The sequence below is a fragment of the Roseomonas sp. E05 genome, assembly GCF_030063475.1.
Classification (GTDB): Bacteria; Pseudomonadota; Alphaproteobacteria; order Acetobacterales; family Acetobacteraceae; genus Pseudoroseomonas.
Genome location: NZ_JASIRT010000020.1, coordinates 1 through 54,693 on the forward strand (window position 1 = coordinate 1; position 54,693 = coordinate 54,693).

Here is a 54,693-nt window from a genome sequence, read left to right on the forward strand (position 1 = left end):
CACTGGTCATCGCGCAACGCATCCGGGTCCGCGCTCATCCAGGCCAGCCTCCAAAAGCCAGCCTTGAATCACGCCCCGCTCAGCAGCGGAATCCCTCAGATCAGGAAATCGTCACCACCACCTAGCCGTTTGTTTCTTCCAGCATCTTCACCCGTCCCGATGATGCCATCGGAACGGGATCTGCTTTAGCGGAGCTCAGGGCGCCAGCACCTCGGTGGGCCAGGCAGGGGCGGCGGCGCTGGTCCAGGCACTGCCATCCCAGCGACGGGGCTCGATGCGCGGCTGCCCGCCGTCCACGATGATGCGGTTGTAGGCGTTCGGCTCGCCGCGCAGCCGGGTGGAGATGGCGGAGCCCGCCTGTACCACCAGCAACTCCTGCCGATGAACGGCGCTGCCGGCGGCGCCGCGGTGCAGCCGCACATAGCCGCGGTGCAGATGGCCCGAGAGGATCAGCCGCACGCCGGCGCGCTGCAACTCCTCCAGTGCCGGCGCGGCACGGCGGGCCAACTGCGTTTCGGGCGCGTCCTCCGGCGCCAGGAAGGGATGGTGCGCAACGACGATGCGGAACAGGCCGGGCGGCAGTTCCTCCAGCCGACGCAGCAGTCGCTTCAGCCGGTGGGCCTTCACGCGGCCGCCCTCCCAGGAGAGGTGCAGCCCGCCGCGCACCACCGTGTTCAGCCCGATCACCGCGATATGGTCGTCACGCCAGATCGGCTCCGTCTCGCCGCCGACGAAGCGGCGCCAGCGGCCGAAGGGGTCGAGGAAGCGCTCCCAGGGCCAGTAGTTGGTGATGTCGTGGTTGCCGGGCACCACGATGATCGGCGCCTTCAGCGCCTCCATGAAGCGGCGCGCGGCACGGTACTCGAAGGAGCGGGCGCGCATCGTCAGGTCGCCGCTGATCACCACCAGGTCCGCCGGGTCGGCGTTGAGCGCCTCGACCAGGGCCTCAGCCGCCGAGTCGTCCACGCGGTTGAAGTGCAGATCGGAAATATGGTCGATGCGACGCAGCGCAGTCATGGGCGGAACCTGGGAGCTGAGGCCCGGCATTACATCCCCGAGCGAGAGCAGAACGCCCGGCGCGCATGGATGGATGCGGGCCTTCGGAGGCCTCGGGGCGGAAAGCGGGGGCGTGGTCCAGCGCGGGCGGGGGCGTTCCAGCCCTGTATGATCACGATTCCGTAAATTCCGGGCGCCGTCGGAAGTTGCCGGCCATCAATCACCCCCCGACGCTGCGTCCGCGAGGCAGCAGAGGCATGCGTGCGATGGAGGCGCTTGGGCAGGTCGGCCATGATCCTGCTGGGGCTTGGTGGTGTTCCTGGTTCCCGTGGCGGGGGTCCTGAGGCTCTCGGTGTGGATGCGCCATGGGCATTCAGCGAACTCTCGGCGGCCCGCAACGTCTCGCGGCAGGCGCAGCAGACCGAAGGGGCGGTGCTGGAGCTGAAGCGCTTGGCCGAGTGCATCGGCGAGGGGGTGCAAATCATCAACGACATCGCCAGCCAGGCCAACCTGCTGGCGCTGAGCGCGGCGGTCGAGGCGGCGCAGGCCAGGCGCGGGCAAGACGCTGCACGCAGAGGTGAACCGCTGCCTGGCCGCCCTGCGCAGCGCATGACATCGAGTTTTGGAGCGCTTCAGGACGCCTCCATCATTCGCGCCGATATCCGGGACGCCACCCAATACAGGAGACCGGCAATGCCCCTGAATATCGCCCCGCAGCCGATGACGCCCCGCACGCTCCTGCGCGGGCTGATGGACCTGCCCTGGGGCGCCGCGCTGTTTGGCCCGCTGCGGCTGAACCGCCCCCGCTGAAACCAGAAAGGCCGGGGCGAGCCCCCGGCCTCGTCGAATGCGCGGAAAAGCTCCGGAGGTGGACCCTCCGGAGCTGTCGCGTTCAGGCGGCCTTCGGCAGCGCCATGCTGCGCAGCACGTAGTGCAGAATGCCGCCGTTCTTGTAGTACTCGACCTCGTCGGCGGTATCGACGCGGCACTGGACCTCGGTCCTGGTCACCGAGCCGTCCGGACGGTGGATCACCAGCTCCAGGATCATGCGGGGCTTCAGATCCTCCAGGCCCTGGATGTCGATGATCTCCTCGCCGGTCAGGCCGAGGCTCTTGCGGTCCTCGCCCGGCTTGAAGACCAGCGGCAGCACGCCCATGCCCACCAGGTTGGAGCGGTGGATGCGCTCGAAGCTCTCGGCGATCACCGCCTTCACGCCGAGCAGGAAGGTGCCCTTCGCCGCCCAGTCGCGCGAGGAGCCGGTGCCGTACTCCTTGCCGCCGAAGACCACCAGCGGCACGTCCTCCGCCTTGTACTTCATGGCGGCGTCGTAGATCGACATCACCTCGCCGGAGGGGTGGTGCTTGGTGATGCCGCCCTCGATGCCCGGCACCATCTCGTTCTTGATGCGGATATTGGCGAAGGTGCCGCGCATCATGACTTCATGGTTGCCGCGGCGGGCGCCGTAGCTGTTGAAGTCCTGCTGCCGCACCTGGTGCTCCAGCAGGTACTCGCCGGCCGGCGCGGTCTTCTTGATCGAGCCCGCGGGGGAGATGTGGTCGGTGGTGATGGAGTCGCCGAGCAGCGCCAGGACCCGTGCGCCGGTGAACGAGGCGATCGGCTTGGGCTCGCGGTCCATGTCCTCGAAATAGGGCGGGTTCTGCACGTAGGTGGAGCCGGAGTTCCAGCGGTAGGTGTCCGAGCCGGCATCGACGCGAATCGCCTGCCACTGCTGCGGGCCCTTGAAGACGTCGGAGTAGCGGGCCTGGAACATCTCGCGCGTCACGACGGCGGCGACGGTGTCGTTCACCTCCTTCTGCGTCGGCCAGATGTCCTTCAGGTAGACCGGCTGGCCGTCCTTGCCGGTGCCGATCGGCTGGGTGGTGACGTCCAGCGTGATCGAGCCGGCCAGCGCGTAGAGCACGACGAGCGGCGGCGAGGCCAGGTAGTTGGCGCGCACGTTCGGGTGCACGCGGCCCTCGAAGTTGCGGTTGCCCGAGAGCACGGAGACCGCGACCAGCTTGTTGTTCTCGATGGCGTCCACGATCGGGTCGGCCAGCGGGCCCGAGTTGCCGATGCAGGTGGTGCAGCCATAGCCGACGGTCTGGAAGCCCAGCGCGTCGAGATGCGTGTCGAGCCCGGCCTTCTGCAGGTAGTCGGTGACCACCTGGGAGCCGGGGGCGAGCGAGGTCTTCACCCAGGGCTTCGGCTTCAGGCCGAACTCGTTGGCCTTCTTCGCCACCAGGCCGGCGGCGACCAGCACATAGGGGTTCGATGTGTTGGTGCAGGAGGTGATGGCGGCGATCACCACGTCGCCATGGCCGAGGTCGTAGTTGGCGCCCTCGACCGGCACGCGCAGGTCGGCCTTGTCGCCGGGGACGCCCAGGTTGCCGGAGGCCAGCTCCTTGGCGAAGGCGGGGGCGGCGTTGGACAGCGCCACGCGGTCCTGCGGACGCTTCGGGCCGGCGAGCGAGGGCTCGACGGTGGCCATGTCCAGCTCCAGCGTGTCGGTGAAGACCGGCTCCGGCATGCTGGCGTCGGCGAACATGCCCTGCGCCTTGTAGTACTCGCGCACGAGGTTGATGCGGTGCTCGTCACGGCCGGAGAGGCGCATGTAGTCGAGCGTCACCTCGTCGATCGGGAAGATGCCGCAGGTGGCGCCGTATTCCGGGGCCATGTTGCCGATGGTGGCGCGGTCCGCCAGCGCCATCTCGGCGAGGCCGGGGCCGAAGAACTCGACGAACTTGCCGACCACGCCCTTCTTGCGCAGCATCTGCGTGACGGTCAGCACCAGGTCGGTGGCGGTGACGCCCTCGCGCAGCTTGCCATGCAGCTTGAAGCCGATGACGTCGGGGATCAGCATGGCGATCGGCTGGCCGAGCATGGCCGCCTCGGCCTCGATGCCGCCGACGCCCCAGCCCAGCACGCCCAGGCCGTTCACCATGGTGGTGTGGCTGTCGGTGCCGTAGCAGCTGTCGGGATAGGCGTAGGTGTCGCCGGCGTCGGTGGTGGTCCAGACGCCCTGCGCCAGATATTCCAGGTTCACCTGGTGGCAGATGCCGGTGCCGGGGGGGACGACGCGGAAGTTGTTGAACGCCTCCTGGCCCCAGCGAAGGAACTCGTAGCGCTCGCCGTTGCGCTCGAACTCGATGTCGACGTTCTTCTGCAGCGCCGAGGCGCTGCCGGAGACGTCTACCATCACCGAATGGTCGATCACCAGATCGACCGGCACCAGCGGGTTGACCCGCTTCGGGTCGCCGCCGAGCTTGATGATGCCGTCGCGCATCGCCGCGAGGTCCACCACGGCGGGAACGCCGGTGAAGTCCTGCATCAGGATGCGGGCGGGGCGGAAGGGCACTTCCTTCTCGCTCCGGCCTTCCTTCACCCACTCGGCGATGGATTCGGCGTCCTTCACCGTATAGGTGCGGCCATCCTCGTGCCGCAGAACGTTCTCCAGCAGGACCTTGAGGCTGTAGGGCAGGCGGCTGATATCGCCGATGCTCTTCGCCGCTTCGGGCAGGCTGAAGTAATGGTAGGTCTTGCCGTCGACTGTCAGGGAGCGACGCGCCTTCAGGCTATCCTGCCCGATCATCCGCATGGTCCGGGGTCCCTTAGAGATTTGCTGCGAACGCCCTTGCTTATTACACGGGTGGCGCCCCCGGTCCATCGGTGGGCAGGGGCGCGGGGTGCGGTGCTGGAAGCAAAAGACATGGCAGTGGTGCGCGGCGAGCGGGTTGTCTTCGCCGGGCTTTCCTTCCGGGTCGCGCCGGGGGAGGCGCTGCTGCTGACCGGCCCCAACGGCGCCGGCAAGTCCACCCTGCTGCGGGCGCTCGCCGGGCTGGTGCCGCTGGCCGAGGGCGCGTTGCTCTGGCAGGGCGGGGACGCCCTGGCCGAGCCGGCCGAGCACGCCGCCCGGCTGCGCTACCTCGCCCATGCCGAGGCGCTGAAGCCTGGCCTGACGGTGGCCGAGAACCTGCGCTTCTGGGCCAGCCGCTGGGGCGGCGACATCACCGCCGCGCTGGAGGCGGTGGCGCTGGCCCCCTTGGCCGAACTGCCGGCGCGGATGCTCTCGGCCGGGCAGAAGCGGCGGCTGGCGCTGGCCCGGCTGGCGCTGGCGCCCTGCGCGCTCTGGCTCCTGGACGAGCCTTCGGTCGGGCTGGACACGGCCTCCGTCGCCCGCTTCGGGGATCTGCTCGCCCGCCACCGTGCGGCGGGGGGCGCGGTGCTGGCGGCGACCCATGTGCCGCTGCCGCTGCCCGGCGCGCGGGAGCTGCGGCTGGAGCCGGCGGCATGATCGCCCTGCTCAGGCGCGAGTTGCTGCTGGCGGTCCGCCACCCCGCGGACACGCTCGCGGCGGTGCTGTTCTTCCTGCTGGTGACGGCGCTCTTTCCCTTCGGCGTCGGCCCGGCGCCGGAGATGCTGGCCCGGCTGGCGCCCGGCGCCCTGCTGGCCGCCGCCCTGCTGGCCGCGCTGCTGCCGCTGGACCGCCTGTTCGGCGCGGAGGCGGAGGATGGTTCGCTCGACCAGCTCCTGCTCTCCGGCCTTTCCGGCATGCAGATCACCGCGGTGAAGGCGGCCGGCCACTGGCTGACCACCGGGGCGCCACTGCTGGTCGCCACGCCGGTTGCCGGCGCCATGCTGAACCTGCGGGTGGAGGCCTGGGGGGTGGCGGTGCTGGCGCTCGGGCTGGCGACGCTGTTCCTCTCCTTCGTCGGCACGGCCGGCGCGGCGCTGACGCTGGGCGCGCGCCGGGGCGGGGTGCTGCTGCCGCTGCTGGTGCTGCCGCTGACCATTCCCGCCGTCATCTTCGGCGCGGCGGGGATCGAGGCGGCGGCGAGCGGCCTGCCGGCGCGGCCCTTCCTGCTGCTGCTGGGTGCCCTGGCCGCCGCCGCCCTGCCGCTGGCGCCGCTGGCCGCGGGGGCGGCGCTGCGGGCGGACTGAGCGGCCCGATGGCCGAGGGGGGGGGCGGAGGCCCCGGAGGGCTGAACCGGTGCGCCACCTTCAAGCGCCCGCCTCAGCCCGCCTCCACCCGGTTGCGGCCCTGCGCCTTGGCGGCATAGAGCGCCATGTCGGCCCGGTGCAGCGCCTCCTGTACTGGCGTGCCCGACATCCAGACCGCGACCCCGGCACTCACCGTGATCGTGCCTACCGCCGGATGCGGCACCTCCCGGGCGATGGCCCGCATCCGCTCGGCGATGCCCATCGCGGTCATCTGGATGGTGTCCGGCGTGATGAGCAGGAACTCCTCGCCGCCCCAGCGGCCGAGGATGTCGCCGCGCCGCAGCCGGGCGGAGAGCCGCTGGCCGAGGTCGGCCAGCACCTCGTCGCCGATTATGTGGCCGAAGCGGTCATTGACCGCCTTGAAGTGGTCGGTGTCGAGCAGGATCAGCCCCACCAGCCGGCCGGGCGTCTGGTTGAGGCTTTCCAGTGCCCGCTCCAGGCCGCGCCGGTTGGCGACGCCGGTCAGCGGGTCCGTCAGCACGGCGCTTTCCAGTGCGCGGGCGCGGCGCTGAACATGCTCATAGCGGGTGCCGAACAGCGCCAGCAGCGAGAGGCAGGCCAGCGTCAGCAGGTGAACGACATAGGCATTGGCCAGGAGCGAGATCAGCGCGCCATCCCAGGAGGCGAGATTGCCCCAGAGCAGGGCCGCGACCGGCACCAGCAGCGCCAGCGCGAAGACGCTCCAGGAGGCCATCACGGCCAGCCGGCGCGGGAAGAAGAAGAAGGCGGCCAGATAGATCACGGGCATCCACTGCAGCGTGTTGGCCACGGTGTAGACACGGTTGTCCGGCTGCAGGATGAGGAAGGAGAGGATGGCGGTGATGAAATAGCCCGCAAAGACGCCATAGGCGCCGAGCTCCGCCATCACCCGGTGGCGCGGCCTGAGCCACCGCACGCCGAAGCCGACCCCCAGGACGAGCAGGAGGACGGGGTAGGCGTAGCGGTCGAGATCCGTGATGAGGCCGGCGCTGGATTCGAAAGCCCACAGGGCCGCGACGGTCGCGGCGCCGGCGGCGTGCAGCAGGTTGACGACCAGCCGGCGCCGTCGCTCCAGGATCTCGTCCATCAGCAATGCCTCTGCCCGGCGGATGCAACGCTGCTGCTGAAATCATGATCCCGCAGGCTTCACAAGCCCTTGAGTGAAGGGACGACCCACCGGTACGGGCAGGGCTTCAGCGCTGCAGGGGCTGCCCGGAGGAAGCGGGCTGGAACGCTGCGCCGGGCCGGGGGCCACCGGGCAGCATCCGCCACAGCAGGCCATCCCGCAGGATGAAATGGTGGTACAGCGCCGCGGCGGCATGGGCGGCGGCGAGCACGACGATCGCCCAGCCGATGAACTCGTGCGCCTCCCCCACGAGGTGGTGGGCCGACCGCGAGAAAGGGGCGAAGGGCGGCGGGATGAGCAGCCCGAAGAAGCTCATCGCCTCGTCGCCGGACCAGCGGAGCACATATCCCAGCACCGCCTCGGCCACCAGCAGCGCGTAGAGCAGGTAGTGCATCGCCTTGGCGGCGCGCTCCCTCCACCCGGCCGCGGCGGCCGGCACCTGGTGGCCGGGCACCAGCCGCCAGGCGATGCGCCCCACCACCACCAGGGTGAGCAGGATGCCGAAGGACATGTGGGTCACGATCAGCAGGTGGCGACCCGGCCGCTCGAAGAATTCCCAGGTCTGGGAGAGGGCGAACTGGGCGAGGACCAGGGCGGCGGTCAGCCAGTGCAGCGTCATCGCGACGCGGTCGTACTGCGTGCGATCGTCGCCGGCGATGATGCGCGTGGCGGCGGCGACGCCTGGTTCCGAAATGCTGTCAATCGCCATTGGCGGGCTCCCGAGTATCCGTGAGAACGCCGCCAAGAATGGCATGTCCAAGAAGCCGGGGAAGGTGCCGAAATGTTAAGGAAAGTATTTCCGCGCCTTTGAGATCGATTATCAATATTACCCGCGGCCGCCGGAAGAACCGGCCGCCGGTGACCCTCATCCCTCAGGCGAGCGCCAGGATCGCCCGCGCCACCTCCGGCAGCCCGGCTCCCTGCACCTCCGGGGCGGGGAGCATGGTGGGATAAGGCCGGCCGCGCGCGACGAAGCCGCCCATCAGCCCAGCCGCCCTGGCGCCATTCACGTCCCAGGGGTGGGCCGCCACCAGCAGCATCCGCTCCGCCGCTACCCCCGCCCGCGCGGCGGCCCGCGCATAGACCTCCCGGCGCGGCTTGCTGAGCCGCACCTCCTCCACGGAGACGACCTCCGCCACCCGCTCCCGCAGGCCGGCGCCGCGCAACAGCTTTTCCGTCGTCTCCGCCGCACCGTTGCTGAGCGCCATGAGGCGCAGCCCGCCCGCGCGCAGCAGGTCCATGGCTTCCGCCGCGTCCGCATGGGCGGGCAGCTGCCCCATGCCGTCGAGCAGGTGAGACTTCTGCTCCTCGGGCGCGCTGCATCCGTGCCGGGCAAGCAGGTCGTCGAGGTTGGCGCCCATCACCGTGCGCAGGGGATGGAAGTCGCCGATGGCGGCCAGGGCGAAGCTGTCCCGCAGGCTGGCGGCGAACCAGCCCTGCAGCAGCGCGCCCGGCAGGCCCAGCGCCTCCAGCCGGGGCGCCAGCGGCTCGATCGGGAAAAGGGTCTCGATGACATCGAAAACCACGACAGCGGGGCGCTGAGGCATGACCGGTCCCTCCAGAGCAGTGTCCTCATCCGCTAACGCGGCGCGGCCGGCGCCGGTGGCACGGCGCAGCGCCGGACCCTCACTCCGTGCGGCGCGGACGGGACAGCAGCGCCTCCATCGCCCCGGCGACATCCTCCTTGCCGGCCAGCACATCCGCCACCGCGGCGGTGATCGGCATGTCCACTCCCGCCGCGCGGGCACGCGCCAGCAGGGCGGGGGCGGTGGCGACGCCCTCGGTCACGCTGTTGCGCCCGGCCAGGATGCTTTCCAGCGTCTCGCCCCGCCCCAGCGCGACGCCGAGCGAGAAGTTGCGGCTGCCCGGCCCGGTGCAGGTCAGCAGCAGGTCGCCGAGGCCGGAGAGGCCGCTGACCGTCTCCGCCCGGCCGCCCAGCGCGCCGGCCAGGCGGGCGATCTCGCTCAGGCCGCGCGTCACCAGCGCGGCGCGGGCGTTCTCGCCCAGCCCCGCGCCCATCACCGCCCCGGCGGCAATGGCGATGACGTTCTTCGCCGCGCCGCCGACCTGCACGCCGACCGGGTCGTCCTGCTCGTAGAGGCGGAAGCCCGGCGTCGCCAGCCGCGCCGCGGCGGCCTCGCGCAGGGCGGTATCGGTGCTGGCGACCACGGCGGCGGCGGGCAGGCCCGCGGCGACCTCGCCGGCGAAGTTGGGCCCGGAGAGCACGCCGGCGGGCAGGCCGGGGCGCAGCAGGGCAAGGGTTTCCAGCGGCAGCCGCAGCCCGTCGCGGATCACACCCTTGGCGGCCACCAGCGCGGGTGGCAGGGCGGGCAGATGCGCCAGCACCGCCGCCATGTGCTGCGCCGGCACCACCAGCAGTGCCAGCCCGGCGCCCTCCAGCGCGGCGGCGGCATCGGCCGTCACCGTGACGCCCTCCGGCAGCCGATGGCCGGGCAGGTGGGCGGCGTTCTCCCGGTCGTCCTGCATCGCCGCCGCCCGGCCGGCGTCGCGCGCCCAGAGCCGCACCTCGCCGCCGGCGCGCGCCGCCTGGATGGCCAGCGCCGTGCCCCAGGCGCCGGCGCCGATCACCGCGATCCGCTCCATGCGCCTTACTCCTCCGCCAGCCGCGTCACGGCCCAGCCCTGGCCGGGTTCACCATCGCCCAGGCGCTCCAGCAGCACGGCGAGGATCTCGCGCGCCTCCTCCTCGAACTTCCAGGGCGGGTTGATCACCACCAGGCCGCAGCCGTTCAGCCGCTGCGGGTCGGTCGGCTCGCGCAGCCACAGCTCACAGACCAGGATGTCCCGCACGCCGCTCTCCTGGACGGCGGTGTGGAAGGCGCGCACCGGGGCGCGGTGCTTGATCGGGTACCAATGCGCCTGCACCCCGGCGCGGAAGCGGTGCGCGACCGTGGCGAGGCCCTCGGCCATGCGCTCGAACTCGCCCTCGACCTCGAAGGGCGGGTCCACCAGCACCAGGCCGCGCTTCTCGGCGAAGGGGGTGAGGGCGGTCAGCGCCTCCCAGGCGTCGCGCTTGTGCACGGCGGTCTGAGGGTCGCCGCGGAACAGGGTGCGCAGGGTGGCGTGGTCCTCCTCGTGCAGTTCGCAGAGCATGAGGCGGTCGCGCGGGCGCAGCATCATGCGGATCAGCGAGGGGCTGCCGGGATAGCGCGGCGGGAAGCCGGCACGGCGCACCAGGGCCAGCCACTCGGCCAGCGGCCCCTCGGTGATGTCGAGCAGCCGGCCGATGCCCCGCTTCCACTCGCCGGTGCGCTCGGCCTCGGTGCCGGAGAGGTCATAGGCGCCGATGCCGGCATGGGTGTCGAGCACGCGGAAGGGCGTGTCCTTGGCGCAGAGGCGGCGCACCAGCGAGACCACCAGCGCGTGCTTCATGCAGTCGGCGAAGTTGCCGGCGTGGAAGGCGTGGCGATAGTTCATGCCGCGACGCCCCCCGAAGGTTCTGCCGACAGCTCGTCGAGCGGCCAGCGCGGGCGCGGCGCCTGGTCCAGCGGGTCGGTCAGGCCGGCGCGCAGCCGCTCGATGCCGGCCCAGGCGATCATCACCGCATTGTCGGTGCAGAGGCGGATGGGCGGCGCGATCAGCGGCAGGCCGGCGCGGGCGGCCTCGGCGGTGAGGGCGGCACGGACGCCCTGGTTGGCCGCCACGCCGCCGGCCACCACCATGGCGGTGGCGGCGGGGAGCATGGCGAGGGCATGGCGGGCGCGGTCGGCCAGCACGGCGGCGACCGCGTGCTGGAAGGCGGCGGCGAGGTCGGCGCGGTCCTGCCCGGTCACCAGTTTCGGGATGGTCTGGGCCACGGCGGTCTTGAGCCCGCTGAAGGAGAAGTCGCAGCCGGGGCGGCCGAGCATCGGGCGGGGCAGGGGGAAGCGCTTCACGTCGCCGGAGGCCGCCAGCTTCTCCAGCGCCGGGCCGCCGGGCCAGGGCAGGCCCATCAGCTTGGCCGATTTGTCGAAGGCCTCGCCCACCGCGTCGTCCAGCGTGGAGCCGAGGCGGCGGTAGCGGCCCAGCCCCTCCACCGCGACGCATTGGCAATGCCCGCCGGAGAGCAGCAGCAGGAGATAAGGAAATTCCACCCCGCCCGGCACCAGTCCCGGCAGACGGGCGGTGAGGGCGTGGCCCTCCAGGTGGTTGATGCCGAGGAAAGGCAGGTTGTGGGCGATCGCCATGCCCTTGCCGAAGCTGGCGCCGACGATCAGCCCGCCGATCAGCCCCGGCCCGGCGGTGGCGGCGATGCCGCCGAGATCGGCCGGCCGCACCCCCGCCTCCGTCATCACCTGGGTGGCCAGGGCAGGCAGATGCGCCAGATGGGCACGCGCCGCGATCTCCGGCACGACGCCGCCGAAGGGGGTGTGCTCGGCGAGCTGGCTGCGGACGGCTTCGGCCAGGATGGTGCCGTCAGGCGCCAGCAGAGCCGCCGCGGTTTCGTCGCAACTCGCCTCCAAACCGAGGATTGGTCCGCTGATAGGCGCCGATTGCATTCGTTCCTGCCTTCCCCATGCCGGGCGGTGGTTCTATGACGCCGGCATGTCCCTTGCCCACCCTGTCCTGCCGTCTGCCGCGGCGGGTGCCTTCGCACATTCCCGCGTCACGGCCCCTGCGGATCTGAGGGGCGGCCAGGGCATGCCCCCGCATGGGCACCCTCACACGGCGCAGGTCAAGCCCCATGCACGCCGGCCGCTGCCGCTGCGCGTCGGCACCCGCGGCTCGCCGCTGGCGCTGTGGCAGACCCGCACCTTCCTCGACCGCATTCTGCATTTCTGTCCGGTGCTGCGGAATGCCAGTGCTTTCGAGGAACATGTCATCGCCACCTCCGGGGACCGCATCCAGGACCGGCGGCTGGCGGATATCGGCGGCAAGGGCCTGTTCGCCAAGGAAATCCACGAGGCGCTGCTGGACGGCCGCATCGACTTCGCCGTGCACAGCCTGAAGGACCTGGAGACCGAGCTTCCTCCTGGCGTCGTGCTGGCCTGCACGATGACGCGGGAAGACGCGCGGGACGCCATGGTGCTGGGGCCGCGCTGCGGCGGGATCGAGGCCGCCGACCCGCTCGCCGCGATCCCGGCCGGTGCGCTGATCGGCACCGCCAGCCTGCGGCGCCAGGCGCAGCTGCTGCACGCCCGGCCGGACCTGAAGGTGGGAATGATCCGCGGCAATGTCGGCTCGCGCCTCGGCAAGCTGGAGGCGGGCGAGTTCGACGGCACGCTGCTGGCGCTGGCCGGGCTGAAGCGGCTCGGGCTGGAGGCGCGCGCCTCGGTCGTGCTGGACCCGGAGGCGATGGTCCCGGCGGCGGGGCAGGGCATCGTCGGCATCACCGTGCGCGCCGCCGATGTTGAGCTGCACGAGCTGCTCGCCGGCATCGAGGACCGCGCCGCGCGCGCCGTCTCGCGCGCCGAGCGGGCGCTGCTGGCGGCGCTCGACGGCTCCTGCCGCACGCCGATCGGTGGCCATGCGCGGCTGCTGCCGACAGGCGAGCTGCACCTGACCGGTCTGGTGGCCCGGCCGGATGGCAGCTTCCTGCTGAAGCGCAGCCTGCACGGCGCCGCGGCCGATGCCGAGCGCCTGGGCTGTGAACTGGGCGAGGGCCTGCGCGCCGACAGCCCGGCCGACATCTTCATCGCCTAGCCCGGTGCGGGAGCCGCCCGCCGTCCTGATCACCCGGCCCGAGCCGGGCTGCGCCGAGACGGCCGCCGCCGTGGCGGCGCTGGGCTGGCGACCGCTGCTGGCGCCTGCGCTGGTGCTGCAGCCCTTGCCGCCGGCGCCCGATCTTGGCTGCCCGGCCCAGGCGCTGCTGCTGCCCAGCCGCGCTGCCGCCCGTGCCCTGGCCGGGCGGCTGGACCCGGCCCTGCCGGTGCTGGCGGTGGGGAGCGGCACCGCCGCCGAGGCGCGCGCGGCGGGCTTCACCGACATCACGCCCGCTGAGGGCGAGGCCGCCACCCTGGCGGTTCTCGCGAGGGCGCGGCTCGATCCCGGGAGGGGTCCGTTGCTGCTGGCGGTGGGGCAGGGCTATGGCGCCGCCCTCGCCGCGGCCCTGCGCGGGCATGGCTTTGCAGTGCGCCGCCGGGTGGTCTACGCCGCCCGCCCCGCCGCCGCCCTTCCCGAATCGGCGCGGACGGCCCTGCGGCAGGGCTCGGCTCGGGCGGCGCTGTTCCTCTCGCCGCGCTCGGCCAGCATCACCCAGGCCCTGCTGCGGCGCAGCGGTCTTGCCGAAACCGTGCGCGGAATGGCGGCGTTCGCGTTGTCTCCGCGTATCGCGCGCACCCTGGCGGACATGCCTTGGCAAGCGATCCATGCTACGGCGATGCCTGATCCCTCGGCACTGCTGGCCCTGCTTGGCCCGGCGCCGGGGCGGGCGACGGAGACCGGGTACCCAGAACCGGAGAACGAGGGGCAGGAGAGAGAATGACCGACACGCCGAAAGAGACCCCGAAGTCCGAGCCGGTGCCCGGCAGCCGCGAGAACGGGCCGCGCAAGCCGGGCCGCGACAACCCGACCGTGCCGCCGCGCGCTCTGGGCGCGGCCGGCACGGCGAACCCGCCCGCCGGGCCGGCCGCGCAACCCGGCAAGGCCGCGGCGCCGGAGGCATCGGCAAAGGATCCGGGGCTGGCGGTGCCGCCTCCACCCTCGGAGAGCGCGAAGCCGGTTTCCGCCGCGAACTCTCCGGCCAGCTCGCCACTCGGAAGCCCGCGCCTGGCGCAGGAGACCGGCAGCGGCGCGGCGAAGCCCGCCACCCCGGCCGCCGCATCGCCCCGGCCGCCGCAGGGCGCGCCGCCACCGGCCGGGGGAGGCGCCCGGCCGCCCGGCGGCACCACGCCACCGGGCGGTGGTGGTGGTGGCCGGCCGGCCAGCGGTCACGGACGCCGCGACCATCTGGCGCTGCCGGTGGCCGCGATCAGCGGCGTGCTCGCGCTGGCGGCGCTCGGCGTCAGCCTCTCCAACCGCGATTCCGATCAGCCCTCCACCGACCCCGCGCGCGTCGCGGCGCTGGAGCAGCGGGTGGAGGCCTTGCAGTCCGGCCCGGTGGCGCAGCTTGGCCAGACCGTCGGTGCGGTGCAACAGCAGCTCCAGGCCCTGCAGTCCGGCCCGCTGGCGCAGGCGGGGCAGCGCCTGGACGCCCTGGCAGCCACGCAGCAGCAGAACCAGCAGGCGCAGCAGCAGCGCCTCGATGCCCTGCAGCAGCGCGCCGACCAGGCGGCGCAGCAGCTGGCGGCGCAGCAGAAGCAGCTCGAAGAACAGGCCAGCGAGCGCGAGGCCTTCCAGAACCGCATGACCGGGCGCATCGAGCAGGCCGAGCGCAACTTCTCGCAAAGCATCGACAGCGCCCGCTCTCAGCTGGAGCAGCGCATCGAGCAGCGCATTGCGGCGGCGGAACAGGCGCTCAATCCCCGCTTCTCCGCGGTCGAGACTGCCATGCAGCAGCGCATCGCCTCCGCCGAGGAAGCAGCGCGCCAGCGCATGCAGGAGCGCGACAAGGCGCTCGACGAGCGCTTCGCCACCCTGGAGAAGCGCGAGAGCCGCCTCAACGATGCCGAGCGGCGCCTGAACCGCCTGATCGCCACCACCGCGACGGAAAGTGCCCTGGAAGCCGGGCGGCCGCTGGGCCATGCGCTCTCCACCCTGCCCGAGGACGTGCCGCCGGCGCTGCGCCGCTATGCCGACACCGCACCGCCCACCGAGGCCAGCCTGCGCCTCGCCTTCGAGGACGCCGCCCGCGAGGCGCGCGCCAGCTCGCAGCCGTCCGGCGAGGGGCAGAGCGTCTGGGAATCCGCGGCGAACCGGCTCGGCAATCTCGTCACCGTCCGGCGCGGCGACAACGTCGTCTGGGGCGACCCGGCCGGCAGCCAGCTGGAGGCGGCGCGCCGGGCGCTCGATGCCGGCGACCTGCGCGGTGCGGTGAAGCAGGTCGAGGGCCTGCCGGACTCCGCCAAGGCGCCGATGCAGGACTGGCTCGACCGGGCGCACGGCCTGCTCGCCGCGCGTGACGCGCTGCAGCAGCTCCGCGCCGGAGGGCAGGGCTGATGCGCCGCGCCATCTGGCTGCTGCTCGTCTGCGTCATCGGCGTCGGCCTCGCCTGGGTGCTGATGCGCATGGGTGGCGTGGTCGAGGTGCGCGTCGGCGACACCTTCATCGGCCTCTCGCTGCCGATCCTGCTGCTGCTGCTGGCGGTGCTGTTCCTGGTGCTGCACGGCATCATCGTCGGCCTCCGCGCGCTGGTGAGCTGGCCGGCCCGCATGCGTGCCCGCCGCGCCGCGCGCAACCGGGAGAAGGGCGAGGCGGCGCTGACCCGCGCCCTCGTCTCCCTTGCCGCCGGCTCCGCCGATGCGGCGCGCGGCGAGGTGCGCAAGGCCCGCTCGCTGATGGGCGACACCCCGCAGCTGCTGCTGCTGACCGCCGAGGCCGAGCGCATGGCCGGGCGCGAGGAGGGCGCGGCCGAGGCTTTCCAGGCGCTGGCCAAGCGCGAGGATTCCCGCTTTCTCGGGCTGCGCGGCCTGCTGCGGCAGGCGATCCAGCGCAAGGACTGGCCGGCGGCGCAGGCGCTCGCCCGCGAGGCCGAGGCGGCCTACCCCAATGCGGCCTGGCTGCGCGAGGAGCGCGCCGTGCTGGCCCTGCGCACGCAGGACTGGCGCGAGGCCCTGGCCCTGGCCGCGCCGGACACCCCGCGCGCGCCGCTGGCCCTGGCCGCCGCCAGCCAGGAGCCGGACGCCACCCGCGCCGCCGAGCTGGAGAAGCAGGCCTTCCAGGCCGACCCCGGCTTCACCCCCGCCGTGCTGGCGCATGCGGCGCGGATGGGCGCCACCGGCAGCCCGCGTCGCGCCCGCAGCGTGCTGGAGGCCGGCTGGGCCACCGCGCCGCATCCGCAGATCGCCGAAGCCTATCTGGAAGGCGAGGCGGAGCCGCTGGCGCGGGTCAAGCTGGCCGAGACCCTGGTGCACGGCAACCGCACCCACCCCGAAAGCCGCCTGCTGCTGGCGCGGGCGGCGCTGGCCGCCGGGCTGACCGGGCGCGCGCGCACCGAATTGGAGGCGCTGGTCGAATCCGGCGCCGCCGACGCGCGGGCCTATCTGCTGCTCGTCGAGCTGGAGCAGGTGGAGCATGGCGACAGCCCCGTCGCCCGCACCGCCGAGGCCAAGTGGCTGCGCGCCGCCACCACCGCCGCGCCCGAGCCGCGCTGGCGCTGCGGCCATTGCGGCAAGGTGCATGCGCGCTGGGCGCCGGTCTGCGACGCCTGCGGCACGCCGGGGCGCATCACCTGGACCCAGGCGGGCTGAAACGCCTGCGAGGGGGCGCCGCCCCCTCGCGCTCCCCTGCCAGGAAACCGAGTTTCCTGGACCTTCCATCAGTTCGCAGGCGCTGGTCTCAGCGCAGCGGGTTGGTCAGCAAAAGGCCGGCACGGCGGAAGATGCAGGCCAGGCTCAGCGCGGCGCCCGTGGCATTGTAGGCCGGGGCAGGCGGCAGCAGCCGCAGGAAGGCCGCCAGGGCCTCGCGGCGCGGACCGCGCTGCGCCAGCGAGAAGCCGAGCAGCAAGGCCGGCTCGTCGCCCTCGAGGCAGGGCGCCAGCGGGCAGCCCAGCGCGAAGCGATGACCGCCCGCCCGCAGCACGGCATCCAGCGCCGGCGCCGCCGCGCCCACCTCCTCCGTGACCAGGGGAAGCCGGGCCGCGGAGAGCGCCGGGTGGCCCCGCCGGGCGGCATCGGCCCAGGTCCGCATACCCTCCACCAGCAGCGCCTCGGCCAGCGGCAGCGAAGTGACCGGGGCCACCTGCCAGGGCCAGGTGGGAAGTCCATGTGTCGCCATGGCGGGATCCCTCGGCAATGCGAACCCGGCCAGCTTGCGGCAGATGAGAATCAGTTGCAAGTCTGGGGAGGCCCTTCAGGGCAGGCCGAGGATGTCCTCCCCCGGGGGATGGACGGCAATGGCCTCCTGCGCGAGGCGCAGTGCCACTTCGCCCCGGTCCAGCACATGGGTGCTGAGCAGCGTCATCCAGTGCACCAGTATGGCGGCATCCGGATCCTGGTTCATCGCCACCCGGTAGAGTCCGCTGACATAAGCCGCGTCGGTCTGCATGGCATGCAGCGCCTGCGCCTCGGGCGAGGCCGCAAGGACATGCACCAGCTGGTCCGGGCCCAGTGCGCCGCTGCCGAGCTGCTGCACCCAGAGCATGAGATCGCCCGCGGAAGGGGGGCGGCCCAGCAGCATTTCATGCAGTTCGGAGACGAGCAGCGCATTCGTCTCCGTCGTCGCGGCCGGGTTGAGGGTGCCGTTGCCCCCCGCCGCCGCGGGCATCGAGAAATCGCCGATGAGGTGGAACACGAAATTCTCCGTCTCCACCGTCTGACCCAGGCCCATATGGGTGAGGGCCGTCAACATCGGTGGATCGGTCAGCGCGCCCAGTGCGCCCGCATGCGCCTCGAGGAAGCCGCGCACCAGGTCCGCCAGCAGCGGCCCTTCGCCGGACTGGCTGATCCAGAGCCCAGGCGCCGAGGACTGCAGCAGCACGCCCGCCAGCATCTCCTGGAGCGGCAGGACAGCGGCTCCGCCCGTCATCAGTGCGCCGCTGACGGCCTGGAGCACCTCTTGCGGTGCCAGCCAGACGATCTGCCCCGCCGATAGCTCCAGGTGGATGCTTCCGTCCGGCGTGGCGATGCTGTGCTCCGCCTGCCAGTGGAGCTTCAGCTCGCCCAGCAGCGTCGTCTCCGCCCTGGCCAGGATCTCCAGCCGTTCCACCGGCGGGGCGGGAGGAGGTGGATCGGTATGCCCCTCAGCCGGAGGCGGAGGTGGTGGAGGCGGAGGAGGCGGAGGTGGCGGAGGTGGCGGAGGTGGCGGAGGTGGTGGAGGCGGGGGTGGCGGTGGGGGGGGCAGGGCGGGGGGAGCGGGCTGGGTATCGAGATCGGTGGCGTTCAACACCACCACGTCCAGCAGGAAGCTTGCCTCGTGCTTGCCGTCGGAGACCTCGATCATCACCTGCCGCGTGGTGCCGCCCTCGCGCAGCAGATCCACACCATCCCGCAGCTTCAGGATGTTGCCATCCTTCAGCTCGAAATAGGCCTCGTCCGGCCAGACCACGCGATAGGTCAGCTGGCTCGTGTAGGTGTCCGGATCGCTGCCCTGGATGCGCCCGATCTCGGCGCCGATGTCGTTTTCCAGCACCGTCCCGCCAGTGGCGAAGACCACCCGGCGCGGCGGCGCATCATCCAGGTCCTGCAGGGTGACGGACCAGCTCTGGCCGAGATCCTGCCAGCCGGTGGCGAGCTGCACGGAAAGACCGAAATTGAGGACGGGATCGGTGCCCAGCGGCAGCGCGTAGGACTCGCGGTCGAACACCATGGCCGGCAGGATGGTGATGGTGCCGGTCAGGCGGTCGAGCGTCGCCTCGAACAGCTTCGCGTCCGGCCCGGTGAGGGCGACGTCCAGCACTTCCGGCCCCACCACCGAGAGGGTGCCGACCCAGTCGCCCGGGCGGGCATTCTCGAAGATGGTGCTCGGCACGTTGCCCGAAACCAGCAAAGCCACCAAGGTGCTGCTCCATGTTCCATCCTGGAGCGGGGCAGCATCGGCGGCGGCGGTGAACGAAGCCTAAGCGGCGGGTGCCTGCGCCAGGATGCGCCAGGCGAGCCCGGCCAGCATGGTGGCGTTGAGCGCGAAGAGGGCAGCACTGGCCAGCCGCAGCCGCGGGCCGGCGCGCCGCCCGAAGAAGCGCCCGACCAGCGCGACGCCGACCAGGGCCGGTACCGTGCCGGCGCAGAAGGCCGCCATGCCCAGCGCGCCGCCGAGGGCGCTGCCCGCGGCGGCGGCGGCGGCCAGGGCGCCATAGAGCAGGCCGCAGGGCAGGGCGGAGAGCAGCAGGCCGAGCGCCATGCCGCGCCAGCCGCCCGGCGCCGCCAGCAGCGTGCCGAGCCAGCGGGCCGGTGCGGCCGGCAGGCGGAAGGCGGGCAGGCGGGGGATGGGCAGGTGTGGCAGCATCGCGCCCAGCCGGCCGGAAGCCTGCGCCAGCATGAACAGCGCCGCCGTCAGCAGCAGACCCGCCAGCACGAAGCGCAGCGCCCCGAGCTGTCCGCCCGCCAGCCCCGCAAGGCCACCGGCCAGCCCGCCCAGCGTCGCGTAGCCAGCGGTCCGCCCGAGGTGGTAAGGCAGCAGTGCGGCGCCCGCGAGCCGTGCCAGCAGGGTGCCGCCGGCGCTCCGCTCGGCGCCCGCCGCCGCCTGTGCCAGGACGAAGGGCGCGCACATGCCGGCGCAATGGGTCAGGCCGCCGCCCAGCCCGGCCAGGAACAGCGCGCCCATCAGGGTGGCGAGCCCGCCCGGACCGAGGGCGGCGAGATCGTGCAGGCAATTGGCGATCATGCCCGAAGCTTCGCATGGCGGCGCACGGCACGCCTTGCTGCAGATCAAGCGGCACCGTCCGGAGCACCGGGTGGAAAGGCTTCTTAATCACTTCTCGCGATAATGCGCGCAACCGCAACCGATCCCTTGCCGGGAGTTCGCCGTGAGCCTCAAGACGCGCATTATCGCATCCCTGGCCGCCTTGCTGGTCTGCCTGGCCGGCCTGGGCGGATTTGCCCTTCAACGACTGTCCAGCGGGCAGGAGGTCACCGAGCAGATCACCGGCAACTGGCTGCCGAGCGTGAAGACGGTGGCGGCCATCGCCGACTCGGCGGCCAACATCCGGATGCAGTTCCTGCGCCACGTGATGCTCCAGGACGCGGCGCAGATGAGCGAGGCGGAGCGGCTGATCCAGGCCAGCCGCGACCGGCTCGCCGAGCGCTTTGCGGCCTATCAGTTGCTGATCACCGGCCCGAAGGAGCGTGACCTCTACGACGCCATGGCACGGAGCTGGCAGGCCTATGAGCGGGTGCTGCCGTCGGCGCTGGCGCTCAGCCGCAAGGGCGACAAGCTGGGGGCGACGGCCGATGCCGCCGAGGGCCGGCCGCTGTTCATCGCCTTCGAGGAGACCACCCAGAAGCTGACGGAGTTCAACGCGGAAGGTGCGGTGGCGGCGACGGCCGCCTCGCGCGCGGCCTACGAGACTTCGCTGTGGATGATCCTGGGCTGGATCGGCATCGGTGCGGCCGGGCTGGTGGCAGTCGGCTTCAACCTGGTGCGCGGCATTGGCGGCCCGGTGCGGCGCCTGACCGAGAACATGGAGGCCATGACCGCCGGAAACCTGCAGGTCGCTGTTCTCGAGCAGGAGCGGAAAGACGAGATCGGCACCATGGCGCGCGCGCTGGAGGTGTTCCGCGCCAAGGTGCAGGAGGGCGAGCGGCTGGCTGCCGCCCAGGCCGCCGCCGATCGGGCGCAGGCTGAGCGCGCCCAGCGGGTCGGCGCGCTGGTGAAGAGCTTCGGGGACGAGACGCGCCATGCACTGGAGAAGCTGCGCACAGCGGCGGTGCGGCTGAACGGCACCTCCGGCGAGATGAGCAAGGCTGCGGAGGAGGGGTCCCGCCTGACCCGCAGCCTGTCCGAGGCCTCGGACGGCGCCTCCAGCAACGCCCAGACCGCCGCCGCCGCCACCGAGGAGCTGACGGCGTCGATCGGCGAGATCACCCGGCAGGTCGGCCGCTCGGCCGAGGTGTCCCGCCGCGCGGTGGCGGAAACCGAGCGCACCGACCGCGCCGTGCGCGAGCTGGCCGATACCGCCAACAAGATCGGCGACGTGGTGAAGCTGATCTCCGACATCGCCGGCCAGACCAACCTGCTGGCGCTGAACGCCACCATCGAGGCGGCGCGCGCCGGCGAGGCCGGCAAGGGCTTCGCCGTGGTGGCCTCGGAGGTGAAGTCGCTGGCCAGCCAGACCGCCAAGGCGACCGACGAGATCGGCCAGCAGGTGAGCGCCATCCAGGGGGCCACCGGCCTCGCGGTGGAGGCCATCCGCAGCATCGCCGCGGTGGTGGCGGAGATCGACCAGACGGCGGCTGCCATCGCCGCGGCGGTGGAGGAGCAGGGCGCGGCGACACAGGAGATCGCCCGCAACATTGCCGGCACGGCGGCGGCGGCCTCGGCAGTCTCACGCGAGACCGGCGTGGTGCGCAGCGCCTCCGAGCTCAACGGGCGGGCCGCCGAGCAGGTGCGCTCGGCCTCGGACGAGTTGTCGGAGACCAGCAGCACGCTGCGCAGCCAGGTGGAGAGCTTCCTCTCCCAGGTGCGCTCCGCCTGAGTCGGGGCGGCTCGCCCGCCTCAGCCGCGCAGCGCGGCGGGGGGGCGGAACAGCCGCCCGTCCAGCAGGGCGAAGCCGGCGGCGATCAGCACCATGCCGGCGAGGTGGCGCGGCAGCAGGCTCTCGCCCAGCAGCAGCACGCCCAGCAGGATGGCCATGACCGGGACGAGCTGCGTCACCAGCGCGCTGTTGGTGGCGCCCGCCTCGTCGAGGATGCGGAAGAAGAGCGTGTAGGCGAAGCCGGTGGAGACCAGCCCCAGGGCAAGCAGCGCCAGCAGCGCCTCCGGCGAAGGCGAGGGCAGGTTCCAGGGCTGGTCCAGCAGCAGGGCCAGCGGCAGCGCCAGCAGGGTGGAGGCCGTGGTCTGGCCGGCGGCTGCGGCCAGGGGCGGCACGCCGAGCGCGCGGAAGCGCCGGCCCCAGACGGCCGCGAAGGCATAGCTCAGGCAGGCGCCGAGCCCGGCCAGGATGCCCGGCCACTCCGCGCCCTGCCGCAGCGCCGCCGGCCCGGCCAGCACCGCCACGCCCGCCAGCCCGGTCAGCACGCCCGCCAGGCGCAGGCCGCTCAGCTTCTCGTCGCGCGTGGCGACATGCGCCACGCAGGCGGTGAAGACGGGCGTGGCGGCGTTCACCACCGAGGCCAGGCTGGAGGAGATGGACTGCTGCGCCCAGACGATCAGGCTAAAGGGCACGAGGTTGTTGAGCACGGCCATGCCGAGACAGGCCAGCAGCACCGGCCCGCGCAGCGACAGGCACTGGCCATTCAAAGCCAGCAGGCCCCAGAGCAGCGCCGAGGCCAGGGCCACCCGCCCCAGCACGATGGTCAGCGGCGGCAGCGCCTTCACCGCCACCGCCATGAAGAAGAAGCTGCAGCCCCAGGCCAGGGCGAGCAGCAGCAGCAGGCCCCAGAGGCGGGGCGTCATCGTCGTGGGCATGGGCTGATCCTGGCCCGCGCGGCGGCGGCTCGCCCTCCGGAGATTGCCGCGGCATCCGGAGGGCGGCGGCTCAGCGCCGCTTCTCGAGCAGGATACCCTCGGCCTTCAGCGCCGCGATCTCCTCCTCCGAGAAGCCGTGCTGCTGCAGCACCGCCTCGCCATGCTGGTTGAAGGCGGGCGGCGCGGCGCGGGTGCCGCCCGGCGTGCGGGAGAGCTTGATCGGCGTGCCCAGCGCCCTGAAGCTGCCGAGCTGCGTCACCATCTCGCGGTGGGCGGTGTGCGGCTCGGCCAGCGCCTCGTCCACGTTCAGCACCGGGCCGGCGGGCAGGCCGGCGGCCAGCAGGCGGTCGCAGAGGCTGTGGCCGTCCTCGCTGGCGAGGCGCTCCTCCAGGATGGCGGTCAGCGCGTCCCGGTTGGTGACGCGGTCGCCGTTGGTGCGGAAGCGCGGATCGTCCGGCAGCCCCTCCAGGCCGAGAAAGGCGCAGAACTTGCGGAAGGCCGGGTCGTTGCCGCAGGCGACGAAGATCTGGCAGGTGCTGGTGCGGAAGGCCGAGTAGGGCGAGATGTTCGGGTGCGGGTTGCCGGTCGGCTTCGGGCGCTTGCCGTTCAGCAGGAAGTTGGCGGCATGCGGGTGCAGCAGCGCCATGCCGCAGTCATGCAGCGTCATGTCCACATACTGGCCCTGGCCGGAGCGGGCGCGCTCCTGCAGCGCCATCAGGATGCCGATGGCAGAGTAGAGGCCGGTGGCGAGATCGACGACGGGCGTGGCCATCCGCACCGGGCCGCTATCGGGCGTGCCGTTGATCGACATCAGCCCGACCATGGCCTGCACGATGGCGTCGTAGCCCGGCAGGCCGCCGCGCGGGCCGGTGGCGCCGAAGCCGGAGACGCGGCAATGCACCAGCTGCGGGAAACGCCTGCTCAGCACCTCCTCGTAGCCGAGGCCCCATTTCTCCATCGAGCCGGGCTTGAAGTTCTCGACGAGCACATCCGCGTCTTCCAGCAGGCGCAGCAGCACCTCGCGGCCCTGCGGCTTGCCGAGGTCGAGCGCGATGGAGCGCTTGTTGCGGTTGACGCCGATGAAGTAGCTGGCGGCGGCGCCGGATTCCTCGGGGCCGAAGGGCGGGCCCCATTCGCGCACCTCGTCGCCCTGCGGCGGCTCGATCTTGATGACCTCGGCGCCATGGTCGGAGAGGATCATGGTGCAGTAGGGGCCGCCGAGCACGCGCGTCAGGTCGATCACCTTGAGGCCGGCCAGGGCGCCGGCGGAACGGGCGAGGCCGCTGCCTTCATTCATCGGGAGGGCGTCGGTCATGCGGCGGCTTTCCTTCCAAACACGCGGGCACAGAAGTCGGGGTAGGTTTCCAGCATCTCCTCGCAGACCGGGCCGCGCAGCAGGGCCAGTTCGGCCTCGCTCGGGTCGGGGGTGGCGGGGAGGCTGGCCGGCTCGTCATAGCCGAAACCGGTGGCGGCGCGGATGCTGGCGGCATCCTCGCCGGGGCTGGTGCTCTCCAGGGTGAAGCGGGCGCGGGCGGGATCGAAGCGGAAGATCGCCTTGCCCGTCACCAGCGCCTGGGCGGTGCCGCGGCGGAACACGCCGGGCGGCGAGACGCCGGGGGCGGAGATGTTGTCCACCCGCGGCACCAGCACGCGGGGCGAGTGCTCCTCGCGGAACAGGATGGTGCGCGGCGTCATGAAATACATGAAGGCGCTGCCGAAGCTGCCGGGGAAGCGCACGCCCTGGCCGGGCCATTCGCCCGTGCCGACGAGGTTGATGTTGGCCTGCCCGTCGATCTGCCCGCCGCCGAGGAAGAACAGGTCGATCCGCCCCTGGCCGGTGAGGTCGAACAGCTCGCGCGTGCCCTCGGTGAAGGGATTGCCGCTGCGCTTGTGCAGCAGGGAGAGGCGGACGTCGTGTCCCTGCTTCTTCACCAGCCAGCAGGCTGCCGCCGGGATGGGCGAGGCGGCGCCGACGGCGATGTGCCGCGCCGGCGGGGCGGCGGGGTCCAGGATCAGCCGCGCCAGGGCGGCGGCCAGGCGCTCCTCGGGCTGGATCATGCCGCGGCCTCCTGGCGCTTGCCGAAGACGTGCTCGTCCAGCCAGGCGTCGAAGCCCTCCTGCGTGCGGGCGGCGCGGGCATAGGCGGCGACGGAGTCGGCGTCGAAGCCGTATTCGTCGAGCAGGGCGGCCGGCTGGGCGCCGCGCTCGGCGATGGCCACCGCGTCGATGTAGGTGGCGCTGATGGTGCCGGGAGCGAGGCGCTCATCCTCCAGCAGGTTGCCCTCGTGCAGGCGCTCCACCGTCACCAGCGCGCGCTTCGCGGCATGGGCGATGGTGGCGCATTCGCGGCGCCGGCCCAGCCAGACATTGCCATGGCGGTCGGCCATGGCGGCGTGGAACAGGGCGAAGTCCGGCGCGAGGGCGGGCAGCAGCACGATCGGGTCGGTGCCGGGAGGCGCGAAGGGATTGTCGATGACGCGCCAGTCCGGCCGGTTGGCCAGGATGTCGCTGCCGATGATGCCGCGGAGCGGCATGAAGGGCACCCCCTTTTCCGCGGCCTGCAGCATGGTGTGGATGGCCGGGCAGGTGGCGTCCCGCACGGTGATGCGGCCTTCCTTCAGCGCCGCGGTGAAGCGGGGGGCAAAGCCGGCCTCGCCGAGGCTCACCGCGCTGGTCTGCACCTCCGCGACGCAGCCGGCGCCGATCAGCAGGTCGGTCGCGAAGCCGGAAACCGGCACGCCGAGCAGGCGCAGGCTCTTGGCGCCACGGCGGATCAGTGCCTTGGCGAGGGCGACGGATGGCAGGGAGTTGTCCGGCGGCAGGGCCACCAGGGCACCATCGGGCACCATCGCGGCCAGGGCGTCGACGGATTGCGCAATCATGAAGCAGTTCCTCCGCGGCGCACCATACCCCGTTCGGCGGACAGGGACAGGGGGTATGGTATCCGGTGCCGGAGCGGCTAGGCTGTGCCGCATCATGCCCGAACCCGTCACGCTCAACGGCCCGCGCCTTCGCCTGCGCCCCTGGCGCGAGGCGGACCGCGAGGCGCTTGCCGCCATGAACGCCGATCCGGCGGTCATGCGGCATTTCCCGGCCACGCTGAGCCGCGCTGAATCCGACGCCTTCATGGACCGGATCAGCGCGCATTTCGCGGCGCACGGTTATGGCTTCTGGGCGCTGGAACGGCACGCGGCGCCGGGGGTGATCGGCCTTTGCGGGCTGGCCCGGCTGCCCTGGGAGACGATCCCCTGGGAGACGCCGGCCGATCCGCCGGTCGAGATCGGGTGGCGCCTGGCCTCACCCTTCCAGCGGCAGGGCTATGCGGAGGAGGCGGCGCGCATCGCGCTGGCGCATGGCTTCGGGCCGCTCGACCTGCCGGAGATCGTGGCCTTCACCCTGCCGGACAATGTCCGCTCCTGGGGGCTGATGGAGCGGCTGGGGATGCGCCGCGCCGGCGCCTTCGAGCATCCCCGCCTGCCGGAGGGTCACCCGATGCGGCGGCACCTGCTCTACCGCCTGCGGCGGTCGGACTGGATCGAGGCGGCACTCGGGGAATAGGAAAGAGGTTGGGGGAAAGAATTCCCCCAAGCCCCCTCTTCTTTTTGTCAGTTTGGCGCTGCGCTGGCCGCCCGGGCTGGAAAAATCGGTGAAAAAAGATGGGGGTCTGGGGGAGTTCTTTCCCCCAGACCTGCTTTATCCAAGACAGCGCGCCAGCAGTTCAGCGGTGCGGCCATTGGCGATGGTGGCGGCGCGGCCATCCCAGGAGTGTCCGCCCATGCGGGCAAAGGCATGGTCCACGCCCGGATAGACGTGCAGCGCCACCTGGCTGTTGCCGGCCAGCTCCGCCTGCATCTTCTTGCGCGCTTCCTCGGGCACGAAGCGGTCCTTCTCCGCCACATGCATCAGCAGCGGCTTCGAGATCCTGTCCTTGTCGCCCAGGAGCTGGTCGATGCCGACGCCATAGTAGGAGATGTTGCAGTCGGCGTCGGACTGGGCCGCCATCATGAAGGCGAGGCGTCCGCCGAGGCAGAAGCCCATGGTGGCGGCCTTGCCGTTGCAGCCCGGCAGCGTGCGGGCGGCGGCCAGCGTCGCCTTGAGGTCCTCGATGCCCTTGGCCTGGTCGAAGCCGTTCATCAGGGCGAAGGCGCGGTCCCACTCCTCCTTGGTGGCGTCGGTGATCTGGATGCCGGGCTCCTGCCGCCAGAACAGGTCCGGGCACACGGCGATGAAGCCCATGTCGGCCACCCAGTCGGAGAGGGCCCGCATGGCGTGGTTCACGCCGAAGATCTCCTGGATCATCACCACCGCGCCGGCCGGAACCTGCCTGGGCATGGCGAGATAGGCGCCGAAGCTGCCGCTGCCGTCGGACGCCTGGATCGTGATTTCGGGCATGGGTCGGTTTCCTGCCTGTCGGGACTGAAGGGGCGCAGGATACCGGGATGCGCAGGATGCGGAAGCCGGGGCGGTTCATGCTTTCGCTAGATGCAGCAATGATGTGGGGCGGCGCGGAAATCTGGTGATAATCCGCAACGAAATCGCTTTGTGCGGCACCAGGAAAAGGCACCGGCGCATGACCATTCCCGATGAGCGTCGATGGGCCGTGCTGGCCCTCGTCTTCGCAGCGCGGGTGGTGATGGCGGCGCAGCTGCAATCGGTCGGCGCGCTGGGTGCGGCCCTGTTGGACGATCCCGCGCTTGGCCTGGGCTATGGCACCCTGGGCCTGCTCATCGGCGCCTATCTGCTGCCCGGGATCTTCGTCGCCCTGCCGGCAGGCCAACTGGCGCTGCGCCTCGGCGAACGGCGGATGGTGCTCCTTGGGCTCGGGCTCGTCATCCTGGGAGGGCTGGGACTTCCCCTGGCGCCGGACATTGGCATGGCGCTGGCCGCGCGAACGGTTTCGGGTGCCGGGGGAGCACTTCTCAACGTGGCGCTCTCCGCGATGGTGATGCGCCGCTTCCAGGGCGCCAGCCTTGCTCCGGCCATGGGGGTGTTCCTGGCCGGCTATCCCCTTGGCCTTGCGGGAGCGCTCGTGACCCTTCCGCTGGGGGCGGCCGCCTTCTCCTGGCGTGCGGCACTCATGGTGCTGATGGTGCCGGCAGGGCTGACATTCGGCGCCGCCGCGCTGCTCCTGGATCGGCGGCGCAGCCTGGCCTCGGCAGGGCGCCAGGTGGCGGGCAGCACAGCAATGCTCGGCCTTGCCGCCGGTGAAATGGCGCCTGTGGCGGCAGCCGGCGTGGCTTGGGGCGCGCACAACGCCGCCTTTGCGATTCTGCTGGGATTTGCGCCGGCCCTGCTGGTGGAACAGGGGGCCTCGGCGGGCATGGCCGGCGCGGTGGCCAGCCTGGTCGGCTGGATCTCCATTCCGCTGCTGCCGTTCGGGGGCGCCATCATGGAGCGCACCGGGCATCCGCAGGGCGCCAGCATGGCCTGCCTGTTTTCCGCGGCTCTGGTGGTGGTGGCCCTGATGGCGGGGACGCTGCCCCCAGTGGCCGCCATGCTGGCCGCCGGGCTTCTGCTGACGCCACCCGCGGCAGTGCTGGTGTCGCTCCCCGCGCGGGTGGTTCCGGCCGAGCGCCAGCCGAGGGCCATGGGCCTGTTCTATACGCTCTTCTATGCCTGCATGGCGGTGCTGCCGCCCCTGGCGGGCTTGTCTCGCGATGCGTCGGATTTCCAGGCGGCGCCGATCCTGGTGGCTGCTGCCCTGCTGGCGGCGGCGGGGCTCGCGCTGACCGCCTACGGCGCTTCGGCCGCGCGGCTGCGGCCCGGACCTGCGGACCCCGGCCCCGTCATCCCGAGGCGATGAGGGCGGACGTTCCGGCGGGACGTGGTTCCGCCCCGCCGGAGGGATCAGTTCGCTTCCTGGATGGTCTCGCGCACCAACGGATAGACCTCGGTGGCCCAGCGGCGTCCGCTGAACACGCCATAGTGGCCGGCGCCCGTCTGCAGGTGGTGCCGTCGCATCGGGGCGGGAAGGCCGCTGCAGAGGTCGAGCGCCGCGGCGGTCTGGCCGATGCCGCAGATGTCGTCCCGCTCGCCCTCGACCGTCAGCAGCCGGGTGCGGCGGATCAGTTCCGGCCGTACCGGGCGGCCGTGATGGGTGAAGCGGCCGAGCGGCATGTCGTGCTCCTGGAAGACCGACTTCACCGTCTCCAGGTAGAATTCCGCCGGCAGGTCCATCACCGCCAGGTACTCGTCGTAGAAGCGGCGATGCGCGTCGGCCAGCTCCGAATCGCCGCCGACGACGTTGCGGTACTGCTCCAGATGCGCCCGCACATGCCGCTTCATGTTCATGGACATGAAGGCGGTGAGCTGCAGCGCGCCCGGATAGACCTTCCGGCCGCCGCCCCTGAAGCGCCAGGGGACGGTATCCACCAGGTTCTTCTCGAACCACTCGATGGGGTGGGACTGCGCCAGGGCATTGACCTTGGTGGGGCTGGCGCGGGTGTCGATCGGCCCGGCCATCAGCACCATGCTGCGGGGCGTGGCGGGATTCTTCGCCTCCGACATCACCGCCACCGCCGCCAGGACGGGCACGGCCGGCTGGCAGACCGCCAGGATATGACCGCCCGGGCCCAGCTCCTCCTGGAAGCGGATCACGTGGTCGATGAACTCGTCCATGCCGAAGCGGCCGGCGCGGACGGGCACCTCGCGGGCATTGGTCCAGTCGGTGATGTAGACGTCGTGCTCCGGCAGCAGGACCTGCACGGTGTTGCGCAGCAGGGTGGCGAAGTGGCCGGACATGGGGGCCACCACCAGCACCTTGGGCTGCGGCGTGTCGATATTCTTGCGGAAGTGGAGCAGGGTGCCGAAGGGGGTGGAGAAGACCTCCTCCTCCTCAACCATGACCTCCTGGTTGTCGACCTGCACGGAAGCGAAACCGAAGGCCGGGCGGATATGGGTGAGACCGGTGCTGCCGAGCAGTTCCAGTGCGGCGGTGAACTGGCGCACTGGATAGGTTTCCGGCCTTCCGTTGTCGAAGTGGCGCAGGATGGCGCCCGTGCCCTTCGCGAAAATCCGGATAGGAGCCATCAGGTCCTGCTGGGCCTGATACATCTGGTACATCATCCGCCGGAGCCTCTCCCGCCCTCAGTGTCTTGCCGAACAGATGGCCAGCGATTTTGCCGCCCCAGCAACAAACGGTCGCAAAATCCAGTTTTTTGCCGTGCCCGACCATTGTCTTCGATCTTCTATGACCATTCCGTCAAGCCTGTGGCGCGCCTATGGTTGCAGTCCTGAGGCGTCAGGGAGTGTCACCATGCGTGGAGCCAGGCTTCTGATCAGCAGCCGCAACTACTCCTCCTGGTCCTTGCGGGGATTCCTGCTGTGCCGCCTCTCGGGGCTGCCCTTCGCCGTCGTCACCGCTGCGCCCGACGACCCGGCGGTGAAGGCGGAGCTGCTGCAGCGCAGCCCGACCATCCGCCTGCCAAGCCTGCTGCTGGGCGATATCACGGTATGGGACACTCTGGCGATTGCCGAGCACCTCAACGAAACCTGCCCGGAAGCGCGGATGCTGCCGGAGGAGCCTTCGGCGCGGGCGCATTGCCGATCGATCTCGGGTGAGATGCATTCAGGCTTCGCCGCGCTGCGCTCTTCACTGCCACTGAACATACGAGCGCGGCGGCCGGGTTTCAACCTGTGGTCGGGTCCGCGGGCGGATATCGCCCTGATCCAGCAGATCTGGCAGGGCTGCCTGGAGCGCTGGGGCGGACCCTGGCTGTTTGGCACCCGCCCGACCATCGCGGACGCGATGTATGCCCCGGTCGCCAGCCGCTTCCTGACCTATGATGTCGCGCTCGCCCCCGCCTGCGCCGCCTATCGGGGCCACATCCTGGCCTGGCCGGACATGGCCGAGTGGATGGCGGAGGCGGAGCAGGAGCCGGAGGCGATCGAGGAACTGGAAGTGGAGTTCTGAACGCCGCCCCGGGGGCGGGTCTCAGCCGGCGTAGCGCCGGATCATGCTGCCACAGAACTCAGCGAACTCCTCCGTCACCTGCGGCGGGCTGGTGTGGTGGGGCGCGATGCCGCGATGCTCCGGGGTGAAGCAGAAGGTGACGGTGACGTCGAAATCACGCAGCGCCTCCATCTGCCGGTCGAACCAGGCGAGCGCGTCGGGGCGGAAGCTGTCCGCCCAGGAGAGGCCGGTGCGCATGTAGCGGACGCCGAGGCGCTTCATCCAGGCCACCGCATCGTCCAGCCGGTGGTCCTGGTAGTGGAACCACTGGCACAGGCCCATGTAGCCGCCATGCTCGGCGAAGGCTTCCGCGGAGGGCTTCGGCGAGCCGTCCTCGCGCAGCAGGCCCATGTAGAAGTGGCGATAGTAGGAGGAGCCCTCGGCCTCGCGGTGGCGGGTGGTGGCTTCCCAGGTGCTGGGCAGGTCGTAGAGGCTGTACCAGTGGACGCGCGGCGCCTGGCCCTTCAGCAGCTCGGCGGTGCGGCGCAGGCCCCAGGCCTGCACCTCCTCGGCCCCGAAGCTGGAGACGCCCACCTCGGAGACCCAGACCGGCAGGTCCGTCACCGCCTTGATCTCGGCGATCTTGGCCGGCCATTCCTGGATCTGCCAGAGATTCCAGTCGAGCGGGAAGCCGTGCACGGCCACGGCGTCCATTTCCGCCAGCGTGCCCCGCGCGCCCATCTTCTGGATGAAGACGGGGTCGATCGGCGAGATGCCGCCGAGCACGCGCGGCAGGCGCGCGTTCTCCGCCCGGATCGCCTGGCCGGCGAGGCGTGCCATCCCGGCGAAGAGCTCCCAGTCCGGGTCGAGCTCACGGTCCCAGTGGGACTTGTTGTTGGGCTCGTTCCAGATCATCGCGGCTTCGATCATCGGCTGGGCACCTTCGCGGGATAGACGGCGCCGGTCCCGTAGGGGGGCTGGGCGCGGCGGCAGAGATAGACCTCACGGTCTGCACGTTCGAGGATCTCGAAGCCGGCGTTGCGCAGCATGGCCTCGGCGCAGGCGCGGTTCGGCACCCACCAGTTGGTCACGTCACCGGCGTAGCGGTGCTCGATGAAGTGCAGCTTCGGATAGGCCGGCGCGTCGAAATGCGCCTCCTCCTCGAAGGGATAGTCGGCGGCAACCTCCGCCACGTCCATCGAGCCGCGCTGCATGCTCTGGAACAGCAGCAGATCGCCGACGACATGCTCGTGGATCAGGTCCAGCGCCAGCAGCGGGTGGCGCAGGTGGTAGAGCACGCCCATGAACAGCACGAGGTCGAAACGCTCGCCGAGGGAGGCGACGTCATAGACCGAGAGCTGGCGATACTCGACCTCGAGCCCAAGCGTCTCGGCGGCGAAGCGGGCCTGGGCGAGATAGCGCTCGTCGCTGTCCACGCCGAGCACGCGGCGGGCGCCGCGCCGCTTCATCTCCAGCGAGAAGAAGCCGCCGTTGCAGCCGATGTCGAGCACGCTGAGCCCGGTGAGGTCCTGCGGCACGACATGCGCGAAGTGCTGCCAGACCTGGGCCGGGTAGTCGCCGAGGAAATGGTCGGGGGCGGTCCAGACGCCGTGAAGATTGATGTTGTGAAACCACTCGCCGAGCGCCGCGGCGCCGCTGCGGATGACCTCCGGAGAGAGATTCTTGTTCATGTGGCGTCTCCGCTGCCATGCCGGCCCTGACAGGAGATGTCATGGGCCAGATCGTTCATCGCCAGGACCTTTCCGCCTCCCGGCCAGATGGCCAGCGTGGTGAGGGAGGCGGGGCCGATCTCGAAACGCTCGTAGGATTGCAGGGGTGCACCCAGGTAATGCGCCAGGATGGCCTTGATGATGTCGCTGTGGCTGACCACCGCAACGGCCTGTCCGGCATGCCGCGGCAGCAGGGCGGCGATGCCGGCCACGGCGCGCGCCTGCGCGGCCCGCATGGCCTCCCCGCCCGGCGGAGCCGCCTGGTCGCGCTGCGTGTTCCAGAAGTGCCACTGCGGATCATCGTCCAGCGCTGTGAAGCTCCGGCCGGTCCAGTCGCCGAAGTCGATCTCGTTGAAGGCCTCGTCCACCCCTGGCGCCAGCGCGGTGATGCGGCCGATGGCCTCCGCCGTCTCGCGGCAGCGCTGCATCGGGCTGGTACGGATCGCAGCGAGGCCGAGCGGTGCCAGCCGCGCGGCGAGGCGGGCCGCCTGCGCCCGCCCGGCCTCGCCGAGCGCGACGCCTGCCATGCGGCCGCAGAGAATGCGGTCCACGCGGTCATGCGCCGCGTGGCGCAGCAGATGAACCGTCGCCGCCACCGTTCCGGGATTCACTCCAGTCCGTCGATGAAGCGCTGCGTGCGCTCGCGCGCCTCGCCGTCGGTGAACTGCTGGGGCGGCGACTTCATGAAGTAGCTGGAGGGTGCGGTGATGGCGCCGGCGATGCCGCGGTCCATCGCCAGCTTCGCGCAGCGCACGGCATCGATGACGATGCCTGCCGAATTTGGCGAGTCCCAGACTTCCAGCTTCAGTTCGAGGCTCAGCGGGACGCCGCCGAAGGCGGTGCCCTCCAGGCGGATATGCGCCCATTTGCGGTCGGTCAGCCAGGGGACATGGTCGCTGGGGCCGATATGCACGTCGCCGGCGGGGAGGGGGACGTCGAGCTGACTGGTGACGGCGCGGGTCTTGGAGATTTTTTTCGACTCCAGGCGCTCGCGCTCCAGCATGTTCTGAAAGTCGGTGTTGCCGCCGAAGTTGAGCTGGTAGGTCCGGTCCAGCCGCACGCCGCGTTCGCGGAACAGGTTGGCGAGAACACGGTGGACGATGGTGGCGCCGACCTGGCTCTTGATGTCGTCGCCGATGATCGGCAGGCCGCGCGCCTCGAAGCGCGCACGCCACTGCGGGTCGGAGGCGATGAACACCGGCACGCAGTTGACGAAGGCGCAGCCGGCTTCCAGCGCGCGCTCGACATACCATTCCGTCGCCGCCTGCGAGCCGACCGGGAGGTAGGAGACCAGGACATCGGTGCCACTGTCGCGCAGGATGGCAGCCACGTCGGCGACGGGCGCATCCGATTCCTCGATCTCGTCGCGGAGGTAGCGGCCGAGCCCGTCCAGAGTCGGTCCGCGCTGCACGATGACGCCTGTGGGTGGCACCTCGGCGAAGCGGATGGTGTTGTTCGGCCGCGCATGGATCGCCTGCGCGACGTCCAGCCCGACCTTGCCGGCATTCATATCGAAGGCGCAGGCGACCTCGATGTCGCGGACATGGTAGCCGCCGAGATCGGCATGCATCAGCCCCGGCACCGGCTCGTTCGTGGAGGCCTCCCGATAATAGGCCAGCCCCTGCACGAAGGATGCGGCACAGTTCCCGACACCAACGATACCGACTCGCAGCGGTCCCGATCCCACCAGTTGGCCTCCAATTTCCCCACGTGGCACTGCCAAGGCTGATGCAGCCGGAGCGGATCGTCAAACGCCGGCACGGCGAAGAACGCTGCAGGTCCGGCTACGTTCCGCCGGCGCTAAGTGACGATGGCGCGGCGGTGCTGGCAAGCTTCTTTGTTCCTGCGCGCCCCACATTTGCGTGACGAGAGCAGGATATTCTCACAATTCAGTGTGAAGGAAACTTCCTGAAACGCGGCATGTCGGCGTCGAGTTAAGGCGTTGTCTCGGCTTTTCCAGAAGCGCGGCAGAGCATGTCCGATCAGGGCCGGTGGCCGGCAAGGATGTTCGCGCGCGGGAACACGAGGCACGATGCCGCCCATGTGGTTGAAGCATTTACAGAGTGGTGTGAAGAAACTGTGATCGGGCGGCGCGGTGCGACTTGCGGTTCTACTACTTAGAAGAAGGTGAACGGAAATCGGATCAGCAGATTCGCTGCCTGGCTCTGCCTCGCAGTGTAGCATACCGGGAGTGGGTGCGTGAAAGAGACCATCCTGATTACGGGCGGGGCAGGGTTCATCGGCTGTCATGTCGCGCGGGCGCTGCTGCGGCGCGGCTATCATGTCCGCGTCCTGGACAGCCTGCTCAGGCAGGTCCATGGCGAGCGCACCGAGCCGGCGCTGCTCGATCGTGACGTGGAGTTCATGATCGGCGATGTGCGCGACGAGGTCGCGTTGAGCCGTGCGCTCCAGAATGTGGACCGTGTGGTGCATCTCGCGGCCGAGGTCGGTGTTGGCCAGAGCATGTATGCCGTCGAGCGCTACGTGTCGGTCAATGACTGCGGGACGGCCGCACTGTTCCAGCAGCTGATCGACCGGCCGGTGAAGCGCGTCGTTGTCGCCTCCTCGATGAGCATCTATGGCGAGGGTCTCTACCGCGACGCGGAGGGCCGGCTGCACGAGGACGTCATCCGCACCCCGCGCACCGCGCCGGACGCGCCCTGGGATCCGCTGGACACGCAGGGGCGGCCGCTGGTGCCGGTGCCGACGCCGGAGAGCAAGCGTCCCGTGCTCGCCTCGGTCTATGCCATCACCAAATTCGCCCAGGAGCGGCTGACGCTGACCCTGGCGCCGGCCTACGGCATGGAGGGGGTGGCGCTGCGGCTGTGGAACGCCTACGGGCCGGGTCAGGCGCTCTCCAACCCCTATACCGGCGTGCTCGCCATCTTCGCTTCGCGCCTGCGCAACGGGCAGCGGCCGATGATCTTCGAGGATGGCCAGCAGCGGCGCGACTTCGTGCATGTCGAGGATGTGGCGCGCGCCTTCGTGCTGGCGCTGGAGCATCCGCGCGCGGCGGGGCAGGTCTACAATGTTGCCAGCGGCCAGGACCGCACGGTGGAGGAGGTGGCGCTTTCCCTGGCGCATGCCATGGGCCGGCCGGAGCTGACGCCGGAGATCATGGGCAAGACGCGCAGCGGCGACATCCGCCACAACATTCCCGACATCAGCAAGATCCGGCAGGAGCTGGGCTACAGCGTCTCGCGCGACTTCGAGCAGGATCTGCGCGAGCTGGCGGAATGGGTCGCTTCGCAGCAGGCGGAGGACCTGGTGCAGCAGGCCCGCAGCGAACTCGAGACGCGGGGCCTGGTGGCGTGAATCTCCCGTCCTCCTCCCTTGAGGCGCCGGCCATCCTGTCGCGGCGCGTGGTGCTGGTCACCGGAGGAGCCGGCTTCATCGGCTCCAACCTGGCCGACCGGCTCGCGGCGGACGGCCATGACGTGCTGGTCTTCGATGCGCTGGCGCGCCCCGGCGTCGAGGCCAACCTGCACTGGCTGAAGACGCGGCACCCGGAGCGCATCACCGCGCGCATCGCCGATATCCGCGAGGAGGCGGCGGTGGCGGAGGCGGCGCAGGACGCCAAGGTGGCGTTCCATCTCGCCGGGCAGGTGGCCGTCACCACCAGCCTCACGGATCCGCGCGACGACTTCGACGTCAACCTGCGCGGCACCTTCAACCTGCTCGACGCGCTACGCCGGCAGGGCAGGGCGGTGCCGCTGGTCTTTGCCAGCACCAACAAGGTCTATGGCGCGCTGTCCGACGTCACGCTGGAGCGCGGGGAGGAAGGCTACCGGCCGGTGGACGCGGCGCTGCGCAGCCATGGCATCAGCGAGGCGCGGCCGCTCGACTTCCACACGCCCTATGGTTGCTCGAAGGGCGGCGCCGACCAGTACGTGCTGGACTTCGCCCGCAGCTTCGGCATTCCGACGGCGGTGCTGCGCATGAGCTGCATCTACGGCCAGCGGCAGATGGGCACCGAGGACCAGGGCTGGGTGGCGCATTTCCTCATCCGCGCGCTGCGCGGCGAGCCCATCACCATCTTCGGTGACGGCTATCAGGTGCGGGACGTGCTGCAGGTGGGGGACGCCGTGGCGGCCTATCTCGCCGCCTGGAAGCGCATCGGCGCGGTGGCCGGGCGCGCCTTCAACCTGGGTGGCGGGCCGGGGAACGCGGTGAGCCTGCGGCAGGTCCTCGCGGTCATCGAGGAACTGGTCGGCCACCGCATCGCGGTGGAGTATGCCGACTGGCGCGCCGGCGACCAGCGCTACTACGTTTCCGACACGCGGCTGGTGCAGCGCGAGCTGGAATTGCGGGCGCCGATGCCGTGGCGCGCCGGCCTGGCCGAGCTGGCGCGCTGGCTGGGCGAAGCGCAGGCCCTGCGCAAGTCGGCGGGCGTGGCTGAGGCCGCGCGATGAGGGACAGGGTGGAGGCGGTGTGTTGCGCAGGCTAGATCCGCCCGCCGCCTCCCCGGCTTTACGGCTGCTCATGACGGCGGACGCGGTGGGCGGCGTCTGGTCCTATGCGCTCGACCTCGCGCGAGGTCTGATCGGCGAGGGCGTCGAGGTGGTGCTTGCGGTGCTCGGGCCGGCGCCGGGCGCGCGGCAGCGGGCGGAGGCGGCGGCCATTCCCGGGCTGCGCATCGTCGAGACTGGGCTGGCGCTGGAATGGACGGCTGAGGATGCGGCCGCAGTGCTGGAGGCCGGCACCCGCCTCGCGGCGCTGGCGCGGGCGGAAGGCGTCGGCCTCGTGCATCTGAACAGCCCGGCACTTGCGGCAGGCGGCGCCTTCACCGTCCCGGTGGTCGCCGCCTGCCATTCCTGCGTCGCCAGTTGGTGGGAGGCGGTGCGGGGTGGCCCGCTGCCGGCGGATCTCGCCTGGCGCAGCGCGCTGGTGGCGGAGGGCTACCGCGCCGCCGGGCGGCTGCTGGCGCCCAGCGCCGCCTTCGCCGCCACCACCGCCCGGCTCTACGGCCTGGCCGAGCCGCCGCGCGTGGTGCACAACGGCCGTGCGCGGCCGCCGGCTGCACAGCCTCCCGCGGCGCTGCCGGAGCGCTTCGTCTTCGCCGCCGGGCGGCTGTGGGACGAAGGGAAGAATCTTGGCCTGCTGGACGGGATCGCCGCACGGCTCTCCCTGCCGGTGGTCACGGCCGGTGCGCTCGCCGGTCCGCAGGGCGGCGCCATTGCGCTGCCGAATCTGCGCAACCTCGGCTCCCTCGACAGCGGCCAGATGGCGGCGTGTTTCCGGGCCGCCAGCCTCTTCGTCTCGCCGGCGCGCTACGAGCCCTTCGGCCTTGCGGTACTGGAGGCGGCGCAGGCGGGCTGCCCGCTGGTGCTGTCCGACATCGGCAGCTTCCGCGAGATCTGGGGCGAGACGGCGGAATACGCGAACCCCGATGACGGCTCCGGCTTCGTCGCCGCCATCGAGCGCCTGCTGGGCGACCCGGCGCTGTTGCGGCGCCGGGGCGCCGCAGCGGCAGAGCGGGCGCAGCGCTACACGCCCGCGGCCATGGCCCGGGCGACGCGGGATCTCTACCGCGCCGCGCTGTCGCCACAACACTGCCAGGAGGCCCACGCGTGAGGATCGTCTATTTCACCCATTCGCTGGAATCCTGCTGGAATCACGGTAATGCGCATTTCGTGCGCGGCGTGCTGCAGGAGCTGCAGCATCGCGGGCATGCGGTGCTGGCCTTCGAGCCACGCAACGGCTGGAGCCTGCAGAACCTGCTGCAGGACCATGGCGAGGCCGGCCTTTCCGCCTATCGCGCCGCCTATCCGGACCTTGTCGCGCGGCCTTTCGACGCCCTGGCGGACTGCGCGGCGGCGCTCGATACGGCGGATCTGGTGATCGTGCATGAGTGGAACACGCCGGAGCTGGTCGGCGCGCTCGGCCGGATGCGCGCGCGGGGAGCGCGGTTCACGCTGCTGTTCCATGACACGCATCACCGCGCCGTCAGCGATCCCGCGGCGCTGCGGAGCCTGCCGCTCGATGACTATGACGGCGTGCTCGCCTTCGGCGCGACGCTCGCTGAGGTCTACCGCGACTGGGGCTGGCGCGATCGCGTCTGGGTCTGGCACGAGGCCGCCGATACCCGCCATTTCCGCCCGCTGCCCTCCGCCACGCCGCGTGAGGGGCTGGTCTGGATCGGCAACTGGGGCGACGACGAGCGCAGCGAGGAGCTGGAGAGTTTCCTGCTGCGGCCGGCAAGCACCGTCGGGCTCCCGCTCGACATCTACGGCGTGCGCTATCCCGAGGCGGCGCTGGCGGCGCTGCGGCGGCATGGCGCGCGCTACCATGGATGGCTGCCGAATGCCGCGGCGCCCGAGATCTTCGCGCGTCATCTCGCCACCGTGCATGTGCCGCGCCGCTTCTATGTGCAGATGCTGCCGGGCATCCCGACCATCCGTGTCTTCGAGGCACTGGCCTGCGGCATCCCGCTGGTCTGCTCGCCATGGGAAGACGCGGAGGCGCTGTTCCGGCCCGGCCGCGACTATCTCGTGGCGCGTGACGAGGCGGAGATGGAGCGGCACATGGCCGCTCTGCGCGATGACGCCGCCCTGCGGGAATCGCTGATCGCCAGCGGCCTTGAAACCATTTGCGCCCGCCACAGTTGCGCGCACCGGGCGGAGGAACTGCTCGGGATCGTCGCCACCTTGCGCGCCGGCCACACCGCGGAGACCGCCGCATGAAGATCGCCTTCTACGGATCCAGCCTGCTGTCCGCCTACTGGAACGGCGCGGCCACGTATTACCGTGGCATGCTGCGCGACCTGGCGGGGCGCGGCCACGCGATCACCTTCTACGAGCCCGACGCCTTCGACCGGCAGCAGCACCGCGACATCGAGCCGCCGGACTGGGCGGAGGTGGTGGTCTATCCAGCCACCGAGGCGGCAGCGCGGGGCGTCATTGCCGAGGCGGCCGACGCCGATGTGGTGGTGAAGGCCAGCGGCGTCGGCGTCTTCGACGATCTGCTGCTGGAGGGCGTGATGCAGGCCAGCCGGCCGGAGGCCATCCGCATCTTCTGGGACGTGGACGCGCCCGCCACCCTTGCCGAGATCGGCGCGGCGCCCGAGCATCCGCTGCGGCGGACCCTGCCGCTGCTCGACCTGGTGCTGACCTATGGCGGCGGGCCGCCCGTCGTGGAGGCCTATGAGGGCTTCGGGGCACGGCGTTGCGTGCCGGTCTACAACGCGCTGGACGCGGAGACGCACCATCCGGTGCCGGCGGAGCCACGTTTCGCGGTGGATCTTGCCTTCCTCGGCAACCGCCTGCCGGACCGGGAGGCGCGGGTGGAGCAGTTCTTCCTGGAGCCGGCCGCCGCGCTGCCGCAGCGCAGCTTCCTGATCGGCGGCAATGGCTGGGAGAGCAAGGCCATGCCGCCGAACGTGCGGCATATCGGCCATGTGCGGACGCGCGACCACAACGCCTTCAACACCTCGCCGCTGGCGGTGCTGAACATCGCGCGCGACAGCATGGCGAGGACCGGCTTCTCGCCGGCCACTCGCGTCTTCGAGGCGGCCGGGGCGGGAGCCTGCCTGATCACCGATGCCTGGGTCGGGCTGGAGCTGTTCCTGAAGGAAGGCGAGGAGGTGCTGGTGGCGCGCGACGGCAAGGATGTCGCCGAGCATGTCGCCGCGCTGACGCCCGAGCGCGCGCGGGCCATCGGCGAGGCGGCGCGGGCGCGCATCCTGGCCGGCCACACCTATGCGCTGCGCGGCGCACAGGTGGACGCGCTGCTGCGCGAGGAAGCGGCGCGCAAGGCGGCCTCGGCGGCGCGGAGCGCGGCATGAGCGCGGCGCCGCTCAACATCGTGGTGCTCGGGCTGAGCCTGTCCTCCTCCTGGGGGAACGGCCATGCCACGACCTATCGCGCGCTGCTGCGCTCCTTCGCCGCGCGGGGCCACCGCATCCTGTTCCTGGAGCGCGACGTGCCCTGGTACGCCGCGCATCGCGACCTGCCGCAGCCGGATTTCTGTCGGCTCGAATTCTACGGCGACCTCGACGGACTCCGCATCTGGCACGAGGCCATCGCCGAGGCGGATGCCGTCATCGTCGGTTCCTACGTGCCGGAGGGCGTCGCGGTCGGCACGGTGGTGCAGCGCGTGGCGCGCGGCGTCACCGCCTTCTACGACATCGACACGCCCGTGACCCTGGCCAAGCTGGCGCGCGGCGACGAGGAATACCTCTCCCCCACGCTGATCCCCGGCTACGATCTCTATCTCTCCTTCACCGGCGGGCCGACGCTGGACCGGCTGATGCGGCAGTACGGCTCGCCCGCGGCGCGGCCGCTCTACTGCTCGGTGGACACCGAGGCCTACCGCCCGCTGGAGGTCGCGCCACGCTGGGATCTCAGCTATCTCGGCACCTACAGCCCGGACCGTCAGCCCACGCTGGAACGGCTGCTGCTGGAGCCGGCGCGGCGCGCGCCGGAGCTGCGCTTCGTCGTCGCCGGGCCGCAATATCCGGCGGAGATCGACTGGCCGGCCAATGTCGAACGGCTCGACCATGTGCCGCCGGCCGAGCACCCCGCCTTCTACGCTGCCAGCCGCTATACGCTGAACGTCACGCGCGCCGACATGATCCGCGCCGGCTGGAGCCCCAGCGTGCGGCTGTTCGAGGCCGCCGCCTGCGGCACGCCCGTCATCTCCGACCGGTGGGACGGGCTCGACACGCTGTTCGCGCCGGGCACCGAGATCGTGCTGGCCGACACCGCCGCCGATGTGCTGCACGCCCTGCGCGCGCAGCCGGAGGCGGCGCGACGGCGGCAGGCGGAGGCGGCGCGCCAGCGCATCCTCAGCGGTCACAGCGCCGCGCACCGCGCCGCCGAGCTTGAGTCCTACATCCGGGAAGCCGGCGCCCGCGCGCCGCTGCCCGAACCCGCCTTCGCGGCGCTGCACGGTGCGGCGCCGCACTCCTTCCCGCAGGTGGACGTCCATGAAGAACGGTAAGGTGAAGCACGTCCTGGTGGCCGGCGGTGCGGGCTTCCTGGGTTCGCATCTCTGCGATGCGCTGCTGGCGCAGGGGGACCATGTGGTCTGCGTGGACAACCTGCAGACCGGCCAGTCCAGGAACCTGCGCCACCTGGAGAACGAGCCGCGCTTCAGCTTCGTCGAGGCCGACGTCATCGACCGTCTGCCGGCCCGCGCGCTGCCGCGGCATCTCGACCGCGTGTTCAACCTGGCCTGCGCGGCCTCGCCGGTGCAGTACCAGGCGGACCCTGAGCATACGATGCTGACCAGCGTCATGGGCACGCGAAACCTGCTGCGCCTGGCGGAGGCGCATGGCGCGCGCTTCCTGCTGGCCTCGACGAGCGAGATCTACGGCGACCCGGAGGTGCATCCGCAGGTCGAGACCTACTGGGGCAACGTCAATTCCACCGGTCCGCGCGCCTGCTACGACGAGGGCAAGCGCGCGGCCGAGGCGCTGGCCTTCGACTTCGACCGCGCCCATCGCGCCGAGGTCCGCGTCGCCCGCATCTTCAACACCTACGGGCCGCGCATGCGGGCGGATGACGGGCGGGTCGTCTCCAACGTCATCACCCAGGCGCTGGAGGGGGCGGACATCACCGTCTATGGCGACGGCAGCCAGACCCGCTCCTTCTGCTACGCGCATGACCTGGTGGACGGGCTGATGCGTCTGATGGCCTATGAGAGAGACCAGCCCGGCGCCGTCAACCTCGGAAACCCGACCGAGCTGACGGTGGCGGAGCTGGTCGAGCGCGTGCTCGGTATGGTGGACACGCGCTCCAGCATCATCCATCAGCCGCTGCCGGTGGACGATCCGCGCCGCCGACGCCCCGACATTTCCCGTGCGCGCGAGCTGCTCGGCTGGCAGCCGCGCACCACGCTGGTGGCCGGGCTGCAGTCCACCATCGCCTGGTTCAGCGAGCTGATGCGGCAGCCCGCGCTGAGCAGCTACGGCGCGGGTGCCGAGGCCAGCGCGACGCTGCGCTGAGCCGCCGCCGGCCGGCGCATGATCGTCTATGGCGATGCCGTCCGGCAGGAGGACCCGCAGGCGAGGCTGCGCGCCCTGGCGGCGGGCCTGCGGCAACTCGCCGGCCTGCCACCGGGCATCCGGCGCCATGGCGCACTGGCGGCCCGCTTCATCGAGGCGGGAGAACTGGCGCAAGGGCTGGCGGATGCGGAGTTCGCCCTGCGCGGCGAGGACGCGCCCTCCGCCCTGGCGGAGGCCGGCACGGCGCTGCTGATGGGCCTGGCGGCGGCGCTGCAGGCCTCCTGGTCCAGCGGATTCCGCCACCTGCCGCCGCTGCCGGAGGCCATCCTGCCCGGCCCGCTGCCCGACAGGATCGCGCCGAAGCGCATGGAGGGCTTCAGCTTCTATGCCCTCTACCCGGAGGCCTATCTGCAGGCGGCGAGGGAATCCGGACTGGGTGCGGAAACCGGCGTCATCGGGCTGCGCAGCATCGGCCTGCCGCTGGCGGTGCTGGTGGCCACCGCGCTCGGCGCCGCGCCGCCGGTCAGTCTGCGGCCGGTCGGGCATCCCTTCGAACGGCGCCTCCTGCTGTCCGGCGAGCTTCGGGCAAGCTTGCTGCGGGGGCAGGGGCCGTACGCCATCGTGGACGAGGGGCCGGGGCTTTCCGGCAGTTCCATGGGAGCGGTGGCGGACCTTCTGGAGGAAGGGGGTGTCGCGCCCGCGCGCCTGTATTTCTTCCCGAGCCATGCGGGGGCGCCGGGCGTGCAGGCCAGCGCGCGGCACCGCGCCCGCTGGTCCGCCGCGTCGCGCCATCTCTGCGACTTCGACCGGCTGGTGCTGAATGCACCGCCTCCCGCCCATCGCCTGGAGCACTGGACTGCCGACCTGACCGGCCCGGCCGATGGCCCCCTGCGCGACCTTTCCGGCGGCAACTGGCGGGCGCTGCGCTATGGCGGGAATGCGCCCTGGCCGCCGGCCAATCCGCAGCAGGAGCGCCGCAAGTTCCTCCTGCGGGCCGGAGGGCGGCCCTGGCTGCTGAAGTTCACCGGGCTCGGCCCGGAGGGAGAGGGCAAGGCGCGCCTGGGGCGGATGCTCTCGGAAGCCGGGCTGGTCCCGGCGCTCGCGGGCTACCGGCATGGCTTCCTGGTCTCCGCCTGGGAGGAGGGCGCGCGCGGGCTGGACCAGACGCCGCGCCCGCCAGCCGCGCTGCTGGCGCCGATGGCGCGCTACCTGGCCTTCCGGGGCCGCCACTTCGTGCGCGAGGGCGGGGGCGCCAGCCTGGCGGCGCTCTGGGACATGGCCTGCCACAACACGGCCGAGGCGCTGGGCGAGGCGGCGGCCCGCGCGCTGCGGCAGCGGCAGCCGGACCTGCCCCGCCTGGAACGGCGCCTGCGCCGGGCCGCCGGCGACAACCGGCTGCATTCCTGGGAATGGCTGGTGCTGCCCGACGGCCGCCTGCTGAAGGCCGATGCCCTGGACCACCATGCCGCGCACGACCTGATCGGCTGCCAGGACCTCGCCTGGGACCTGGTGGGCGCCGAGGTGGAACTCGGGCTCGATTCCGGGATGCTGGCGGCGGCGGTGGCGACGGAAGCGGGCCATGCGGCCGACCCGGCGCTGCTGGACGGCTACCGACCCTGTTACCTCGCCTTCCAGCTCGGCGCTGCCAGCATGGCCGCCGCAGCCTGTCAGGACATGCCGGAGGAGGCCGCGCGCCTCGCCGCCGCCGCCGCGCGATATGCCGGGCTGCTGCGCCGGCTGATCGAGACCGTTTGATCTGAGGGGAGGCGCCGGACAGCATCCCCGGTCAAGGTTTCCTTCGCAATTGGCTCCCTACGCTCTCCGGCGAGCAGGGGAGGGGCCATGGCGGGCCAGGCGTTTTCAGATGACGAGGCAGGGACTGCATGGGCGCGGCGCGGCATCCTCGGCGCCTTGCTGGGAAGCGCCGCGATGGCCGGGGTGGCCCGCACCGCGCAGCCCGGCCGCTCCGAGGTTCCCGCGGGCATCGTCAGCGCCTTCGACACCCTGTTCCACGGGCCGCATGCGGGCGCGCGGGCGGTGCATGCCAAAGGCCTGCTCTGCCGGGGCAGCTTCCTGCCACACCCGGAGGCGCCGCGCCTGAGCCGCGCCCCCCCCATGTCGCCGGGGGCGCCGTGCCGGTGCTGGTCCGGTTCTCCAACTTCGCCGCTGTGCCCGGCCTGCCGGATGGCGACCCCGCCGCCAGCCCGCGCGGCATGGCGATCAAGTTCCTGCTGCCCGACGAGGTGGAGACGGATATCGTCGCCCACTCCTATGACGGCTTTCCCGCGGCGACGCCGGAGGCCTTCCTCGCCTTTCTGCGCGCCCTGCCCGATCCGGCGGCGCTGCAGGCCCTCGCCGCTGTCAGCCCGGCGGTGCGGATCTTCCTCGACGATCCCAAGCCGGCCCCTGCGAGCTATGCGACGGAAGCCTATTTCGGCGTCAATGCCTTCCGCTTCAGCAATGCGGCGGGCGAGGCGCGGTTGGGGCGTTACCGGATCCTGCCGCTGGCCGGCTTGCGGCACCTGAACGCCGAGCAGGCCGCCGCCCGCCCGGCCCACTATCTCGCCACCGAGCTGCGCGACCGGCTGATCCGGAGCGACGCCGCCTTCCGGCTCCAGGTGCAACTCGCCGGGCCGGGCGACCCCACCGATGACGGCACGCGGCCCTGGCCGCAGGACCGCCGCTCGCCGAACTCGGCACCCTGTCCCTCCAGGCCCTTGCGGAGCCGCGGGATGCCGCCCGGCGCGAGCTCCGCTTCATTCCGACCAGTTTCGTCGCCGGCATCGCCCCTTCGAATGACCCGATGCTGCTGGCGCGGACCCAGGCTTATCTGATCTCTTCCGAGCGGAGGGCGGCGCCATGAGGTGGCGGCTGCTTCCGGGTCTGCCGCCACTGCTCGTCCTCGCGACCGGCGCGCTGGCCGGCGACGCGGAAATCCCGGTCGCGCAGCGCGACCGCGCCTTCTCGGTGGCCGAGCTGGCTGTGCCGCGCGGCACGGTGCTGCGCTTCTCGAACGAGGATGAGTTCCCGCAGCAGATCAATGCGCGTGGGCCGGAGGTGGAGATGGGCTCGGACCTGCAGGCGCCGGGCGAGATCCTGCGCCTGCCGCTTCCGGCGGCGGGCAGGGTCGAGATCCGGTGCGGCATTCATCTCATGGTGAACCGGCGCTTCGCGGAGATGTTCGGCGCGCCGGCGCCGGGGGCAGCCCCGGGCGAGATGTTCGCCGCCGAGGGGCTTGCCGTCCTGCTGCCGCCGCCCGGCACACCCGCGATGAGCGCCCTGACCTTCACCGCTCAGTTGCCTGACGAACGCTGGATCTCCGTCGTGCATCGCCCGGTGGAGGGCGGCGGCTGGGTGGCGACCTGTGAGGATGTGACGGAGCGCAAGCATGCCGAGGCGCGCCTCGCCTGACCGGCCCGACCAACCGGGCGGGCTTCCGGGAGCACATGATGCGGGCGCTGGCGCGGGTGCGGCGCGGCGAGGGGGTGGCGGTCCTCTGCCTGGATCTGGACCGCTTCAAGGCCGTGAATGACAGCCTCGGACATCCGGTGGGTGATGCGCTGCTGCAGGCCGTGGCGGTGCGGCTGCGCGAATGCGTGCACGAGACCGATCTGGTGGTGCGGCTTGGTGGGGATGAGCTCGCGGTGGTGCAGGAGGGCGCGTCGCAACCGGCGGAGGCCGCCGCGGCCGCCACCCGCATCATCGTCGCCCTCTTGGCGCGCTTCGACGTCGCGGGGCACCAGGTCTCGGCCGGAGACAGCATCGGAATCGCCCTGGCGGGCCCCGGGAGCACCGATGCGGATGCGCTGATGCGCTGCGCCGATCTCGCCCTCTATCGTGCGAAGGAGGACGGGCGCGGCACCTTACGGTTCTTCGAACCCGGCATGGACGAGCAGATGCGTGTCCGGCGGGAGCTGGAGGCGGATCTTGGCGCCGCGCTCGGCCAGGGCGAGCTGGCACTGTTCTATCAGCCGCTGATGGACACCCAGCGGGGCTGCGTCGGCGGCTTCGAGGCGCTTCTGCGCTGGCAGCACCCGGTCCGGGGCACTGTCTCGCCTGCGGTCTTCATCCCGCTCGCCGAGGAGACGGGCATGATCATGGCGATCGGCGCCTGGGTGATCCGGAAGGCCTGCGCCGATGCGGCCCGCTGGACGGCTCCGGTCAAGGTCGCGGTGAACCTCTCGCCCGTGCAGTTCCGCGACCGCTCCCTGCCGCACATCGTCGCCGAGGCGCTTGCCGAGAGTGGGCTGGCTCCGACGCGGCTTGAACTCGAGATCACCGAATCCCTCCTGCTGCTCGATGACGAGAAGGTCCTGGAGATCCTGCACGGGCTGCGGGCGCTGGGCGTGCGCATCGCCATGGACGACTTCGGCACCGGCTACTCGTCCCTGAGCTACCTGCGGCGCTTCCCCTTCGGCAAGATCAAGATCGACCAGTCCTTCGTGCGCGGGATGATGGAGCAGAAGGACTGCGCCGCGATCGTGAGCACCGTGGTGAGCCTCGGCCGGCTGCTCGGCATGTCCGTGAACGCCGAGGGGGTCGAGACGCGGGAACAGTTCCTCGCCTTGCGGGAGCAAGGCTGCGGCGAGGTGCAGGGCTACCTGTTCAGCCCGCCCCGGCCGGCCAGCGAGGTGGCCGCCATGCTCGACGGCATCGGTCAGGCCGTGACACAGGAGCCCGCCTTGGCCGGCCCGCTCAGTCCCGCCGGCGGATCAGCTGCGCCACGGCCATCAGCAGGATGCCCAGCGTGATGATCCCGGAGGTCGCCGGGTCCTCGTAGATGAAGTCCATGAAGGCCCGGGGGATCCACAGCAGGGTGTCCCAGCCGATCAGGCGCGCCGCGATGCCCAGCGCCACGAGCAGACTTCCGATGAACCAGAGCCTCGCCGCCATCATGTCCTTCCTTCAAGCCGACGCAGCGGCGGGGATGCCCAGCCAGGATCCGGGCGCTCTCCATGTGGTCGGCCTGGGGCGGTGGAGGAAGAAGGGCGCCCGGTGATCGGGCTGGGCCAGGAGCGCCGCCCCGGGCCCCGCCCTTCTCGGAAAGGCCGGATGCGCGTCACGCCGGGGTGCGCATCAGGGTGCGGTAGTCCATCTGGTCGGCATGCATGCGCTGGAAAACGGCGTATTTGGCGTCGTGGTGGCGGCGCACGGCCGCCTCGCCGGGAGCCAGCACCTTGCCGGCGCCGCTCATTGCCGCCATGGCGTCGGGCAGGCTGGCATGCGCGCCGCCGGCCACGGCGCCGAGCATGGCGGCGCCCAGCAGGATGGCCTCCGGCTCGCGCGGCAGCACCACCCGGCAGCCCGTGGCATCCGCGTGCTCGCGCAGGAAGACCGGGTTCTTGGTGCCGCCGCCACAGGCCAGCACGGTATCGATCGCATAGCCCTCGGCGTTCATCGTCTCGATGATGTGCCGCGTGCCATAGGCGATGGCCTGGATGGTGGCGAGATAGAGCAGGGCGAGGTCGTCCGCCGTCGCCGAAAGGCGCAGGCCGGAGATCATGCCGCGCAGCGAGGCATCCGCGCGCGGCGAGCGGTTGCCGTGGAAGTCCGGCATGACATGCAGGGATTCCGTCAGCGCGGCGGGGAAGGGAAGGCCCGCAGCCAGCCCATCCAGCCGCTCGTTCAGCAACTGGTAGATGGTGGCGCCGCGACGCTGCGCCTCCTCTGCCAAGGCGGGATAGGCGGCATGGGTCAGGATGATGTGGTCCACCAGGCTGCCGGTGGCGGATTGCCCGCCCTCATTCAGCCAGAGGTCGGGCAGCATGGCCGAATAGTAGGGCCCCCAGACGCCCGGCACGAAGCGCGGCGCCTCCGAGACCGCCATGTGGCAGGAGGAGGTGCCGCCGATCAGCGCCAGCCGGTGGCGCAGAGCCTCGCGGTCCGGCGCCGCGCCGTCCAGCGTCACGCCGATCACGCCGAGGCCGCCGGCATGCGCGTCGATCGCCGAGGCGCCGACGGGAATGCCGGGCGGCAGGCCAAGCATGGCCGCCGCCTCGGCGGAGAGGCTGCCGAGCAGGGCGCCGGGCGGCAGGATCTCGGTGCCGATGCGGCGGAAACCTTCCTCCGCCAGGTCCCCGAGGCCGATGGCACGGAAATAGCCGCCGTCCCAGCGATCCTCCTGGCCGAGATAGGTCCATTTGCAGACGGTGGAGCAGAGCGAGCGCGTCAGGCTGCCGGTGGCGCGCCAGGTCAGGTAGTCCGGCAGGTCGAAGAAATGGGCGGCGCGGCGCCAGGTCTCCGGCAGGTTCTCCTTCAGCCAGAGCAGCTTCGGCGTCTGCATCTCCAGCGAGATGCGGCCGCCGACATAGCGCAGCACCTCATGATCGCCGGCATTGATGCGGTCAGCCTGCGCCTCCGCGCGGTGGTCCATCCAGACCACCACGTCCTGCCCGGGAGCGCCGTCGGGGCTGATGGAGAGGGGGCGGCCGGCTGCGTCCAGCACCACCAGGGAGCAGGTGGCGTCGAAGCCGAGGCCGCGCACCCGCGCGCCCGCCAGCCCGGCCAGGGCGCCGCGCACGGCGATGCAGACGGCGGCCCAGATGTCCTCCGAGGACTGTTGCACATGGTCCGGCGCCGGGCGCCACAGGCGGATGGGCTGCACCGCCTGGCCGAGCATGGTGCCGTCCAGCGTGAAGGCGCCCGCGCGGGCGCTGCCGGTGCCCACATCGACGCCGACGACGATCTCCTGCATGGCGCTCTCCTCGGCTGTGCTGGTCTGCGGGCGGGGGTTAGGAACCGGCCGGCGCCGCGTCAAGCAAGGGCAGGCTGAAGGGAGGGAGGCCGGCGGCCTCGGGGCAGGCGGCGGCGTCGGTCAGGATGCGCGCGAAGGCGGAGAGGGGGGCGAAGTAGGCGGGCCGCAGCCGGCCGAACTTGCTGCCATCCACCACCAGGAAGGACTGCGCGGCAGCCGCCATGGCGACCTGCTTCACCGGCACCTCGTTGAAGTTGGTGCAGGTGACGCCGCCGGTGGCATGCACGCCGCCGGCCGAGATGAAGGCCTTGTTGATGCGCAGGCGCCGCAGCGCATGCAGCGCCTCGTCCGAGGCGAAGGTGGCCGAGGTGGCATGGAACAGGCCGCCGAGCAGCACGAGCTGCGTGTTCGGCCGCCGCGAGGCGGGGTTGGCGATGTTCAGCGCGTAGCAGACGATGGTCAGCGAGAGGCGGGGCGGCAGGGCCTCGATCAGGTGCGGCAGGGTGGTGCCGCAATCAACGAAAATTGTATCACCCTCCTCAACATGTCGCGCGGCGTGACGGCAGGCCTGGCGTTTGGCCTCGGCATGACTGTCCTGTTCACGCTCCAGCACATATTGCCCGCGCCCGCCGAGGCTGCCGGCCGGCACCACATGGCCGCCGAGCAGCGCCAGGGGCTGGCCGGGCACGGCGAGATCGCGGCGGAGGGTCATGGAGGAGACGCCGAGGGCCTGGGCCGCCTCGTCGAGCCGGGTGGTGCCGTTCTGGCGCAGCAGCTCCTGCAGCCGGGCGATTCGCGTGCGGCGGCGCATGCTGGCCAGTCCCGTGGCGGCCTCGGAGGCTTCGCCTTCAGCCATTCTTCCTCCACCGAAGGGCGCTTGACGTTTCCGGCCCCGGATGTGAGAAATATAACAATAGTTAGAAAAGTGACAAACGGGCAGATCGAGCCGCGGCGGGATACCTGTCCGGCACGGAGGACACCAGCTTCGATGGCCAATGCCGGAACCGGGCTGCTTTCGCCCGCCGAACTCGCGCCGCTGATCGACCACACCCTGCTGAAGCCGGAGGCGACGGTCGCCGAGGTGCTGCGTTACTGTGAGGAGGCGCGGCGTTTCCGCTTCTGTTCCGTCTGCGTCAACCCCGTGCATGTCGCCCGCGTGGCGGAGGCGCTGCGTGGCAGCGGCGTGAAGACCTGCTCGGTGGTGGGCTTCCCGCTGGGAGCCACGACGCCCGGGGACAAGGCGGCCGAGACGGCGAACGCCGTGCGCAACGGCGCCGACGAGATCGACATGGTCGTCAATATCGGTGCGCTGCGCGAGGGGCGGCTGGACGCGGTGCGCGAGGACATTGCCGCGGTGCGCGCCGCCTGCGCGGGCAAGGTGCTGAAGGTCATCATCGAGACCTGCCTGCTGGACGACGACCAGAAGCGCGCCGCCTGCCGGCTCGCCGCCGAGGCGGGGGCGGACTTCGTCAAGACCTCGACCGGCTTCTCGACCGGCGGCGCGACGGTGGCCGACGTTGCGCTGATGCGCGGCGTGGTTGGTGCCGCGCTGGGGGTGAAGGCCTCGGGGGGCATCCGCACGCTGGAGACGGCGCAGGCGATGATCGCCGCCGGCGCCACGCGGATCGGGGCGAGCTCAGGTGTGGCGCTGGTCACGCAGGCGCCGGCCGCCGCCGGCAGCTATTGAGGCAAGGGACGCAAGGGAGGCTGCGATGGTCATGATCAACAGGCGCGCGCTCGGGGCGCTGGCTGCAGGCGGCGCGCTCGCCGCGGCAATGGGCCGCCCGGCCTGGGCGCAGAATAAGGCGGTGAACGCCAGCAAGGTGCCGGACTTCGTCAATGCCAAGGCCGGCAAGAAGCGCGTCATCGCGACGGTCGTGAAGGTGGACGGCATCGCCTGGTTCGACCGGATGCGTGTCGGCGTCGAGCAGTTCGGCAAGGACCAGGGCCACGATACCTGGATGATCGGCCCGAGCCAGGCGGATGCGGCGGCGCAGGTGCAGCTCGTCGAGAGCCTGATCGCGCAGGGCGTGGACGCCATCTGCATCGTGCCCTTCTCGGTCGAGGCGGTGGAGCCGGTGCTGCAGAAGGCGCGCGACCAGGGCATCGTGGTGATCTCGCACGAGGCGGCGGGCCTGCAGAACATCGACTACGATATCGAAGCCTTCGACAACCATGCCTATGGCGCCAAGCTGATGGAGGTGCTGGGCAAGCAGATGGGCGGCGAGGGCAAGTACGTCGCCACCGTCGGCAGCCTCACCTCGCAGTCGCAGAACGAGTGGATCGACGGCGCCGTCGCCTACCAGAAAGAGCACTTCCCGAAGATGCAGGAGGTGACGCGGCGCATCGAGACCTATGACGACGCGACCACCGACTACAACAAGCTCAAGGAAGTCCTGACCGCCTATCCGGACCTGAAGGGCATCCTCGGCGCGCCGATGCCGACCTCGGCGGGCGCGGGCCGCCTGATCTCGGAGCGCAACCTGCAGGGCAAGCTGTTCTTCTCCGGCACCGGGCTGGTCTCCGTCGCCGGCGAGTACCTGAAGAACGGCGCCATCAACTACATCCAGTTCTGGGACCCTGCGGTGGCCGGCTATGCCATGAACATCCTGGCCGTCATGGCGCTGCAGAAGAAGCCGATCGGCGCCGGGCTGGATCTCGGCCTCGACGGCTACCACGACCTGAAGGTGCTCGACCCGAAGCGGCCCAACGTGCTGGTCGGCCAGGGCTGGGTCGGCGTTACCAAGGAGAACATGGCTCAGTACAACTTCTGAGCCAGCCTCTCCTGCCTGGCTGACGCGCGGGGCGGCCCGATCCGCCCCGCGCCTTTCGTGACGGATCACCATGACCGCTCCGCTGATCGAACTGCGCCATCTCGGCAAGAGCTTCGGCGCCGTGCGCGCCCTGGAGGACGTCTCGCTCGCCATCGGGCGGGGCGAGATCCACTGCCTCGCGGGCGAGAACGGCTCCGGCAAGTCCACGCTGATCAAGGTGATCTCGGGCATCTGGCAGCCGGACCGGGGCGAGATCCTGTTCGACGGCAAGCCGGTGCAGGGCATGACGCCGCGCGAGGCCATCGCCCGCGGCGTACAGGTCATCTATCAGGACTTCTCGCTGTTCGGGAACCTGACGGTCGCCGAGAACCTGGCGCTCAGCACCGAGCTGCAGGAGGGGCGCAGCCTCGTCTCCTGGGGGCGGGTGCGGCGCATCGCCCGCGAGGCGGCCGGGAAGCTGGGCGTCGATCTGGACCTCGATGCGCTGGTGGAGACGCTACCGACCGCCGGCAAGCAGCTCGTCGCCATCGCCCGCGCGCTGATGTCCGACCCGCGCCTGCTGATCATGGACGAGCCGACCACGGCGCTGACCGGGCGCGAGGTGGAGGCGCTGTTCCGGGTGGTGCGCGACATCCAGGGCCGCGGCATCGCCGTGCTCTTCGTCAGCCACAAGATGCGCGAGATGCTGGAGATCAGCGAGCGGCTGACGGTGATCCGCAGCGGCCGGGTGGTGGCCGGCGGGCCGATCAGCGAGTTCGACGAGGCCAGCATCACCCGTGCCATGACCGGCCAGGAGATCGCCGCCGAGGGCTACCGCTGGGAGGGCCAGCCCGGCCAGAAGCCGCTGCTGGAGGTCTCCGGCCTCACCGTTCCCGGTGAGATCGAGGATGTGAACCTGCGCGTGATGCCGGGCGAGATTGTCGGCATCTCCGGCCTGCTGGGCTCGGGGCGGACCGAGCTGGCGCTCGCGCTCTTCGGCATGAAGCCCGGCTATGCCGGCAGCATCCGCCTTGAGGGGCGGGACCTCCGGCTGGACAGCGTGCAGACCGCCATCGCCGGGGGCATTGCCTATGTGCCTGAGGACCGGCTGACCGAGGGCCTGTTCCTCACCCAGACCATCGACCGCAACATGCTCGCCACCTCGCATGACCGGTTGAGCCGCATGGGCGTGATGCAGGGCGGGCAGGCGGCGCGCGAGGCGGCGGCGATGATCCGCGAGATGGCCATCGCCACCCCCACCGGCAACCGGCCGGTGACGCAGCTTTCGGGCGGCAATGCGCAGCGCGTGGTGATCGGCCGCTGGCTGATGAACAACCCGAAGCTGCTGATCCTGAACGGCCCCACCGTGGGCGTCGATGTCGGCTCCAAGGCCGGCATCCACCGCAAGATCCGCGAACTGGCCCGCGCGCGCGGCCTGGGAGTGCTGATGATCTCCGACGACCTGCCGGAGCTGGTGGACAACTGCAACCGCATCCTGGTGCTGCACCGTGGCCGCCTCGTCTCCGAGGTGGCGGCGGCGGAGACCAGCGAGGCGGCGCTCAGCACGCAGCTCGGAGCCCTGGCATGAGCGGGCTCGCCAACGCCCTGCGCCGCCATCCCGAGCTGATGGTCGCCGCCGTGCTGGTGCTGGCGGTGGTGGTGATCGGCACGATCAACCCGGTCTTCTGGCAGCCTTCCAACATCTTCAGCCTGCTGCGCGCCAGCGTGGTCAGCGGCATCCTGGCGCTCGCCGTGCTGCTGGTGATGCTCTCCGGCGGCATCGACGTCTCCTTTCCCGCCTTCGCCATCGCCGCCATGTATCTGACGGTGAAGGCGATGATCGCCTGGGGCTTCGACGGCGTGGTGCTGCCCTTCCTGATGGCCAGCGGCATTGGCCTTTGCCTCGGGCTTGTGAACGCGGTCTTCGTCCACTACTTCCGCATGATCCCGCTGATCGTCACGCTGGGCACCGGCACCGCCGTGCGCGGCTTCATCCTCGGCGTGGTCGGCACCAGCCAGATCAATATCGGGCAGATGCCGCCAGAGCTGATCGACTTTGCGCGGACGGAGCTGTTCGCCGTCGCGCGGCCGGATGGCAGCATGGCCGGGCTTTCCGCCATGGTGCTGCTCTTCGCGGTGATCGCCCTGCTGGTGCACCTGATGCTGCGCTACACCATGATGGGCCGCAGCATCTACGCCCTCGGCGGTGGCGAGGAGGCGGCGCGGCGCGTCGGCTTCAACGTCCGCCGCACCACCTTCTTCATCTACGGGCTGGCCGGCGCGCTGGCGGGCTTCGCCGGCCTGCTGCACGGCGCGATGATCTGGACCGCCAATCCGCGCGACATGGTGGGCATGGAGCTGGACGTGATCGCGGCCGTGGTGCTCGGCGGTGCCAGCATCTTCGGCGGCCGCGGCACGGTGATCGGCGCGGTGCTCGGCGTGCTGACCTTCGTCGTCATCACCAACAGCCTGATCATCCTTGGCGTGGACACCACCTGGCAGCGCATCGTCGTCGGCCTGATCGTCATCGCCGCGACGGCGGTGACCGCCTGGCGCGACCGCAAGCGGCTGGCCTGAGGGAGGCAGGGATGAGCGCCATTCTCCAGCGCCTGCGCCGCGCCGACACCAACCTGCTGCAGCTCCTCGTCCTGACGGTACTGATCTTCGCCGGCATGGCGGCGCTGAACCCGGAGCGGTTCCTGCGCCCCTATGTCTTCCAGTCCATCACCTTCATCGCGCCCGAGTTGGGCCTGTTGGCCATCGCCATGATGGTGGCCATGCTGACCGGCGGCATTGATCTGTCCGTGATCGGCATCGCCAACCTGTCCGCCATCCTGGCCGGGCTGTTCTTCCACTCTGTCGGCGGGGCGCGCGGGCCGGAACTGGCGAACCTGCCGCTGCCGGTGGTGCTGGCGGGAATCGGCATTGCGCTTGGCGTCGGGGTTGTGGCGGGGGCGATCAACGGCTTTCTGATCACCCGGCTGCGGATCACGCCGATCCTGGCCACCATCGGCACCGGGCAGGTCTTCACCGGCATCTGCCTGGTGCTGACCGGCGGCCCGGCGGTGGTGGGTTTCCCCAGGCTCTGGGGAATGATCGGCAACGGCACGGTCTTCGGCATCGCCGCGCCACTGCTGGTCTTCCTGGTGGTGGCGGGGCTGGTCTGGTTCATGCTGGCGCGCACCGCCTTCGGCATCAACCTGGCGCTGATCGGCACCAACCCGAAGGCGGCGGCCTTCGCCGGGCTGCGCACCGCCCGCACCGTGTTCCTCTCCTACGTGCTGACGGGCGTGCTGGCGAGCATCGCCGGTATCCTGCTCTCCGGCCGCACCAATGCCGCCAAGTCGGATTACGGTGTGTCCTACCTGCTGCAGGCGGTGCTGATCGCCGTGCTGGCGGGCACCAATCCGGCGGGCGGGCGGGGCTCGGTGCCGGGGGTGGCGCTGGCGCTGGTGGCGCTGATGCTGCTTTCCTCCGGCCTG

At 71.3% G+C, this 54,693-nt stretch carries 51 protein-coding genes (1 of these 51 only partly in view); 27 read left to right on the forward strand and 24 right to left on the reverse strand.

Translation table 11 applies throughout. The features are described 5' to 3' along the window. Positions 1 to 195 precede the first annotated feature (195 nt). The gene (locus QMO56_RS17710; protein WP_283527849.1) at positions 196 to 1,017 is read right to left on the reverse strand and encodes a metallophosphoesterase; all 822 of its coding nucleotides are present in this window, start codon (positions 1,015 to 1,017) and stop codon (positions 196 to 198) included. A 270-nt stretch (positions 1,018 to 1,287) separates the two neighbouring features. Between QMO56_RS17710 and QMO56_RS17715 the strand changes: the two genes are divergently transcribed. Next, positions 1,288 to 1,806, forward strand: a complete 519-nt coding sequence (locus tag QMO56_RS17715; RefSeq protein WP_283527851.1) for a methyl-accepting chemotaxis protein — start codon at positions 1,288 to 1,290, stop codon at positions 1,804 to 1,806. An 82-nt stretch (positions 1,807 to 1,888) separates the two neighbouring features. On the opposite strand, the gene acnA is transcribed toward QMO56_RS17715, so the two are convergent. Further along, on the reverse strand, positions 1,889 to 4,591 hold the full coding sequence (acnA, locus tag QMO56_RS17720; protein WP_283527853.1) for an aconitate hydratase AcnA: 2,703 nt from the start codon (positions 4,589 to 4,591) through the stop codon (positions 1,889 to 1,891). A 51-nt stretch (positions 4,592 to 4,642) separates the two neighbouring features. Between acnA and ccmA the strand changes: the two genes are divergently transcribed. Then, the gene (gene ccmA, locus QMO56_RS17725; RefSeq protein WP_349362370.1) at positions 4,643 to 5,287 is read left to right on the forward strand and encodes a heme ABC exporter ATP-binding protein CcmA; all 645 of its coding nucleotides are present in this window, start codon (positions 4,643 to 4,645) and stop codon (positions 5,285 to 5,287) included. Then, the gene (gene ccmB / locus QMO56_RS17730) at positions 5,284 to 5,934 is read left to right on the forward strand and encodes a heme exporter protein CcmB (protein WP_283527856.1); all 651 of its coding nucleotides are present in this window, start codon (positions 5,284 to 5,286) and stop codon (positions 5,932 to 5,934) included. The genes ccmA and ccmB overlap by 4 nt, the downstream gene beginning before the upstream one ends. Before the next feature lie 73 nt (positions 5,935 to 6,007). Here ccmB and QMO56_RS17735 read toward each other — a convergent pair whose 3' ends face one another. The 6 genes from QMO56_RS17735 to tsaD form a co-directional block, all read right to left on the reverse strand. After that, positions 6,008 to 7,060, reverse strand: a complete 1,053-nt coding sequence (locus QMO56_RS17735) for a diguanylate cyclase (protein ID WP_283527858.1) — start codon at positions 7,058 to 7,060, stop codon at positions 6,008 to 6,010. A 106-nt stretch (positions 7,061 to 7,166) separates the two neighbouring features. Beyond that, positions 7,167 to 7,808 carry a cytochrome b gene (locus QMO56_RS17740; RefSeq protein ID WP_283527860.1) on the reverse strand — a complete coding sequence of 214 codons (642 nt, stop codon included), beginning with the start codon at positions 7,806 to 7,808 and terminating at the stop codon, positions 7,167 to 7,169. Positions 7,809 to 7,971: 163 nt separating this feature from the next. Next, entirely contained in the window at positions 7,972 to 8,646 is a 675-nt protein-coding gene (locus QMO56_RS17745) for a haloacid dehalogenase type II (RefSeq protein ID WP_283527862.1), read from the reverse strand. A 79-nt stretch (positions 8,647 to 8,725) separates the two neighbouring features. Further along, the gene (locus QMO56_RS17750) at positions 8,726 to 9,703 is read right to left on the reverse strand and encodes an NAD(P)H-dependent glycerol-3-phosphate dehydrogenase (RefSeq protein WP_283527864.1); all 978 of its coding nucleotides are present in this window, start codon (positions 9,701 to 9,703) and stop codon (positions 8,726 to 8,728) included. Between the two features lie 5 nt (positions 9,704 to 9,708). Then, complete coding sequence (locus QMO56_RS17755) at positions 9,709 to 10,536, reverse strand: 23S rRNA (adenine(2030)-N(6))-methyltransferase RlmJ (protein ID WP_283527866.1); 828 nt, start codon at positions 10,534 to 10,536, stop codon at positions 9,709 to 9,711. After that, a complete protein-coding gene (gene tsaD, locus QMO56_RS17760; protein WP_283527867.1) occupies positions 10,533 to 11,597 on the reverse strand; it encodes a tRNA (adenosine(37)-N6)-threonylcarbamoyltransferase complex transferase subunit TsaD in 1,065 nt (354 codons plus the stop codon). Before tsaD ends, QMO56_RS17755 begins: the two co-directional genes overlap by 4 nt. 46 nt (positions 11,598 to 11,643) lie before the next feature. Here tsaD and hemC point away from each other — a divergent pair, with 46 nt between their 5' ends. From hemC to QMO56_RS17780, 4 genes are read left to right on the forward strand one after another with little or no spacing between them, the layout of a single operon-like run. Beyond that, positions 11,644 to 12,741, forward strand: a complete 1,098-nt coding sequence (gene hemC / locus QMO56_RS17765; RefSeq protein ID WP_408906538.1) for a hydroxymethylbilane synthase — start codon at positions 11,644 to 11,646, stop codon at positions 12,739 to 12,741. 4 nt (positions 12,742 to 12,745) lie between these two features. Then, positions 12,746 to 13,522 carry a uroporphyrinogen-III synthase gene (locus QMO56_RS17770; protein ID WP_283527871.1) on the forward strand — a complete coding sequence of 259 codons (777 nt, stop codon included), beginning with the start codon at positions 12,746 to 12,748 and terminating at the stop codon, positions 13,520 to 13,522. Further along, the gene (locus QMO56_RS17775) at positions 13,519 to 15,135 is read left to right on the forward strand and encodes a COG4223 family protein (RefSeq protein WP_283527872.1); all 1,617 of its coding nucleotides are present in this window, start codon (positions 13,519 to 13,521) and stop codon (positions 15,133 to 15,135) included. Before QMO56_RS17770 ends, QMO56_RS17775 begins: the two co-directional genes overlap by 4 nt. Beyond that, the gene (locus QMO56_RS17780; RefSeq protein ID WP_283527874.1) at positions 15,135 to 16,385 is read left to right on the forward strand and encodes a heme biosynthesis HemY N-terminal domain-containing protein; all 1,251 of its coding nucleotides are present in this window, start codon (positions 15,135 to 15,137) and stop codon (positions 16,383 to 16,385) included. The genes QMO56_RS17775 and QMO56_RS17780 overlap by 1 nt, the downstream gene beginning before the upstream one ends. An 88-nt stretch (positions 16,386 to 16,473) precedes the next feature. Here QMO56_RS17780 and QMO56_RS17785 read toward each other — a convergent pair whose 3' ends face one another. From QMO56_RS17785 to QMO56_RS17795, 3 genes are all read right to left on the reverse strand, one after another. Continuing rightward, positions 16,474 to 16,911 carry a hypothetical protein gene (locus QMO56_RS17785; protein WP_283527876.1) on the reverse strand — a complete coding sequence of 146 codons (438 nt, stop codon included), beginning with the start codon at positions 16,909 to 16,911 and terminating at the stop codon, positions 16,474 to 16,476. A gap of 75 nt (positions 16,912 to 16,986) precedes the next feature. Beyond that, entirely contained in the window at positions 16,987 to 18,627 is a 1,641-nt protein-coding gene (locus QMO56_RS17790; RefSeq protein WP_283527878.1) for a DUF4214 domain-containing protein, read from the reverse strand. 63 nt (positions 18,628 to 18,690) lie between these two features. Continuing rightward, positions 18,691 to 19,455 (reverse strand): sulfite exporter TauE/SafE family protein, encoded by a 765-nt coding sequence (locus tag QMO56_RS17795; RefSeq protein ID WP_283527880.1) that lies wholly within the window; start codon positions 19,453 to 19,455, stop codon positions 18,691 to 18,693. Positions 19,456 to 19,597: 142 nt separating this feature from the next. Here QMO56_RS17795 and QMO56_RS17800 point away from each other — a divergent pair, with 142 nt between their 5' ends. Beyond that, entirely contained in the window at positions 19,598 to 21,265 is a 1,668-nt protein-coding gene (locus QMO56_RS17800; protein WP_283527882.1) for a methyl-accepting chemotaxis protein, read from the forward strand. 20 nt (positions 21,266 to 21,285) lie between these two features. Here QMO56_RS17800 and QMO56_RS17805 read toward each other — a convergent pair whose 3' ends face one another. From QMO56_RS17805 to QMO56_RS17820, 4 genes are all read right to left on the reverse strand, one after another. After that, positions 21,286 to 22,197 (reverse strand): DMT family transporter, encoded by a 912-nt coding sequence (locus tag QMO56_RS17805; RefSeq protein WP_283527883.1) that lies wholly within the window; start codon positions 22,195 to 22,197, stop codon positions 21,286 to 21,288. A 70-nt stretch (positions 22,198 to 22,267) separates the two neighbouring features. Then, positions 22,268 to 23,512 carry a CaiB/BaiF CoA-transferase family protein gene (locus tag QMO56_RS17810; protein ID WP_283527885.1) on the reverse strand — a complete coding sequence of 415 codons (1,245 nt, stop codon included), beginning with the start codon at positions 23,510 to 23,512 and terminating at the stop codon, positions 22,268 to 22,270. Beyond that, positions 23,509 to 24,255 carry a CoA synthetase gene (locus QMO56_RS17815; protein WP_283527887.1) on the reverse strand — a complete coding sequence of 249 codons (747 nt, stop codon included), beginning with the start codon at positions 24,253 to 24,255 and terminating at the stop codon, positions 23,509 to 23,511. Before QMO56_RS17815 ends, QMO56_RS17810 begins: the two co-directional genes overlap by 4 nt. Continuing rightward, positions 24,252 to 25,079: a CoA transferase subunit A gene (locus tag QMO56_RS17820; RefSeq protein WP_283527889.1), complete on the reverse strand. Its 828-nt coding sequence runs from the start codon at positions 25,077 to 25,079 to the stop codon at positions 24,252 to 24,254. The genes QMO56_RS17815 and QMO56_RS17820 overlap by 4 nt, the downstream gene beginning before the upstream one ends. A 94-nt stretch (positions 25,080 to 25,173) precedes the next feature. Between QMO56_RS17820 and QMO56_RS17825 the strand changes: the two genes are divergently transcribed. Then, on the forward strand, positions 25,174 to 25,755 hold the full coding sequence (locus QMO56_RS17825; RefSeq protein ID WP_283527890.1) for a GNAT family N-acetyltransferase: 582 nt from the start codon (positions 25,174 to 25,176) through the stop codon (positions 25,753 to 25,755). A 135-nt stretch (positions 25,756 to 25,890) separates the two neighbouring features. Here the strand turns inward: QMO56_RS17825 and QMO56_RS17830 are convergent, their stop codons facing one another. After that, positions 25,891 to 26,589 (reverse strand): dienelactone hydrolase family protein, encoded by a 699-nt coding sequence (locus QMO56_RS17830; RefSeq protein WP_283527892.1) that lies wholly within the window; start codon positions 26,587 to 26,589, stop codon positions 25,891 to 25,893. A gap of 178 nt (positions 26,590 to 26,767) precedes the next feature. Here QMO56_RS17830 and QMO56_RS17835 point away from each other — a divergent pair, with 178 nt between their 5' ends. Next, positions 26,768 to 28,000 (forward strand): MFS transporter, encoded by a 1,233-nt coding sequence (locus QMO56_RS17835; protein WP_283527894.1) that lies wholly within the window; start codon positions 26,768 to 26,770, stop codon positions 27,998 to 28,000. Between the two features lie 44 nt (positions 28,001 to 28,044). Here QMO56_RS17835 and QMO56_RS17840 read toward each other — a convergent pair whose 3' ends face one another. After that, positions 28,045 to 29,262 (reverse strand): polyhydroxyalkanoate depolymerase, encoded by a 1,218-nt coding sequence (locus tag QMO56_RS17840; RefSeq protein ID WP_283527896.1) that lies wholly within the window; start codon positions 29,260 to 29,262, stop codon positions 28,045 to 28,047. 190 nt (positions 29,263 to 29,452) lie between these two features. On the opposite strand from QMO56_RS17840, the gene QMO56_RS17845 reads away from it, so the two are divergent. Further along, a complete protein-coding gene (locus QMO56_RS17845; RefSeq protein ID WP_283527898.1) occupies positions 29,453 to 30,109 on the forward strand; it encodes a glutathione S-transferase in 657 nt (218 codons plus the stop codon). 21 nt (positions 30,110 to 30,130) lie between these two features. Here the strand turns inward: QMO56_RS17845 and QMO56_RS17850 are convergent, their stop codons facing one another. The 4 genes from QMO56_RS17850 to QMO56_RS17865 are packed head-to-tail and all read right to left on the reverse strand — an operon-like array spanning position 30,131 to position 33,508. Beyond that, positions 30,131 to 31,018: a beta-xylosidase gene (locus tag QMO56_RS17850; protein WP_283527900.1), complete on the reverse strand. Its 888-nt coding sequence runs from the start codon at positions 31,016 to 31,018 to the stop codon at positions 30,131 to 30,133. Next, positions 31,015 to 31,779 carry a TIGR04290 family methyltransferase gene (locus QMO56_RS17855; RefSeq protein ID WP_283527902.1) on the reverse strand — a complete coding sequence of 255 codons (765 nt, stop codon included), beginning with the start codon at positions 31,777 to 31,779 and terminating at the stop codon, positions 31,015 to 31,017. The genes QMO56_RS17850 and QMO56_RS17855 overlap by 4 nt, the downstream gene beginning before the upstream one ends. Beyond that, positions 31,776 to 32,414, reverse strand: coding sequence for a histidine phosphatase family protein (locus QMO56_RS17860; RefSeq protein ID WP_283527904.1), 639 nt, complete (start codon positions 32,412 to 32,414; stop codon positions 31,776 to 31,778). The genes QMO56_RS17855 and QMO56_RS17860 overlap by 4 nt, the downstream gene beginning before the upstream one ends. Positions 32,415 to 32,425: 11 nt before the next feature. Beyond that, entirely contained in the window at positions 32,426 to 33,508 is a 1,083-nt protein-coding gene (locus QMO56_RS17865) for an inositol-3-phosphate synthase (protein WP_283527984.1), read from the reverse strand. 509 nt (positions 33,509 to 34,017) lie between these two features. Here QMO56_RS17865 and QMO56_RS17870 point away from each other — a divergent pair. From QMO56_RS17870 to QMO56_RS17920, 11 genes are all read left to right on the forward strand, one after another. Continuing rightward, positions 34,018 to 35,133 (forward strand): NAD(P)-dependent oxidoreductase, encoded by a 1,116-nt coding sequence (locus QMO56_RS17870; RefSeq protein WP_283527906.1) that lies wholly within the window; start codon positions 34,018 to 34,020, stop codon positions 35,131 to 35,133. Then, on the forward strand, positions 35,130 to 36,230 hold the full coding sequence (locus tag QMO56_RS17875; protein WP_283527907.1) for an SDR family NAD(P)-dependent oxidoreductase: 1,101 nt from the start codon (positions 35,130 to 35,132) through the stop codon (positions 36,228 to 36,230). The genes QMO56_RS17870 and QMO56_RS17875 overlap by 4 nt, the downstream gene beginning before the upstream one ends. A gap of 70 nt (positions 36,231 to 36,300) precedes the next feature. Beyond that, the gene (locus QMO56_RS17880) at positions 36,301 to 37,392 is read left to right on the forward strand and encodes a glycosyltransferase family 4 protein (protein WP_283527909.1); all 1,092 of its coding nucleotides are present in this window, start codon (positions 36,301 to 36,303) and stop codon (positions 37,390 to 37,392) included. After that, positions 37,389 to 38,501 (forward strand): glycosyltransferase, encoded by a 1,113-nt coding sequence (locus QMO56_RS17885; protein WP_283527911.1) that lies wholly within the window; start codon positions 37,389 to 37,391, stop codon positions 38,499 to 38,501. The genes QMO56_RS17880 and QMO56_RS17885 overlap by 4 nt, the downstream gene beginning before the upstream one ends. Further along, positions 38,498 to 39,601, forward strand: a complete 1,104-nt coding sequence (locus QMO56_RS17890) for a glycosyltransferase (protein ID WP_283527913.1) — start codon at positions 38,498 to 38,500, stop codon at positions 39,599 to 39,601. Before QMO56_RS17885 ends, QMO56_RS17890 begins: the two co-directional genes overlap by 4 nt. Beyond that, positions 39,598 to 40,758 (forward strand): glycosyltransferase, encoded by a 1,161-nt coding sequence (locus QMO56_RS17895; RefSeq protein WP_283527915.1) that lies wholly within the window; start codon positions 39,598 to 39,600, stop codon positions 40,756 to 40,758. Before QMO56_RS17890 ends, QMO56_RS17895 begins: the two co-directional genes overlap by 4 nt. Continuing rightward, complete coding sequence (locus tag QMO56_RS17900) at positions 40,745 to 41,764, forward strand: UDP-glucuronic acid decarboxylase family protein (protein ID WP_283527917.1); 1,020 nt, start codon at positions 40,745 to 40,747, stop codon at positions 41,762 to 41,764. The genes QMO56_RS17895 and QMO56_RS17900 overlap by 14 nt, the downstream gene beginning before the upstream one ends. An 18-nt stretch (positions 41,765 to 41,782) precedes the next feature. Continuing rightward, on the forward strand, positions 41,783 to 43,519 hold the full coding sequence (locus QMO56_RS17905) for a hypothetical protein (protein ID WP_283527919.1): 1,737 nt from the start codon (positions 41,783 to 41,785) through the stop codon (positions 43,517 to 43,519). A gap of 377 nt (positions 43,520 to 43,896) precedes the next feature. After that, positions 43,897 to 44,598 carry a catalase gene (locus QMO56_RS17910; RefSeq protein ID WP_283527920.1) on the forward strand — a complete coding sequence of 234 codons (702 nt, stop codon included), beginning with the start codon at positions 43,897 to 43,899 and terminating at the stop codon, positions 44,596 to 44,598. Positions 44,599 to 44,623: 25 nt separating this feature from the next. Beyond that, on the forward strand, positions 44,624 to 45,175 hold the full coding sequence (locus QMO56_RS17915) for a PAS-domain containing protein (RefSeq protein WP_283527922.1): 552 nt from the start codon (positions 44,624 to 44,626) through the stop codon (positions 45,173 to 45,175). 35 nt (positions 45,176 to 45,210) lie between these two features. Next, entirely contained in the window at positions 45,211 to 46,515 is a 1,305-nt protein-coding gene (locus QMO56_RS17920) for a bifunctional diguanylate cyclase/phosphodiesterase (protein WP_283527924.1), read from the forward strand. On the opposite strand, the gene QMO56_RS17925 is transcribed toward QMO56_RS17920, so the two are convergent. The 3 genes from QMO56_RS17925 to QMO56_RS17935 form a co-directional block, all read right to left on the reverse strand. After that, complete coding sequence (locus tag QMO56_RS17925) at positions 46,460 to 46,657, reverse strand: hypothetical protein (RefSeq protein ID WP_283527926.1); 198 nt, start codon at positions 46,655 to 46,657, stop codon at positions 46,460 to 46,462. The genes QMO56_RS17920 and QMO56_RS17925 overlap by 56 nt on opposite strands. A gap of 166 nt (positions 46,658 to 46,823) precedes the next feature. Further along, entirely contained in the window at positions 46,824 to 48,458 is a 1,635-nt protein-coding gene (locus tag QMO56_RS17930; protein ID WP_283527928.1) for an FGGY-family carbohydrate kinase, read from the reverse strand. 37 nt (positions 48,459 to 48,495) lie between these two features. Continuing rightward, a complete protein-coding gene (locus QMO56_RS17935) occupies positions 48,496 to 49,314 on the reverse strand; it encodes a DeoR/GlpR family DNA-binding transcription regulator (protein ID WP_283527930.1) in 819 nt (272 codons plus the stop codon). 132 nt (positions 49,315 to 49,446) lie between these two features. Between QMO56_RS17935 and deoC the strand changes: the two genes are divergently transcribed. The 5 genes from deoC to QMO56_RS17960 form a co-directional block, all read left to right on the forward strand. After that, the gene (gene deoC, locus QMO56_RS17940) at positions 49,447 to 50,145 is read left to right on the forward strand and encodes a deoxyribose-phosphate aldolase (RefSeq protein ID WP_283527932.1); all 699 of its coding nucleotides are present in this window, start codon (positions 49,447 to 49,449) and stop codon (positions 50,143 to 50,145) included. Positions 50,146 to 50,176: 31 nt separating this feature from the next. Next, entirely contained in the window at positions 50,177 to 51,232 is a 1,056-nt protein-coding gene (locus QMO56_RS17945; protein WP_283527934.1) for an autoinducer 2 ABC transporter substrate-binding protein, read from the forward strand. A gap of 70 nt (positions 51,233 to 51,302) precedes the next feature. After that, a complete protein-coding gene (locus tag QMO56_RS17950) occupies positions 51,303 to 52,799 on the forward strand; it encodes a sugar ABC transporter ATP-binding protein (protein WP_283527936.1) in 1,497 nt (498 codons plus the stop codon). After that, complete coding sequence (locus QMO56_RS17955; RefSeq protein WP_283527938.1) at positions 52,796 to 53,788, forward strand: ABC transporter permease; 993 nt, start codon at positions 52,796 to 52,798, stop codon at positions 53,786 to 53,788. The genes QMO56_RS17950 and QMO56_RS17955 overlap by 4 nt, the downstream gene beginning before the upstream one ends. A gap of 11 nt (positions 53,789 to 53,799) precedes the next feature. Next, on the forward strand, positions 53,800 to 54,693 hold the 5' portion of the coding sequence (locus QMO56_RS17960; protein ID WP_283527940.1) for an ABC transporter permease. It continues 99 nt past the right edge of the window; 894 of the gene's 993 nt are visible here — the first part of the coding sequence; its start codon is at positions 53,800 to 53,802; its stop codon lies off the right edge, out of view.

What these genes read in the sequence shown, in the direction of transcription:
- QMO56_RS17710 (WP_283527849.1), bottom strand. Translation starts at nt 1,017, where the DNA reads ATGACTGCGCTGCGTCGCATCGACCATATTTCCGATCTGCACTTCAAC.
- QMO56_RS17715 (WP_283527851.1), top strand. Translation starts at nt 1,288, where the DNA reads ATGATCCTGCTGGGGCTTGGTGGTGTTCCTGGTTCCCGTGGCGGGGGT.
- acnA (WP_283527853.1), bottom strand. Translation starts at nt 4,591, where the DNA reads ATGCGGATGATCGGGCAGGATAGCCTGAAGGCGCGTCGCTCCCTGACA.
- ccmB (WP_283527856.1), top strand. Translation starts at nt 5,284, where the DNA reads ATGATCGCCCTGCTCAGGCGCGAGTTGCTGCTGGCGGTCCGCCACCCC.
- QMO56_RS17735 (WP_283527858.1), bottom strand. Translation starts at nt 7,060, where the DNA reads ATGGACGAGATCCTGGAGCGACGGCGCCGGCTGGTCGTCAACCTGCTG.
- QMO56_RS17740 (WP_283527860.1), bottom strand. Translation starts at nt 7,808, where the DNA reads ATGGCGATTGACAGCATTTCGGAACCAGGCGTCGCCGCCGCCACGCGC.
- QMO56_RS17745 (WP_283527862.1), bottom strand. Translation starts at nt 8,646, where the DNA reads ATGCCTCAGCGCCCCGCTGTCGTGGTTTTCGATGTCATCGAGACCCTT.
- QMO56_RS17750 (WP_283527864.1), bottom strand. Translation starts at nt 9,703, where the DNA reads ATGGAGCGGATCGCGGTGATCGGCGCCGGCGCCTGGGGCACGGCGCTG.
- QMO56_RS17755 (WP_283527866.1), bottom strand. Translation starts at nt 10,536, where the DNA reads ATGAACTATCGCCACGCCTTCCACGCCGGCAACTTCGCCGACTGCATG.
- tsaD (WP_283527867.1), bottom strand. Translation starts at nt 11,597, where the DNA reads ATGCAATCGGCGCCTATCAGCGGACCAATCCTCGGTTTGGAGGCGAGT.
- hemC (WP_408906538.1), top strand. Translation starts at nt 11,644, where the DNA reads ATGTCCCTTGCCCACCCTGTCCTGCCGTCTGCCGCGGCGGGTGCCTTC.
- QMO56_RS17775 (WP_283527872.1), top strand. Translation starts at nt 13,519, where the DNA reads ATGACCGACACGCCGAAAGAGACCCCGAAGTCCGAGCCGGTGCCCGGC.
- QMO56_RS17780 (WP_283527874.1), top strand. Translation starts at nt 15,135, where the DNA reads ATGCGCCGCGCCATCTGGCTGCTGCTCGTCTGCGTCATCGGCGTCGGC.
- QMO56_RS17785 (WP_283527876.1), bottom strand. Translation starts at nt 16,911, where the DNA reads ATGGCGACACATGGACTTCCCACCTGGCCCTGGCAGGTGGCCCCGGTC.
- QMO56_RS17795 (WP_283527880.1), bottom strand. Translation starts at nt 19,455, where the DNA reads ATGATCGCCAATTGCCTGCACGATCTCGCCGCCCTCGGTCCGGGCGGG.
- QMO56_RS17805 (WP_283527883.1), bottom strand. Translation starts at nt 22,197, where the DNA reads ATGCCCACGACGATGACGCCCCGCCTCTGGGGCCTGCTGCTGCTGCTC.
- QMO56_RS17810 (WP_283527885.1), bottom strand. Translation starts at nt 23,512, where the DNA reads ATGACCGACGCCCTCCCGATGAATGAAGGCAGCGGCCTCGCCCGTTCC.
- QMO56_RS17815 (WP_283527887.1), bottom strand. Translation starts at nt 24,255, where the DNA reads ATGATCCAGCCCGAGGAGCGCCTGGCCGCCGCCCTGGCGCGGCTGATC.
- QMO56_RS17820 (WP_283527889.1), bottom strand. Translation starts at nt 25,079, where the DNA reads ATGATTGCGCAATCCGTCGACGCCCTGGCCGCGATGGTGCCCGATGGT.
- QMO56_RS17825 (WP_283527890.1), top strand. Translation starts at nt 25,174, where the DNA reads ATGCCCGAACCCGTCACGCTCAACGGCCCGCGCCTTCGCCTGCGCCCC.
- QMO56_RS17830 (WP_283527892.1), bottom strand. Translation starts at nt 26,589, where the DNA reads ATGCCCGAAATCACGATCCAGGCGTCCGACGGCAGCGGCAGCTTCGGC.
- QMO56_RS17835 (WP_283527894.1), top strand. Translation starts at nt 26,768, where the DNA reads ATGACCATTCCCGATGAGCGTCGATGGGCCGTGCTGGCCCTCGTCTTC.
- QMO56_RS17840 (WP_283527896.1), bottom strand. Translation starts at nt 29,262, where the DNA reads ATGATGTACCAGATGTATCAGGCCCAGCAGGACCTGATGGCTCCTATC.
- QMO56_RS17845 (WP_283527898.1), top strand. Translation starts at nt 29,453, where the DNA reads ATGCGTGGAGCCAGGCTTCTGATCAGCAGCCGCAACTACTCCTCCTGG.
- QMO56_RS17850 (WP_283527900.1), bottom strand. Translation starts at nt 31,018, where the DNA reads ATGATCGAAGCCGCGATGATCTGGAACGAGCCCAACAACAAGTCCCAC.
- QMO56_RS17855 (WP_283527902.1), bottom strand. Translation starts at nt 31,779, where the DNA reads ATGAACAAGAATCTCTCTCCGGAGGTCATCCGCAGCGGCGCCGCGGCG.
- QMO56_RS17880 (WP_283527909.1), top strand. Translation starts at nt 36,301, where the DNA reads ATGACGGCGGACGCGGTGGGCGGCGTCTGGTCCTATGCGCTCGACCTC.
- QMO56_RS17890 (WP_283527913.1), top strand. Translation starts at nt 38,498, where the DNA reads ATGAAGATCGCCTTCTACGGATCCAGCCTGCTGTCCGCCTACTGGAAC.
- QMO56_RS17895 (WP_283527915.1), top strand. Translation starts at nt 39,598, where the DNA reads ATGAGCGCGGCGCCGCTCAACATCGTGGTGCTCGGGCTGAGCCTGTCC.
- QMO56_RS17900 (WP_283527917.1), top strand. Translation starts at nt 40,745, where the DNA reads ATGAAGAACGGTAAGGTGAAGCACGTCCTGGTGGCCGGCGGTGCGGGC.
- QMO56_RS17905 (WP_283527919.1), top strand. Translation starts at nt 41,783, where the DNA reads ATGATCGTCTATGGCGATGCCGTCCGGCAGGAGGACCCGCAGGCGAGG.
- QMO56_RS17915 (WP_283527922.1), top strand. Translation starts at nt 44,624, where the DNA reads ATGAGGTGGCGGCTGCTTCCGGGTCTGCCGCCACTGCTCGTCCTCGCG.
- QMO56_RS17920 (WP_283527924.1), top strand. Translation starts at nt 45,211, where the DNA reads ATGATGCGGGCGCTGGCGCGGGTGCGGCGCGGCGAGGGGGTGGCGGTC.
- QMO56_RS17925 (WP_283527926.1), bottom strand. Translation starts at nt 46,657, where the DNA reads ATGGCGGCGAGGCTCTGGTTCATCGGAAGTCTGCTCGTGGCGCTGGGC.
- QMO56_RS17930 (WP_283527928.1), bottom strand. Translation starts at nt 48,458, where the DNA reads ATGCAGGAGATCGTCGTCGGCGTCGATGTGGGCACCGGCAGCGCCCGC.
- QMO56_RS17935 (WP_283527930.1), bottom strand. Translation starts at nt 49,314, where the DNA reads ATGGCTGAAGGCGAAGCCTCCGAGGCCGCCACGGGACTGGCCAGCATG.
- deoC (WP_283527932.1), top strand. Translation starts at nt 49,447, where the DNA reads ATGGCCAATGCCGGAACCGGGCTGCTTTCGCCCGCCGAACTCGCGCCG.
- QMO56_RS17945 (WP_283527934.1), top strand. Translation starts at nt 50,177, where the DNA reads ATGATCAACAGGCGCGCGCTCGGGGCGCTGGCTGCAGGCGGCGCGCTC.
- QMO56_RS17950 (WP_283527936.1), top strand. Translation starts at nt 51,303, where the DNA reads ATGACCGCTCCGCTGATCGAACTGCGCCATCTCGGCAAGAGCTTCGGC.
- QMO56_RS17955 (WP_283527938.1), top strand. Translation starts at nt 52,796, where the DNA reads ATGAGCGGGCTCGCCAACGCCCTGCGCCGCCATCCCGAGCTGATGGTC.